This is a genomic window from Carboxylicivirga litoralis (assembly GCF_025499605.1).
Taxonomy (GTDB): Bacteria; Bacteroidota; Bacteroidia; order Bacteroidales; family Marinilabiliaceae; genus Carboxylicivirga; species Carboxylicivirga litoralis.
Genome location: NZ_JAFMVC010000002.1, coordinates 230,687 through 287,502 on the forward strand (window position 1 = coordinate 230,687; position 56,816 = coordinate 287,502).

The 56,816-nt window shown below is 40.1% G+C and carries 62 protein-coding genes and 3 tRNA genes (2 of these 65 running past the window's edge); 50 read left to right on the forward strand and 15 right to left on the reverse strand.

All coding sequences use genetic code 11. The annotated features are described in order from the left end of the window. Positions 1–72 carry the final stretch of a cytochrome d ubiquinol oxidase subunit II gene (gene cydB, locus J1N10_RS03060; protein WP_262325210.1) on the forward strand. 1,065 nt of this gene lie to the left of the window's left edge, so 72 of the gene's 1,137 nt are visible here — the last part of the coding sequence; its start codon lies off the left edge, out of view; the stop codon is at positions 70–72. 71 nt (positions 73–143) lie between these two features. Further along, positions 144–278 (forward strand): hypothetical protein, encoded by a 135-nt coding sequence (locus tag J1N10_RS03065; protein ID WP_262325211.1) that lies wholly within the window; start codon positions 144–146, stop codon positions 276–278. Between the two features lie 56 nt (positions 279–334). Here J1N10_RS03065 and J1N10_RS03070 read toward each other — a convergent pair whose 3' ends face one another. Next, positions 335–1,063: a CDP-alcohol phosphatidyltransferase family protein gene (locus J1N10_RS03070; RefSeq protein ID WP_262325212.1), complete on the reverse strand. Its 729-nt coding sequence runs from the start codon at positions 1,061–1,063 to the stop codon at positions 335–337. 155 nt (positions 1,064–1,218) lie between these two features. Between J1N10_RS03070 and J1N10_RS03075 the strand changes: the two genes are divergently transcribed. The 7 genes from J1N10_RS03075 to acs all read left to right on the forward strand — a co-directional run bounded on the left by J1N10_RS03075 (position 1,219) and on the right by acs (position 11,917). After that, a complete protein-coding gene (locus J1N10_RS03075) occupies positions 1,219–1,614 on the forward strand; it encodes a bacteriohemerythrin (protein WP_262325213.1) in 396 nt (131 codons plus the stop codon). Positions 1,615–1,994: 380 nt separating this feature from the next. After that, on the forward strand, positions 1,995–2,855 hold the full coding sequence (gene hisG / locus J1N10_RS03080) for an ATP phosphoribosyltransferase (protein ID WP_262325214.1): 861 nt from the start codon (positions 1,995–1,997) through the stop codon (positions 2,853–2,855). Between the two features lie 61 nt (positions 2,856–2,916). Then, positions 2,917–4,203: a histidinol dehydrogenase gene (gene hisD, locus J1N10_RS03085; RefSeq protein ID WP_262325215.1), complete on the forward strand. Its 1,287-nt coding sequence runs from the start codon at positions 2,917–2,919 to the stop codon at positions 4,201–4,203. Positions 4,204–4,305: 102 nt separating this feature from the next. Next, positions 4,306–5,340, forward strand: a complete 1,035-nt coding sequence (gene hisC, locus J1N10_RS03090) for a histidinol-phosphate transaminase (protein WP_262325216.1) — start codon at positions 4,306–4,308, stop codon at positions 5,338–5,340. A gap of 168 nt (positions 5,341–5,508) precedes the next feature. After that, entirely contained in the window at positions 5,509–6,636 is a 1,128-nt protein-coding gene (hisB, locus tag J1N10_RS03095) for a bifunctional histidinol-phosphatase/imidazoleglycerol-phosphate dehydratase HisB (RefSeq protein ID WP_262325217.1), read from the forward strand. Between the two features lie 249 nt (positions 6,637–6,885). After that, a complete protein-coding gene (locus J1N10_RS03100; RefSeq protein WP_262325218.1) occupies positions 6,886–9,885 on the forward strand; it encodes a PEP/pyruvate-binding domain-containing protein in 3,000 nt (999 codons plus the stop codon). 142 nt (positions 9,886–10,027) lie between these two features. After that, on the forward strand, positions 10,028–11,917 hold the full coding sequence (gene acs, locus J1N10_RS03105) for an acetate--CoA ligase (RefSeq protein WP_262325219.1): 1,890 nt from the start codon (positions 10,028–10,030) through the stop codon (positions 11,915–11,917). Positions 11,918–11,987: 70 nt separating this feature from the next. Here the strand turns inward: acs and fabD are convergent, their stop codons facing one another. After that, entirely contained in the window at positions 11,988–12,878 is an 891-nt protein-coding gene (fabD, locus tag J1N10_RS03110; protein ID WP_262325220.1) for an ACP S-malonyltransferase, read from the reverse strand. Between the two features lie 238 nt (positions 12,879–13,116). After that, on the reverse strand, positions 13,117–14,667 hold the full coding sequence (locus J1N10_RS03115) for a M28 family metallopeptidase (protein ID WP_262325221.1): 1,551 nt from the start codon (positions 14,665–14,667) through the stop codon (positions 13,117–13,119). Between the two features lie 315 nt (positions 14,668–14,982). Between J1N10_RS03115 and rpsL the strand changes: the two genes are divergently transcribed. The 36 genes from rpsL (at position 14,983) to J1N10_RS03295 (ending at position 39,312) form a co-directional block, all read left to right on the forward strand. Further along, on the forward strand, positions 14,983–15,366 hold the full coding sequence (gene rpsL / locus J1N10_RS03120) for a 30S ribosomal protein S12 (RefSeq protein ID WP_262325222.1): 384 nt from the start codon (positions 14,983–14,985) through the stop codon (positions 15,364–15,366). Positions 15,367–15,482: 116 nt separating this feature from the next. Next, positions 15,483–15,959, forward strand: coding sequence for a 30S ribosomal protein S7 (gene rpsG / locus J1N10_RS03125; RefSeq protein WP_262325223.1), 477 nt, complete (start codon positions 15,483–15,485; stop codon positions 15,957–15,959). 25 nt (positions 15,960–15,984) lie between these two features. Beyond that, positions 15,985–18,096 (forward strand): elongation factor G, encoded by a 2,112-nt coding sequence (fusA, locus tag J1N10_RS03130; RefSeq protein WP_262325224.1) that lies wholly within the window; start codon positions 15,985–15,987, stop codon positions 18,094–18,096. Between the two features lie 19 nt (positions 18,097–18,115). Then, positions 18,116–18,421 carry a 30S ribosomal protein S10 gene (gene rpsJ / locus J1N10_RS03135; protein ID WP_130642659.1) on the forward strand — a complete coding sequence of 102 codons (306 nt, stop codon included), beginning with the start codon at positions 18,116–18,118 and terminating at the stop codon, positions 18,419–18,421. Positions 18,422–18,441: 20 nt separating this feature from the next. Next, the gene (gene rplC, locus J1N10_RS03140) at positions 18,442–19,059 is read left to right on the forward strand and encodes a 50S ribosomal protein L3 (RefSeq protein ID WP_262325225.1); all 618 of its coding nucleotides are present in this window, start codon (positions 18,442–18,444) and stop codon (positions 19,057–19,059) included. Further along, a complete protein-coding gene (gene rplD, locus J1N10_RS03145) occupies positions 19,059–19,688 on the forward strand; it encodes a 50S ribosomal protein L4 (protein ID WP_262325226.1) in 630 nt (209 codons plus the stop codon). The genes rplC and rplD overlap by 1 nt, the downstream gene beginning before the upstream one ends. A gap of 11 nt (positions 19,689–19,699) precedes the next feature. Further along, on the forward strand, positions 19,700–19,990 hold the full coding sequence (rplW, locus tag J1N10_RS03150; protein WP_212191484.1) for a 50S ribosomal protein L23: 291 nt from the start codon (positions 19,700–19,702) through the stop codon (positions 19,988–19,990). Between the two features lie 5 nt (positions 19,991–19,995). After that, positions 19,996–20,820, forward strand: a complete 825-nt coding sequence (gene rplB, locus J1N10_RS03155; protein WP_262325227.1) for a 50S ribosomal protein L2 — start codon at positions 19,996–19,998, stop codon at positions 20,818–20,820. Positions 20,821–20,839: 19 nt separating this feature from the next. After that, positions 20,840–21,109: a 30S ribosomal protein S19 gene (gene rpsS / locus J1N10_RS03160; protein ID WP_212227769.1), complete on the forward strand. Its 270-nt coding sequence runs from the start codon at positions 20,840–20,842 to the stop codon at positions 21,107–21,109. A 38-nt stretch (positions 21,110–21,147) separates the two neighbouring features. Continuing rightward, positions 21,148–21,567 carry a 50S ribosomal protein L22 gene (gene rplV, locus J1N10_RS03165; protein WP_262325228.1) on the forward strand — a complete coding sequence of 140 codons (420 nt, stop codon included), beginning with the start codon at positions 21,148–21,150 and terminating at the stop codon, positions 21,565–21,567. Positions 21,568–21,574: 7 nt separating this feature from the next. Beyond that, positions 21,575–22,294, forward strand: a complete 720-nt coding sequence (gene rpsC, locus J1N10_RS03170; protein WP_262325229.1) for a 30S ribosomal protein S3 — start codon at positions 21,575–21,577, stop codon at positions 22,292–22,294. Between the two features lie 30 nt (positions 22,295–22,324). After that, entirely contained in the window at positions 22,325–22,756 is a 432-nt protein-coding gene (gene rplP / locus J1N10_RS03175) for a 50S ribosomal protein L16 (protein ID WP_143303610.1), read from the forward strand. 4 nt (positions 22,757–22,760) lie between these two features. After that, complete coding sequence (rpmC, locus tag J1N10_RS03180; RefSeq protein WP_262325230.1) at positions 22,761–22,958, forward strand: 50S ribosomal protein L29; 198 nt, start codon at positions 22,761–22,763, stop codon at positions 22,956–22,958. Between the two features lie 8 nt (positions 22,959–22,966). Further along, positions 22,967–23,221 carry a 30S ribosomal protein S17 gene (gene rpsQ / locus J1N10_RS03185; RefSeq protein WP_262325231.1) on the forward strand — a complete coding sequence of 85 codons (255 nt, stop codon included), beginning with the start codon at positions 22,967–22,969 and terminating at the stop codon, positions 23,219–23,221. 2 nt (positions 23,222–23,223) lie between these two features. Beyond that, a complete protein-coding gene (gene rplN / locus J1N10_RS03190; protein ID WP_262325232.1) occupies positions 23,224–23,589 on the forward strand; it encodes a 50S ribosomal protein L14 in 366 nt (121 codons plus the stop codon). 20 nt (positions 23,590–23,609) lie between these two features. Further along, positions 23,610–23,930: a 50S ribosomal protein L24 gene (gene rplX, locus J1N10_RS03195; protein WP_410053432.1), complete on the forward strand. Its 321-nt coding sequence runs from the start codon at positions 23,610–23,612 to the stop codon at positions 23,928–23,930. After that, entirely contained in the window at positions 23,930–24,487 is a 558-nt protein-coding gene (gene rplE, locus J1N10_RS03200; RefSeq protein WP_262325233.1) for a 50S ribosomal protein L5, read from the forward strand. Before rplX ends, rplE begins: the two co-directional genes overlap by 1 nt. Before the next feature lie 4 nt (positions 24,488–24,491). Beyond that, complete coding sequence (rpsN, locus tag J1N10_RS03205) at positions 24,492–24,761, forward strand: 30S ribosomal protein S14 (protein ID WP_212191474.1); 270 nt, start codon at positions 24,492–24,494, stop codon at positions 24,759–24,761. A 57-nt stretch (positions 24,762–24,818) separates the two neighbouring features. After that, positions 24,819–25,214, forward strand: coding sequence for a 30S ribosomal protein S8 (gene rpsH / locus J1N10_RS03210; RefSeq protein ID WP_212191473.1), 396 nt, complete (start codon positions 24,819–24,821; stop codon positions 25,212–25,214). Positions 25,215–25,226: 12 nt separating this feature from the next. Next, the gene (gene rplF / locus J1N10_RS03215; RefSeq protein WP_262325234.1) at positions 25,227–25,778 is read left to right on the forward strand and encodes a 50S ribosomal protein L6; all 552 of its coding nucleotides are present in this window, start codon (positions 25,227–25,229) and stop codon (positions 25,776–25,778) included. Positions 25,779–25,798: 20 nt separating this feature from the next. Then, positions 25,799–26,155, forward strand: a complete 357-nt coding sequence (gene rplR, locus J1N10_RS03220; protein ID WP_262325235.1) for a 50S ribosomal protein L18 — start codon at positions 25,799–25,801, stop codon at positions 26,153–26,155. Between the two features lie 6 nt (positions 26,156–26,161). Beyond that, the gene (gene rpsE / locus J1N10_RS03225; protein WP_262325236.1) at positions 26,162–26,680 is read left to right on the forward strand and encodes a 30S ribosomal protein S5; all 519 of its coding nucleotides are present in this window, start codon (positions 26,162–26,164) and stop codon (positions 26,678–26,680) included. An 11-nt stretch (positions 26,681–26,691) separates the two neighbouring features. Continuing rightward, the gene (rpmD, locus tag J1N10_RS03230) at positions 26,692–26,868 is read left to right on the forward strand and encodes a 50S ribosomal protein L30 (RefSeq protein WP_262325237.1); all 177 of its coding nucleotides are present in this window, start codon (positions 26,692–26,694) and stop codon (positions 26,866–26,868) included. Positions 26,869–26,897: 29 nt separating this feature from the next. Further along, the gene (gene rplO / locus J1N10_RS03235; RefSeq protein WP_262325238.1) at positions 26,898–27,344 is read left to right on the forward strand and encodes a 50S ribosomal protein L15; all 447 of its coding nucleotides are present in this window, start codon (positions 26,898–26,900) and stop codon (positions 27,342–27,344) included. A gap of 4 nt (positions 27,345–27,348) precedes the next feature. Further along, positions 27,349–28,695: a preprotein translocase subunit SecY gene (secY, locus tag J1N10_RS03240; RefSeq protein ID WP_262325239.1), complete on the forward strand. Its 1,347-nt coding sequence runs from the start codon at positions 27,349–27,351 to the stop codon at positions 28,693–28,695. A gap of 19 nt (positions 28,696–28,714) precedes the next feature. Next, positions 28,715–29,500 (forward strand): type I methionyl aminopeptidase, encoded by a 786-nt coding sequence (gene map / locus J1N10_RS03245; RefSeq protein WP_262325240.1) that lies wholly within the window; start codon positions 28,715–28,717, stop codon positions 29,498–29,500. Between the two features lie 15 nt (positions 29,501–29,515). Beyond that, the gene (gene infA, locus J1N10_RS03250) at positions 29,516–29,734 is read left to right on the forward strand and encodes a translation initiation factor IF-1 (protein ID WP_143303625.1); all 219 of its coding nucleotides are present in this window, start codon (positions 29,516–29,518) and stop codon (positions 29,732–29,734) included. Positions 29,735–29,748: 14 nt separating this feature from the next. Continuing rightward, entirely contained in the window at positions 29,749–29,865 is a 117-nt protein-coding gene (gene ykgO / locus J1N10_RS03255) for a type B 50S ribosomal protein L36 (protein ID WP_071792536.1), read from the forward strand. An 11-nt stretch (positions 29,866–29,876) separates the two neighbouring features. Beyond that, a complete protein-coding gene (gene rpsM, locus J1N10_RS03260) occupies positions 29,877–30,254 on the forward strand; it encodes a 30S ribosomal protein S13 (RefSeq protein WP_262325241.1) in 378 nt (125 codons plus the stop codon). A gap of 10 nt (positions 30,255–30,264) precedes the next feature. After that, a complete protein-coding gene (gene rpsK, locus J1N10_RS03265; RefSeq protein ID WP_212191463.1) occupies positions 30,265–30,654 on the forward strand; it encodes a 30S ribosomal protein S11 in 390 nt (129 codons plus the stop codon). A gap of 144 nt (positions 30,655–30,798) precedes the next feature. Further along, positions 30,799–31,404: a 30S ribosomal protein S4 gene (gene rpsD, locus J1N10_RS03270; protein WP_262325242.1), complete on the forward strand. Its 606-nt coding sequence runs from the start codon at positions 30,799–30,801 to the stop codon at positions 31,402–31,404. A gap of 9 nt (positions 31,405–31,413) precedes the next feature. Next, positions 31,414–32,406: a DNA-directed RNA polymerase subunit alpha gene (locus tag J1N10_RS03275; protein ID WP_262325243.1), complete on the forward strand. Its 993-nt coding sequence runs from the start codon at positions 31,414–31,416 to the stop codon at positions 32,404–32,406. 5 nt (positions 32,407–32,411) lie between these two features. Continuing rightward, a complete protein-coding gene (gene rplQ, locus J1N10_RS03280; protein WP_410053433.1) occupies positions 32,412–32,939 on the forward strand; it encodes a 50S ribosomal protein L17 in 528 nt (175 codons plus the stop codon). 134 nt (positions 32,940–33,073) lie between these two features. Continuing rightward, on the forward strand, positions 33,074–34,375 hold the full coding sequence (gene eno / locus J1N10_RS03285; protein WP_262325244.1) for a phosphopyruvate hydratase: 1,302 nt from the start codon (positions 33,074–33,076) through the stop codon (positions 34,373–34,375). Between the two features lie 149 nt (positions 34,376–34,524). Beyond that, a complete protein-coding gene (locus tag J1N10_RS03290) occupies positions 34,525–35,838 on the forward strand; it encodes a citrate (Si)-synthase (protein WP_262325245.1) in 1,314 nt (437 codons plus the stop codon). Between the two features lie 201 nt (positions 35,839–36,039). Further along, complete coding sequence (locus J1N10_RS03295) at positions 36,040–39,312, forward strand: ligand-binding sensor domain-containing protein (protein WP_262325246.1); 3,273 nt, start codon at positions 36,040–36,042, stop codon at positions 39,310–39,312. A 165-nt stretch (positions 39,313–39,477) separates the two neighbouring features. On the opposite strand, the gene ychF is transcribed toward J1N10_RS03295, so the two are convergent. The 4 genes from ychF to J1N10_RS03315 form a co-directional block, all read right to left on the reverse strand. Then, positions 39,478–40,578, reverse strand: coding sequence for a redox-regulated ATPase YchF (ychF, locus tag J1N10_RS03300; RefSeq protein ID WP_262325247.1), 1,101 nt, complete (start codon positions 40,576–40,578; stop codon positions 39,478–39,480). Between the two features lie 331 nt (positions 40,579–40,909). After that, entirely contained in the window at positions 40,910–42,415 is a 1,506-nt protein-coding gene (gene hutH, locus J1N10_RS03305) for a histidine ammonia-lyase (RefSeq protein WP_262325248.1), read from the reverse strand. Between the two features lie 405 nt (positions 42,416–42,820). After that, positions 42,821–44,185 carry a histidine--tRNA ligase gene (gene hisS / locus J1N10_RS03310; RefSeq protein ID WP_262325249.1) on the reverse strand — a complete coding sequence of 455 codons (1,365 nt, stop codon included), beginning with the start codon at positions 44,183–44,185 and terminating at the stop codon, positions 42,821–42,823. A gap of 208 nt (positions 44,186–44,393) precedes the next feature. Then, on the reverse strand, positions 44,394–44,867 hold the full coding sequence (locus J1N10_RS03315) for a hypothetical protein (RefSeq protein ID WP_262325250.1): 474 nt from the start codon (positions 44,865–44,867) through the stop codon (positions 44,394–44,396). A gap of 171 nt (positions 44,868–45,038) precedes the next feature. On the opposite strand from J1N10_RS03315, the gene J1N10_RS03320 reads away from it, so the two are divergent. Further along, entirely contained in the window at positions 45,039–45,218 is a 180-nt protein-coding gene (locus J1N10_RS03320) for a helix-turn-helix domain-containing protein (protein WP_262325251.1), read from the forward strand. A 66-nt stretch (positions 45,219–45,284) separates the two neighbouring features. Here J1N10_RS03320 and J1N10_RS03325 read toward each other — a convergent pair whose 3' ends face one another. Continuing rightward, the gene (locus J1N10_RS03325; RefSeq protein ID WP_262325252.1) at positions 45,285–45,965 is read right to left on the reverse strand and encodes a helix-turn-helix transcriptional regulator; all 681 of its coding nucleotides are present in this window, start codon (positions 45,963–45,965) and stop codon (positions 45,285–45,287) included. Between the two features lie 186 nt (positions 45,966–46,151). Further along, positions 46,152–46,670, reverse strand: a complete 519-nt coding sequence (locus J1N10_RS03330; RefSeq protein ID WP_262325253.1) for a WbuC family cupin fold metalloprotein — start codon at positions 46,668–46,670, stop codon at positions 46,152–46,154. Between the two features lie 86 nt (positions 46,671–46,756). Between J1N10_RS03330 and J1N10_RS03335 the strand changes: the two genes are divergently transcribed. Continuing rightward, on the forward strand, positions 46,757–47,860 hold the full coding sequence (locus J1N10_RS03335; RefSeq protein ID WP_262325254.1) for an adenylate/guanylate cyclase domain-containing protein: 1,104 nt from the start codon (positions 46,757–46,759) through the stop codon (positions 47,858–47,860). Between the two features lie 57 nt (positions 47,861–47,917). On the opposite strand, the gene ettA is transcribed toward J1N10_RS03335, so the two are convergent. After that, entirely contained in the window at positions 47,918–49,603 is a 1,686-nt protein-coding gene (gene ettA, locus J1N10_RS03340) for an energy-dependent translational throttle protein EttA (protein ID WP_262325255.1), read from the reverse strand. 463 nt (positions 49,604–50,066) lie between these two features. On the opposite strand from ettA, the gene J1N10_RS03345 reads away from it, so the two are divergent. Both J1N10_RS03345 and J1N10_RS03350 read left to right on the forward strand, forming a co-directional pair. Continuing rightward, positions 50,067–51,176, forward strand: a complete 1,110-nt coding sequence (locus J1N10_RS03345) for a choloylglycine hydrolase family protein (RefSeq protein WP_262325256.1) — start codon at positions 50,067–50,069, stop codon at positions 51,174–51,176. 6 nt (positions 51,177–51,182) lie between these two features. Next, complete coding sequence (locus J1N10_RS03350) at positions 51,183–53,126, forward strand: amidohydrolase (protein WP_262325257.1); 1,944 nt, start codon at positions 51,183–51,185, stop codon at positions 53,124–53,126. Positions 53,127–53,230: 104 nt separating this feature from the next. On the opposite strand, the gene J1N10_RS03355 is transcribed toward J1N10_RS03350, so the two are convergent. From J1N10_RS03355 to J1N10_RS03375, 5 genes are all read right to left on the reverse strand, one after another. Beyond that, the gene (locus J1N10_RS03355) at positions 53,231–53,842 is read right to left on the reverse strand and encodes a MarC family protein (protein WP_262325258.1); all 612 of its coding nucleotides are present in this window, start codon (positions 53,840–53,842) and stop codon (positions 53,231–53,233) included. A gap of 327 nt (positions 53,843–54,169) precedes the next feature. Next, positions 54,170–54,244 (reverse strand) — tRNA-Val (locus tag J1N10_RS03360). Between the two features lie 26 nt (positions 54,245–54,270). Further along, a tRNA-Val gene (locus J1N10_RS03365) sits at positions 54,271–54,345 on the reverse strand. A 58-nt stretch (positions 54,346–54,403) separates the two neighbouring features. Continuing rightward, positions 54,404–54,478, reverse strand: a tRNA-Val gene (locus J1N10_RS03370). 67 nt (positions 54,479–54,545) lie between these two features. Beyond that, positions 54,546–55,844, reverse strand: a complete 1,299-nt coding sequence (locus J1N10_RS03375; protein ID WP_262325259.1) for a bifunctional folylpolyglutamate synthase/dihydrofolate synthase — start codon at positions 55,842–55,844, stop codon at positions 54,546–54,548. 80 nt (positions 55,845–55,924) lie between these two features. Here J1N10_RS03375 and J1N10_RS03380 point away from each other — a divergent pair, with 80 nt between their 5' ends. Further along, positions 55,925–56,816 carry the 5' portion of a PhoH family protein gene (locus tag J1N10_RS03380; RefSeq protein ID WP_262325260.1) on the forward strand. It continues 425 nt past the right edge of the window, so 892 of the gene's 1,317 nt are visible here — the first part of the coding sequence; the start codon lies at positions 55,925–55,927; its stop codon lies beyond the right edge, outside the window.

Below are 56,816 nucleotides of genomic sequence, written 5' to 3' on the forward strand. Positions count from 1 at the left end.
GTGTGGAAGGCCATGAATAACACGCCAATTGATGAAGACGAGATGCAATCAGACGATATACACGTATATTAATTATTAATCATCAAGAAAAGGAAAGAGAAGTGGTCTTGATTCTTTTGTCTTGATACTTGATACTTTAAAAGATGAAGTACTTACACGAAATATTATGGTATCTGTCGTTACCATTAACAATAGTCATTAGCTACTATGCGGTTTTATTCGGATTGAAAAAATTCAATAAACTGACAGAAGCAGAAGAGCAACAAAACGATGAATAAACAACAAACCCGGTATCATAACGATGCCGGGTTTGTTGTTTTATAGCGAATGTCATTTATTTAATTCCCAATATCCATTTGGCGGTTGAAATTACTATGTAGTAAAGTATCACAGCTGCAATACCTCCTACGCCAAGCAGAGCAATAAATACGATGGCCAAAAACAGCAACACAAAGCGTTCTTTGTTTTCGGCCCATTTCATGTTTTTAAATTTAAGCGAGAACATGGGGACCTCGCTAATGAGCATGATTGAGAAGAAACCGATAACAATTAATATAACTACCGGGGATAACCAGTTGAACCATTCGGGCGATTCAATAAATTTATAGGCGAAAGCTGCCGTAAAAATACCGGTAGCCGTTGTTGTTAAGCCCAGAAAGTTCTCCGTCTGGCGTGTATCAACGTTAAACTTGGCCAATCGTAAAGCAGCAAAAGCTACCATTATAAACGGTAGGAGCACCAATACCTGTTGAAGGGTTGTTAACTGAAAAAAGTTAATGGCGTAGCTACCTGTTAACTGGTATTTTATAATGGTGGACCATATGGCAGCCGGAGCAGCTCCAAAACTAATGAGGTCGGCCAATGAATCCAGTTCTTTGCCTATGTCGCTGTAGGCTTTTAATGCCCTTGCGGCAAAGCCATCACTAAAATCAAAAAAAGCACCGGCAAATATCAGCCAAATAGCTATATCGATACGGGCATTAAGTGCAAAGAAAATCGCGATGACACCACAAAGCACATTAAGGCTCGTTAAAAAGTTAGGAATATGTTGTTTGATATTCATGTTTAATTTTTTTTTCGAAAGTAAGGCAATCGCGCTGAGATTCAAAATATGTACGTTTATTTCACTGTATTTAAGAAAATGTTAAGGTGATGAAATCTTTTTGAAAACTTTGAAACAAAATGTTTCTTTGCGCATTGAACAATTAAAATTTCCGGATGATGTGGACACAAGAATTATCAGTAGACAATGTAAGCATTGATAATGAACATAAACAACTCTTTGCTTTAATCGACAACTTTTACAAAGGCATTAAAGACAATTCACCCAAGGAGCGTTTAGAAGAATTAATTTTAGGTTTAGTTAGTTATACCAAAACGCATTTTAGTAATGAAGAACTGCACATGAGTAGAATGGGTTATCCGGACTTAGCATCCCATAAGGAGCTACATGAGGTATTTGTCAAAAATGTTACAGGGTATTATGACCGATTAAAAGGAGGTAAACTGATTTTATCTATTGAAGTGACTAACTTTTTAAAGGATTGGCTAGTCAATCATATCAAAGGTTCTGATCAGCAATATGCTGCATTTGAATTGGCTCAAAAAGTATGATGCAGATCAATTAACTTTTAATTAATACAAATAATAGTGAAAAATATTTGCAATTGTAAATATTGACATTACATTTGTATCGGATTAAAAATTACAAATGGGCAATTTTACACATCATCATCATCATTTTTTACTGCAAAGCTGGTAGGCGGTGCTTGATGTGTGTATAAATTAAAATATCAAGAAAGGCTTATCAGAAATGATAAGCCTTTCTTATTTCAACAAAATTAAACATGACAACAGTACAATTTCATATTCATCATCATCATTTCTTATCCCGGCGGATGGGCTAGGTTGTTGTATATGAAACTATATGGTACTAAGGCTTATCCGAATGCGGGTAGGCCTTTTTTATTGCTAATAATTAAATAGAACATAACATGGAAACTAAATTAAGGATTGCTTTACAAAAAAAAGGTCGATTAAACGATGACTCGATGAAACTGCTTAAAGAGGCAGGGATTAAGTTTAATGTTGGAAGTGGCAAGTTGGTCGCTTCATCGCCAAATTTCCCAATTGAAGTATTGTTTTTGCGCGATGACGACATACCGCAAACAGTGGCCGATGATGTGGCCGATATTGGAATTGTTGGTGAAAACGAAATGGCCGAAAAGGGCTTCGACCTGAAAGTTGTGAAGCGTTTAGGTTTCAGTAAATGCCGCCTGTCACTGGCTATTCCAAAGGCCGAAGAATACACTGGCCTAAAATATTTCGAGGGTAAGAAAATAGCGACATCATATCCTGTTATCCTCGATAACTTCTTAAAAAAAGAAGGTATCAACGCCGAGATCCACGAGATTGCAGGTTCGGTGGAGATTGCGCCGGGTATTGGATTAGCCGATGCTATATTTGATATTGTTAGTTCGGGAAGTACTTTGGTTGCCAATCGATTGAAGGAAGTTGAAGTGGTGATGAAGTCGGAAGCCTTGTTGGTGGCTGGAGGTAACCTTTCTCCCGAGAAGCAAGCTTTGTTGGATGAGATGTTGTTTAGGATAGAATCGGTGATGGCGGCCAACTCCAATAAATACATTTTGATGAATGTTCCAAACGAAAAGATTGACGAGATTGTTAAAATACTACCCGGAATGAAAAGTCCCACCGTATTGCCTTTAGCCGAAAGTGGGTGGAGCTCGGTTCACTCGGTTATTAAAGAGAAGAAGTTCTGGGAAATCATTGGCCAGCTGAAATCATTGGGTGCTGAAGGCTTGTTGGTAGTGCCTATTGAAAAGATGATACTTTAAAAGACGGAATAATAAAATGCTAGTTGCTAGTCTCTAGCCTCTGGCAAATAAAAGAAGAACGATGCAAAAAATAGTATATCCACCAAAAGAAGCATGGCAGAAGCTATTGGAGCGACCCGATAATGGTTTAGAAGATGTGTATGATACTGCCCGGGGAATTCTTGATGATGTAAAGCGTAATGGTGATGCAGCCTTGCTGAAGTATACGCGCATGTTTGATGGTGCCGAACTAAGAGCCCTGGAAGTTTCGCAGAAAGAAATTGATGAAGCTTGCTTACAAGTGAGTAGTGATTTGAAAGATGCTATCCTGGTGGCCAAACAAAACGTTGAAACATTCCACGAGGCACAAAAGACACAGAAAGAAATTGTGGAGACTATGCCAGGCGTTCAATGTTGGCAAAAAAGTGTGGCCATTGATAGTGTTGGTCTTTATATTCCCGGTGGCACAGCTCCCCTTTTTTCAACGGTGCTGATGTTAGGCATACCGGCCAAAATTGCCGGTTGTAAAGAAGTGGTGCTTTGTACACCCGCCGATAAAGAAGGAAAAGTAAATCCGGCTATATTATATGCGGCTTCGTTGGTAGGGGTCAATCGTATTTTTAAATTAGGCGGTATTCAGGCAGTTGGTGCCATGGCTTATGGTTCTGAGACAGTGCCGTCGGTGGCTAAAATATTTGGACCGGGAAATCGCTTTGTTACGGCTGCCAAGCAGTTGGTGAGTTTAAAGGATGTGGCGATTGATATGCCCGCGGGTCCGTCAGAGGTGATGGTGCTAGCCGACGAAAGTGCTGACGCTACTTTTGTAGCCTCTGATTTATTATCCCAGGCCGAGCATGGAGCTGATAGTCAGGTGCTATTTGTGACTGATAGCGAAGACTTGTTGACAGAGGTTGAAAAAGAGGTGGAGTTACAATTACAAGCATTGCCACGCAAGGATATCGCAGAGAAAGCCTTGTCAAATAGTCGTCTGATTGTATTGAAGAATGCTGATGAAATGTTGGAGCTATGCAACCAATATGCTCCTGAACACTTGATTATTTCGATGCGCGACGATGAAGCGATCGGTAATAAGGTAGTAAATGCAGGATCGGTTTTCCTTGGGAATTATTCACCAGAGAGTGCCGGTGATTATGCATCGGGAACGAATCACACTTTGCCAACACATGGTTATGCCAATGCTTTTAGCGGAGTTAATCTTGATAGTTATATGAAAAAAATAACCTTCCAGAAAATCAGTGCATTTGGTTTGGCAAAATTGGGCCCTTCGATTGAAGTGATGGCTGAAGCAGAGCAACTGATGGCGCACAAAAATGCCGTGACCGTTCGATTAAAGAAAATGGGTGGTTAGATTATAATGGCCCCATCACCTTACGGCACTTCCCCTTGGGGAGATACCCTTAGGGAGAGGGGGAGTGTTTTATTACTCTCTACTAACAATATGACTTAAACTATGAAACCACTTAATCAATTATTAAGAACCAATATACAAAACCTGAAACCCTACTCCTCGGCGCGTGATGAATTTACCGGTGAAGCAGCGGTGTTTCTGGATGCTAATGAGAATCCATTTAATGAGCCATATAACCGTTATCCTGATCCATATCAGCGCAAAGTGAAGGGAAAGATTGCTGAGCTAAAGGGTGTTGATACTTCATCTATATTCTTGGGCAATGGAAGCGATGAGCCAATCGACTTATTGTTCCGGGCTTTCTGCGAACCCGGTATTGATAATGTGGTATCCATCGACCCAACATACGGCATGTACCAGGTAGCCGCTGATATCAACAATGTTGAAGTTCGAAAAGTATTATTGACAGAGGATTTTGAGCTAGATGTTGATGGTCTTTTGGATCAATGCGATGACAATAGCAAACTGATGTTTATTTGTTCGCCCAATAATCCAACGGGCAACTGTTTTCGTGAAAGCGATATTGTTCGCTTAGTCAAACAATTTGAAGGCATTGTGGTGCTGGATGAGGCTTATATTGATTTTGCACCTGCGAAAAGTTTACTTTCAAAACTTAATGAGTATCGCAATTTGGTTATACTACAAACATTTTCAAAAGCGTGGGGCATGGCGGGTATTCGCTTGGGAATGGCCTTTGCTTCAAAAGAAATAGTTGAGGTGCTGAGTAATATCAAATATCCATACAATGTGAATGTATTGACGCAGGAAAAGGCATTAGAACTTCTTTTATGTGAGAATGACAAGCAGTTATGGGTAGAGCAATTATTGAACGAGCGGAGCCGAATGGAAAAGGCTTTGTCTCAGTTTTTATTTGTGCAGAAAGTGTATCCCTCTGATGCCAATTACCTCCTGATAAAGGTAATCGAGCCAAAAGCAGTTTATGATTTTTTGGTCAGTAAACAAATCATTATCCGCGATCGTTCAACGGTTTCATTGTGTAAAGGATGCCTGCGCATAACAGTGGGGCAGTCAGCCGAAAATAGCTTATTATTGGAGGCGCTTGACCAGTTTGATTGATGCAAAATTCCCCCTCTCCCTTCGGGCATCTCCCCAAGGGGAGAATTATCCTCTGCATAATCTTCCCTTTAGGGAAGTGCCGAAGGCGATGGGGGAAGGCGGATTTTATACATAACCAAGCTGCAAATAATTTTTGTACTTGATACTCAAATCTTGAAACTAATAAAAATGAAAAAACTACTCTTTATAGATCGCGATGGAACATTAATCCTGGAGCCACCCGTTGATTTTCAGGTAGACAGTCTGGATAAATTGGAGTTTTATCCAGGCGTGTTCCAAAATTTATCCAAAATTGTGGATTTATTGGATTTTGAATTGGTGATGGTGACAAATCAGGATGGTCTTGGAACAGCCTCCTTCCCGGAAGACACCTTCTGGCCGGCTCAAAATAAGATGATGAAAGCCTTGGAAAACGAAGGTATTACCTTTGCTGATGTAATGATTGATCGGTCGTTTCCTGAGGATAATGCACCCACACGTAAACCACGAACTGGCTTGTTAAGTCAATACATGGATGGCGATTGCGATTTGGCCAACTCTTTTGTGATAGGCGATCGTATTACTGATGTTGAATTGGCTAAAAACCTGGGTTGTAAAGCTATATTTCTGAAGGATGAAGAAGCGGCCAATACTGAGCTTAAACAATCCAGGTTGCAGGATGCGTGTGTATTAATAACTAATGCCTGGAGCGATATTGCCACTTTTTTGTTTTCGTCGGAGCGATCGGCAACAGTAGAACGCAACACCGCCGAAACAAAAATAAAGATTGATATTAATTTGGATGGTAAAGGACTGTGTGATATTAACACCGGTTTGAACTTCTTCGATCATATGCTCGAACAGATTGGGCGTCACTCGGGTTGTGATTTAAGCATTAAGGTGGATGGCGATTTACAGGTAGATGAGCATCATACCATTGAAGACACTGCCATCGTATTGGGCGAGGCTATTAAAAAAGCACTGGGCGATAAACGTGGCATCGAACGCTATGGTTTTTGCCTGCCTATGGACGATTGCCTGGCACAAGTAGCATTGGATTTTGGTGGCCGCTCGTGGTTGGTGTGGGAAGCTGACTTTAAGCGCGAGATGATTGGTGACATGCCTACAGAAATGTTTTACCACTTTTTTAAAAGCTTCTCCGATGCAGCCGCCTGTAACCTGAATATTAAAGCCGAAGGACGCAACGAGCATCACAAAATAGAAGGTATTTTTAAAGCCTTGGCCAAAGCCATTAAAGCGGCTATCCGCAAAGATCCGTATAATAACCGGCTGCCAAGTACTAAAGAACTGTTGTAAAGATATAACCGATGTCATCGATTCGAGCGATGACATCGGTTAATACATTATTGAAGTTTAAGTCAAATCCTCCATTTACCCTTACATTGTTAGTTTCTATAAGCTTATAAATACTGTTCTATAGCATAAGCATCCCGCGACCAAAATCCCCACCATTTTCTTCCCATCCCAACAATTTTCACTTATTTTGTTCTTCGTGGTCTATTTGTCTTACCACCTACTGATCTATTGACCTAATGATCTAAAACGATGAACAATAATATCGACCAATTATCACTTCAAAATATATACAATCGTAAGCGATCCGACCGTGATATTTTCCAGGAACTAATGTCCTATAAAGTAAGCGAAGTCCTTTTGATTGCCAATCATTACGATGCCTATAGTATTGTGCGCGAAGGCCGTTTCTTCGATAAAATTTTTGGCGAATACCTGCAGCTGAATCTGTTTACAGCGCCGCGAATCAGCAGTGTGGCTACGCTCGATGAGGCGGAAGAATTGATGCAGGAGCGCGATTTTGATATGATTATCTTAATGGCTGGCCTCGATAAGCAATTGCCTTTGCAAATGAGCGAACGCCTAAAAGAGATTCGACCCGAGGTACCCATATTGTTGATGGTGAATAATAATGCCGATCTCAAGTTTTTTGACGAAGCCAGTGGAAACATCGAGAACATCGACCGCGTGTTTGTGTGGAATGGCGATTCGCGTGTCTTCCTGGCGATGATTAAGTATGTTGAGGACAAAATGAATGTGGAGAAGGACGTGAAGGTGGGTGATGTGCGCGTTATTTTGTTGGTGGAGGATTCGCAAAAATACTACACACGCTACTTGCCTTTGTTGTATTCTATTATTATGCGCCAAACGCAGGCTATTCTGTCAGAGGAGACCAGTGATCAGCTGCATAAGATTATGAAGATGCGTGTTCGTCCTAAGATACTGTTAGTCAGCAATTATGAAGATGCAGTTGAGATAGTTGATAAATACCTGGATAACTTGATTTGTGTGATTTCGGATGTGCAGTATGCGCGCAATGGAGTAGACGATGAGGATGCCGGTGTGGAGCTGATTAAATATGTCAAGTCAAAAACGATTATACCAACCCTCTTGCAATCGTCAGACCCTGAAAATGCGAGAAGGGCCGAAATGATTCACTCCGATTTTATCGACAAAAACTCGGATAGCTTGTCATTGGACATCTATAATTTTATACATCAGAAATTAGGTTTCGGCAATTTTATATTTAAAAATAGTCGTGGCGCAAAAATAGCCGTTGCCCGCAACCTAAAGGAATTTGAAGAATGCATTGAGGAGGTGTCGCCCGAATCGCTTTTGTACCATGCACGCCGGAACGGTATTTCCACCTGGCTGATGGCACGTGGTGAGATTAATATTGCCAAACGACTGCGTCCCTATCGTATCGAGGACTTTGAGAGTTTTACGAAGTTGCGTCAGGCCATCCTAGACGTGTTTGAGGATGTACGTCTTAAGCGTTTGCGCGGAAAAGTGGTTATGTTCGACAAGGAAATGGTGAAAAGTTGCCGTTATATTGTGCGCATTGGCGAAGGTTCCTTTGGTGGTAAAGGGCGCGGTGTGGCCTTTTTATCCAACTTCATCGAAAATATCAACTTCGATCATATCATCGACGATATTAATATTCGAATTCCGTCTACTACCATTATTGGCGCTGGCGAATTCACCCATTTCATTGAAAAGAATAATTTATACAACCTGGCGTTCGTTGAGAAAAAATATGCCGAGATAAAAGAGCTGTTTCTTAAGTCGGAATTGAGCGATGAGGTGAATGAGAAGCTGAAGCAATACGTTGAGGTAATGGACCAACCGTTGGCGGTACGTTCTTCGGGTTTGTTCGAGGATAGTTTATTGCAACCTTTTGCCGGCGTGTATGCTACTTATATGGTGCCTAATAATCATCCGGATGTGAATGAACGATTCCGCCAGTTGTGTACGGCTGTCAAGTTGGTATATGCTTCTATGTTTAGCGACCAGTCAAAGGCTTATTTCGATGCGGTCAACTATAAGATTGAAGAGGAAAAGATGGCTGTTATCATTCAGGAAGTGGTTGGTGGAAAAGTAGGCGATCGTTTCTATCCTAACATAAGTGGCGTGGCTCAGTCGTATAATTACTATCCTTTCTCGTACATGAAACCTGAAGATGGTTTTGCTGTGCTGGCTGTTGGCTTGGGTAAATATGTAGTTGGTGGCGAAAAATCGTATCGTTTCTGTCCGCGACACCCAAAGCTCGAGCTGAATTCCATCCAGGATCAGATAAAAGATTCTCAATCGCACTTTTATGCACTTGATTTGGATAAAACAGATTTCTGCCTGGAGCAAGGGGGCGAAGATGCAGCTATCGTGAAGCTGGCCATCAAGGAAGCTGAGGAAGATGGTAACCTCAAACATTGTGCAACTGTTTATGACTTTAACTATGATCGCATGACCACTGATTTCTCAAAGCGTGGTCCGCGCGTGGTTAATTTCTCTAATATTCTCAAATACGATTATATTCCTTTATCACGTACCCTGGATATGTTGTTGCGTTTCTTTAAAGAAGCCATGGGAGCACCGGTTGAGATTGAGTTTGCAGTTGATTTAGAGCCGGGACGTCGAAATTTACCAACTTTATATTTGCTACAAATTAAGCCATTGATTCGTATCGAAAACAATGTGGACATTGACTTTGATGAGGTGGATAAAGACAAGGTGGTTTTACAGTCGGTGAAAGGAATGGGCAATGGTCGTTTGAATCACATTAAAGATGTGGTGTATATGAATATTGATGTGTTTGATAGAACCAAAACCGCCGAGATGGGTGCCGAGATGGCTGAGATTAATAAATACTTTGAAGAACAAGGCAAAGAATACGTGCTCATTGGGCCTGGTCGTTGGGGTACGCGCGATCGTTTTACCGGTATTCCGGTTTTCTGGTCGCAGATATCGCAAGCACGCGTTATTGTAGAAATGGGCTTGCCCGATTTTCCTTTGGATGCTTCGCTTGGTTCGCATTTCTTCCACAATGTTACTTCTATGAACGTGGGTTATTTTAGTGTGCATCACAACGGTGAGGAGCAGTTTGTAAGTTTGGATAAATTAAATGAACAAAAGCTGGTTCGTGAAACAAGCTATTTTAAACATGTTGAGTTTGAACATCCGCTTACTATTTTAATGGATGGCAAACAACAGAAAGCTGCTATTGTAGTTAATAATAAACCAATAAATATTGATTAGATAATTTCAAAAAGCCTTCTTCGGAGGCTTTTTTAGTTTTGCGAAACAAGAAAAAAGCATCCTAAAATATTGAAAAACATAAAATCAGTTTTTATCTTGATGAAAATCATAGTATTAACAATGGAGATAAACTGAAAGATTTATGAGTAATTCAAAGGATTTCGTATATCCTTCACAAGGTGTGGTGGATGATGCAACAATTAAGTCGTATGAAGATTTATACAAGGCTTCTATTGATAATCGGGAGCAATTTTGGGCTGATGAAGCTGAACGACTTGAATGGTACCAACCTTGGAATAAAGTTTTGGATGATTCCAATCATCCGTTTTACAAATGGTTTGTTGGTGGAAAAACAAATATTATCCACAATGCCATCGACAGACATTTGAAGACTGCTACACGTAATAAATTAGCATTAATTTGGGAAGGCGAACCCGGTGATTTGAAAACTTATTCTTATCATGCCTTGAACCGAGAGGTAGCTGAGTTTGCGAATATACTGAAAGCAATGGGGGTGCATAAAGGCGATATAGTAACGATTTATATGCCACAGATACCCGAACAGATTTTTGCCATGTTGGCGTGTGCAAAAATTGGAGCAGCGCATAGTGTGGTTTATGGTGGCTTTAGTCATGAAGCCCTGGCCGAACGAATCAATGCTGCCAATAGTCGTGTAGTAATAACTGCCGATGGTGGTTTCAGAAGAGGTAAAGCAACCAAGCTGAAAGAAATTGTCAATAAGGCTATGGAATTATCGCCTACCATGGAAGTTTGTATCACTGTGAAACGAACAGGTGAAGATGTTTATATGGAAAATGATCGTGATTATTGGTATCATGATTTAAAGGCCTTGCCAATTGCCAGCCATAAATGTAAGACCGAGCAAATGGATGCCGAAGACATGCTGTTTTTATTATATACATCCGGTTCAACAGGTAAGCCGAAGGGTTTGGTGCATACGCATGGTGGATATAGTGTTTACACATCAGCTACTCATCGTATGGTGTTTGATATCAAACCGGAAGACCGCTGGTGGTGTGCTGCTGACCCCGGTTGGATAACCGGACATAGTTACATGGTGTATGGTCCGTTGATTAATGGTTCAACAATTTTTATGTACGAAGGTGCTCCAAATCACCCCTATCCTGATCGCTGGTGGCGGATGGTTGATAAATATGGGATAACCGTTCTATATACTTCACCTACTGCCATACGAGGTTTAATGCGTTATGGAGAGTCCTGGGTCAACCGTCATGATATTAGTTCACTGCGTCTGTTGGGTTCGGTAGGTGAACCAATTAATCCTGAAGCATGGCGCTGGTATCACGAGGTGATAGGTGATAAAAAATGCCCTATTATGGATACCTGGTGGCAAACTGAAACGGGTGGATTTGTCATCACACCTCTGCCAATTACCCCACTTAAACCGGGTTCTGCCACGAAACCATTTTTCGGTCATGAAATTGGGGTAGTGGATGAAAAGGGAGATGATGTGTCAGTGAACGATGTTGGTGCTTTAGTTATTAAGAATCCATGGCCAGGAATGGCTCGAACAATTATGGACGACGATGAGCGCTATAAAGAAACCTATTGGGCTAAATTTGATGCACAAAAATATTACCATGCTGGCGACTCTGCAAGAAAAGACGAGGATGGTTATTATTGGATTATAGGTCGAAGTGACGATGTAATAAAAGTCAGTGGCTATCGATTAGGCACAGCCGAAATAGAAAGTGCAGCCGTCAGTCACCCTGATGTGGCCGAAGCAGCAGCAATTGCATTGCCACATGAATTAAAAGGTAGTGGCATTCATGTTTATGCCATTCTTAAAGCCGGCAAAGAAGGAACGCGTGAATTAGCAAAGGAAGTGATAGAACATGTGGCAAAAGTTATGGGGCCGATTGCAAAACCTGAGGAAGTGGTTTTTGAACAGTCATTACCAAAGACACGAAGTGGAAAAATCATGCGTCGTGTTTTAAAGGCGCGGGCGCTGGGTGAAGACGAAGGGGATTTGAGTACTTTAGATGATTGATAAAACAAAAGGCAAGCTCATGAGCTTGCCTTTTGTTTTTATGCTAGCAGCTATTAGCTGACATCTATTTTTATCCCTGATAAGTGCTGTAACCGTTTGTCGCCATTTTACGGTCAACTTTCTTCACTAATCCCTGTAAAACTTTACCAGGACCAACTTCAGTGAAAGATGATACACCATCAGCAATCATGTTCTGAACGGTTTGTGTCCAGCGAACAGGAGCTGTTAACTGTGCAACAAGGTTTTCTTTTATAGTAGCTGGTTCTGTTACTGCTTGTGCATTAACATTTTGGTAAACCGGACAGATAGGTGTGCTGAACTCAGTTGCCTCAATAGCAGCTGCTAATTCAGTACGTGCAGGCTCCATAAGAGGTGAATGGAAAGCTCCACCAACAGGTAGCTTAAGGGCACGTTTGGCACCTTTTTCAGTTAATAGTTCACATGCTTTATCAACACCCGCAATTGAACCAGAGATAACTAATTGTCCCGGGCAATTGTAGTTAGCTGCTACTACAACATCTTCAATGCTTTCACAAACTTCTTCAACAACTGCGTCTTCCAATCCTACAATGGCAGCCATTGTTGATGGTTCAATTTCACAAGCCTTTTGCATCGCTTGTGCACGCTGTGAAACTAGTTTTAACCCATCTTCAAAATTCATGGCGCCAGCTGCAACTAAAGCAGAGAACTCACCTAAAGAGTGACCGGCAGTCATTTCTGGTTTAAAATCTTCGCCCAATGTTTTGGCTAATATCACCGAGTGTAAAAAGATGGCAGGTTGAGTAACTTTCGTTTGTTTTAGGTCTTCGTCAGTTCCTTCAAACATTAAGTCGGTGATACGAAATCCTAAAATTTCATTTGCTTTTTCAAATAGTTCCTTCGCCATTGGTGAGTTTTCGTACAAATCTTTACCCATTCCAACGTACTGGGCACCCTGGCCCGGAAATACAAATGCTTTCATAATTGCTTTTTTTATAAGGCAGGCCACAAGTGTTGTTAAGAACGTTAATTGTTGTTTTTGTGACCTGCTTAATAATTTAAATTGTTAATGAATCTCATCCCGGTATTTGGGGCCTTATGCTGCTAAACAACAAAGGCTCACGGTTGACGAGAGCCATTAATTCTTTTAATTTATCTGGCAAAGATAAAGCATAAATTTGCTATCGACCTAATAAAAAGTTCAACAATTGCATTTTTGACTATTCGTTAGCTAAGCTCCAAAGAGTCAGAAAGCTTGTTTTTACTATGGCTTCAAACTTTTGCCAGTCAATACGCTCAGCATGATCGCTTGGCATGTGATATGATTCGTGTCCGCCTGTGTGAAACCACATAATCGGGATACCTTTTTTTGCAAATGGCGCATTGTCGCTGCCACTGGTTGGGTCGTCCCAAGCGCTGTAATTGATCTTTAAACCGAATTGATAGTCTTTGTTGAAAGATGAACACAACTTCTCGGCTTGTTGCCAGCTTTTTGTATATAATAAGGTAACAGCCGAATCGGGTTGTTCGTAATTATAACTGCGTCCAATCATATCATAGTTGTGGTAATATTTTACCTTATCAATATCTTTATAAGTATTGACAAAATACCTCGAACCTAGCAAACCTCTTTCTTCCGCTGTCCAATTGGCAAAAATAACAGTTCGTTTAGGTTGAATGCCTGTTGCCATAAAAGCTCTTGCAATAGCTACGGTACCTATTGCGCCCGAACCATTGTCGTCGGCTCCATTCCAGATGTAACCCTCATACATGCCCAAATGATCATAGTGGGCGCCAACTACGATAATCTCATCCGGTTTTTCAGAACCTTCAATAACAGCTATAACATTCTGACATTTTTTAGACTCTACACTGGCCTTGGTGATTAATTGAGCAGAAGTATAGTTGAGTTTTGGTGCTGTGGTTTTTAGTTGTTCAAGATTGTTTAGGTATTGTTCAATAAACTGGTCAAAGTCAGGAATCAAATCGGTCATTATCGCTTTAGATACTTTATAAAAGTAAGGCCCCTGCTTCTTTTCATCGGGCAGAAACAAACTCTTTTTGTAAATGCCGGATGAGCGTTTGCTTAGTTCTTTTTCAGACTGGGCAATAGGTGCTGGTGATTCCTCTATTGATTGAGTAAGATATGGATCATTCAAGTCATATTCGAGAACGGCAACTGCGCCGGATTTTTGAAGTGCGTTATTTTTTATCTGGTTCCACTCACGCTCTGGTTGAGCTTCAAGCATATGTTTAAGAGGACTATCTGCTTTTGCTTTTGGCAAGCCTGAAATACGAATTAATACTTTGCCTTGACATTTTTTTAGGTTGATTTCATTTAATTGTTCGTTGTTAATGCCATATCCTCCCCATATAAACTCAGAGCTAATATTATAGGATTCAGTCACTCGTTCTGCACGCAGATGTGTGGGGAATGAATAAGTTTTGCTTGTAACTTTATTTGACAGAACAATTGAAGCTTGGGCAGGCGTTGCGGCAATCAATAAAGGTACATTCTGAAAATAGGTAGTGTTGTCAATAGTGGTAAGGCCTGCTGTCTTATATAGTGATGCCAGGTAATCGGCTGCCATGTAGGCGCCTTTGGTGGTTGCTTCTCGCCCTTCAAACCAATCAGACGATAAAAAGCTCAATTCGGCCTCTAAACTGTTTCGGTTTATCGTAGCCAATGCAGTTCTGATATTTTCTTGAGCAAAAATAGCTTGAACTGTCGTAATAAAAAGTATTGGTAGAATGATTAGTTGCTTGTACATGTGTTGTAATTTTTATTTAGCGAATTTATGGCATGAAATTAGTTAAACAAGGGCCGGCTTGTAGATAATTGAGGAAACATGTTCAAAAAGCGAATTGACGAACTAACAAATTGTTTTCCAAAGAGAAAAAATAGAATGATTTAGAAAAAAATAACAATTAGCATGTTCTTTTTCCATTGAAAATTAGTACTTTTGCAGCGCTTTTTTGTCTAAAATTGTCAAAAAGGCTGAAAATCAGTGGGGTTTTATAAGGGATTAGTGTATCTTTGCACCCCATTTATAACGAAATTGTTTAATACAATATATTTAAATTTTATGCCAACAATTCATCAGTTAGTTAGAAAAGGACGAAACAAGCAGGTGGAAAAAAGTAAGTCACGTGCTTTAGATGCATGTCCTCAAAGACGAGGCGTGTGTGTGAGGGTGTATACCACTACACCAAAGAAACCTAACTCAGCCATGAGAAAGGTAGCCAGGGTGCGTTTAACCAACGGTAAGGAGATAAACGCTTACATTCCAGGAGAAGGACACAACCTACAAGAGCACTCGATTGTGTTAGTGCGTGGCGGTCGTGTTAAAGACCTTCCGGGTGTGCGTTATCACTTAGTGCGTGGAGCATTAGATGCATCAGGAGTAGACGGACGTACGCAGCGCCGTTCAAAGTATGGTACTAAGCGACCTAAAGCTGCTAAAAAGTAATTAAAGACATTGTGAAGTGCGTTGTTTACTTGGTTAGTTAACTGGATGAGTAAATGTTAAACATTGAAGACTAGTAAAGACAGCCAAGACGAATAACAAAGTAAACAAAAGAGAAGATGAGAAAAAGTAAACCAAAAAAGAGGATCCTTCTTCCGGATCCAAAGTTCAACGATCAAACAGTTACTCAGTTTGTGAATAACATGATGTTGGACGGTAAAAAATCAATCGCTTTCAAAATCTTTTACGATGCTATGGATCGTGTAGCTGAAAAAGCTGAAAAAGAAGGAAAGCCAGTATTGGAATTTTTCAAAAAAGCACTTGAAAATATTACTCCATCGGTTGAGGTAAAAAGCCGACGTGTTGGTGGTGCAACTTTTCAGGTTCCAACTGAAATTCGTCCGGCCCGAAAGGCGTCCATCGGCATGAAGCACTTGATTCTTTTCGCTCGTAAGCGTAGCGGAAAATCAATGGCAGAAAAATTATCTGCTGAAATTGTTGCTGCATACAACTTAGAGGGCGGTGCCTTCAAGAAAAAAGAAGACATGCATAAAATGGCAGAAGCGAACCGTGCTTTTGCTCACTTCAGATTTTAATCTAAATATTTAAGAAATTATTGTCATGGGAAAGGCAGATCTTAAAAAGACCAGGAACATAGGAATTATGGCTCACATCGATGCCGGTAAAACAACGACTACTGAGCGTATCTTGTTTTACACTGGTATCACTCACAAAATTGGTGAGGTGCACGATGGTGCAGCTACTATGGACTGGATGGAGCAAGAGCAAGAGCGTGGTATTACCATTACTTCTGCTGCTGTTACAACTAACTGGATTTACGAAGGTGTTGAAAACAAAATTAACATCATCGATACCCCAGGTCACGTTGACTTTACAGTAGAGGTAGAGCGTTCACTACGTGTGTTGGATGGTGCTGTTGCATTATTTTGTGCTGTAGGTGGTGTTGAGCCACAGTCTGAAACTGTATGGCGTCAGGCTAACAAGTACAATGTTCCTCGTATTGGTTTCGTTAACAAAATGGACCGTTCAGGTGCTAACTTCTTCGAAGTAGTACGTCAGGTTCGTGAAATGTTAGGAGCTAATCCAATTCCTCTTCAGATTCCTATTGGTGCTGAAGAAAACTTCGAGGGTGTTATCGATTTGATCGAAAACAAAGCCGTTGTTTGGTTCGATGATGAGCAGTTAGGTTCTCGTTACGAGCTACAGGAAATTCCTGAAAACTTGAAAGCAGAAGCTGAAGAGTGGAGAGGAAAATTAATTGAAGCTGTAGCTGAGCACGATGATGAATTAATGGAGCGTTATTTCGAAGATCCTGAATCAATTACTCGCGACGAGATGATTGAGGTAATTCGCAAGGCGACTATTGCTCAGACAATCACACCAATGATGTGTGGTTCAGCGTTTAAAAACAAAGGTGTTCAGCGTTTGTTAGATGCTGTTATCCAGTATTTACCATCTCCAAGTGATATCGGAACCATCGAAGGTGTTAATCCTAAGACAGGTGAAGAAGTAACATACGAAATGGATGAAGATCAGCCTTTATCAGCATTAGCATTTAAAATTGCTACTGACCCATTCGTTGGTCGTTTAGCATTTATGCGTGTTTATTCTGGTAAGATTGACGCTGGTTCATACGTATTAAATACACGTACTGATAAAAAAGAGCGTATCTCTCGTTTATATCAAATGAAATCAAACAAGCAGTTACCACGTGAGGTTATCGCAGCTGGTGATATCTGTGCTGGTGTTGGTTTCAAAGATATCCGTACTGGTGATACACTTTGTGACGAGAAACACCCAATCGTATTGGAATCAATGGATTTCCCAGAGCCAGTAATTGGTGTTGCTGTTGAGCCATTGTCACAAAAAGATATGGATAAGTTAGGCGTTGCTCTTGGTAAATTAGCTGAAGAGGATCCTACATTTAAAGTAAATACTAACGAAGAAACTGGTCAGACTGTTATTTCTGGTATGGGTGAGCTTCACCTTGAAGTACTTATCGACCGTTTGAAGCGTGAGTTTAAAGTAGAATGTAACCAGGGTGCACCTCAGGTAACTTATAAAGAAACAATCACTCAGGAAGTTGAGCTTCGCGAAGTATTCAAGAAGCAGTCTGGTGGTCGTGGTAAATTTGCCGATATCCAGTTCCGCATGGGACCTGCCGAAGAAGGTAAAGTAGGTCTTCAGTTCGAAAGCACAATTAAAGGTGGTAACATTCCTAAAGAATTTATCCCTTCAATTGAGAAAGGTTTCAAAGAAGCTATGTTGAATGGTGTACTTTGCGGTAGTGAAGTAGAAGCATTGAAAGTAGAAGTATTTGATGGTTCTTTCCACGCTGTCGATTCAGACCAGTTGTCATTCGAAATTTGTGCCCGTCAAGGATTTAAATCAGCATCTGCACAAGCTAAGCCTCAGTTATTGGAGCCTATCATGCGTGTTGAAGTTGTGACTCCTGAAGAGTACATGGGTGATATCATCGGTGACTTCAACAAGCGTCGTGGTCAGGTAGAAGGTATGGAATCTAAAGCTGGTGCTCGTGTAGTAAAAGCTAAGGTGCCATTGGCAGAGATGTTTGGTTACGTAACAGCATTACGTACGATCTCATCTGGTCGTGCTACTTCATCAATGGAATTCTTAGAGTACGCAGCTGTACCTAAGCAAATCGCTATTGAAGTAGTTAAAGAAGCAAAAGGAAAAGTAGAATTATTATAACACAATTAGTGTTCTCACTATGAGTCAGAAAATTAGAATAAAACTTAAATCTTACGATCACAACTTGGTTGACAAGTCAGCTGAGAAGATCGTGAAGACAGTTAAGAGCACTGGTGCAGTAGTAAGCGGTCCTATTCCGCTTCCTACTCACAAGCGTATCTTCACTGTGTTGCGCTCCACATTTGTGAACAAGAAATCACGTGAGCAGTTTCAATTATCATCTTACAAGCGTTTGATCGATATTTATAGCTCTACAGCTAAAACGATTGATGCTTTGATGAAGTTAGAATTGCCTAGTGGTGTAGAAGTAGAAATTAAAGTGTGATAATCTTAAATGTTTAAACAATGCCAGGACTAATTGGAAAAAAAATCGGAATGACATCCGTTTTCAGTGCCGATGGTAAAAATGTGCCATGCACTGTTATCGAAGCAGGCCCTTGCGTAGTTACACAGGTTAAAACTGTGGAAACTGATGGCTACGAGGCTGTACAGTTGGCGTTTGACGACAAAAAAGAAAAGAGCACAAACCAACCTGAAGCAGGTCACTTTAAAAAGGCCGGTTCAGCACCAAAGCGTAAAGTTGTAGAATTCCACGAATTCGAAAACGAATTAAAGCTTGGTGAAGAGGTTAATGTGAATCTTTTCGAAGAAAACGCTTTTGTTGATATCACTGGTATCTCAAAAGGTAAAGGTTTTCAAGGTGTCGTAAAGCGTTACAACTTTAGAGGTGTGGGTGACGCTACACACGGTCAGCACAACCGCTTACGCGCTCCTGGATCTATTGGTGCAGCATCCTACCCAGCAAGGGTTTTTAAAGGCATGCGCATGGCAGGTCGTACAGGTGGTGACAGAGTTAAGGTTGAAAACCTTAAAGTGATTAAAGTAATTCCTGAGAACAACCTTATTTTGGTTAAAGGTTCAGTACCAGGAGCAAAAGGCTCATATCTAATTATTGAAAAGTAATGGAACTGAACGTATTAACAATTGAAGGAAAAGAAACCGGAAGAAAGGTAAATTTACCTGAAGCGGTGTTCGGAATTGAGCCCAGCGACCACGCCATTTACTTGGATGTAAAACAATACTTGGCTAATAATCGTCAAGGGACTCATAAGTCAAAGGAACGTGCTGAGATTACGGGTTCAACTCGTAAAATCAAAAAGCAAAAAGGTACTGGTACAGCTCGTGCTGGTAGCATTAAGTCTCCTGTTTTCGTAGGTGGAGGTCGTGCATTCGGTCCTCGTCCACGTAACTACCGTTTTAAGTTGAATAAAAAACTTAAGCAGTTAGCTCGTAAATCTGCGTTAGCATACAAAGCACAAACTCAAATGATCACTGTTTTGGAAGACTTCAACTTCGAAGCGCCAAAAACAAAAGACTATGCAGCTTTGGTTACCAACCTAAAGTTAAATGGTCAGCGTTCATTGTTAGTGTTAAAAGAAGCTAACGATAACATCTACCGTTCAGCTCGCAACATTCAGCGTGCCGAGGTAGTGACATTAGATGAACTGAATACATTTGACATCATGAAAGCTAAAAACTTGGTGTTGGTTGAAAGTTCTGTAGAAGAATTCGGTAAACTGTTTAACGCATAAGGAGGCTCGTCATGAAAGTTATTATTAAACCAATTGTAACTGAAAAGATGACAGAACTAGGCGAGAAGTTGAATCGCTTCGCATTCGTTGTTGATAAGAAAGCTAACAAGCTTCAGATCAAAGACGCTGTTGAAGAATTATACAACGTAAGCGTTGAGTCTGTCAATACAATGGTATACGCGGGTAAATCAAAGTCGCGTTACACAAAGAGTGGAGTTATTGTTGGTAGAACAAATTCCTTCAAAAAAGCTGTTGTAACACTAGCAGAAGGAGATACTATTGATTTTTATAGCAATATCTAATAAAAATGGCAGTAAGAAAACTAAAGCCCACAACACCGGGGCAGAGACACAAAATTATTGGTGCGTTTGATACGATTACATCAGCGTCACCAGAAAAGTCCTTATTGAGGCCATTAAAGAAATCCGGAGGTAGAAATAACTCTGGTAAAATGACCGTTAGAAATATCGGTGGTGGTCACAAAAGGAGATACAGGGTAATCGACTTTAAGCGTAATAAAGACGGTGTTAACGCAACAGTTGAGTCAATTCAATACGATCCTAACCGGAGTGCTCGTATTGCATTGCTAGCTTACGCTGATGGAGAAAAAAGGTACATTCTTGCACCTAATGGGTTGCAGGTTGGTCAAGCTATTGCTTCAGGACCAGGGGTTGCTCCTGAGATTGGTAACAGCTTACCATTAAGCGAGATTCCTTTAGGTTCCATTATTCACAACATCGAATTGCGTCCGGGCCAGGGAGGTACAATGGCACGTAGTGCTGGTACTTTCGCACAATTGGCTGCTCGTGAAGGAAAATACGCGGTTGTTAAATTGCCTTCAGGCGAAACAAGAATGGTATTAGTTACATGTCGTGCTACTTTAGGTGCGGTTGGTAACTCTGACCACGCTCTTGAGCGTTCAGGAAAAGCTGGACGTAGCCGTTGGTTGGGTCGTCGTCCACGAGTTCGTGGTGTGGCAATGAACCCAGTTGATCACCCAATGGGTGGTGGTGAAGGTCGTTCGTCAGGAGGACACCCAAGATCTCGTACAGGGGTATTGGCTAAGGGTTATAAAACTCGTCATCCTAAGAAGGCTTCTAATCAATTTATCATTGAAAGAAGAAAAAAATAACCGGTTAAATTAAACGAATATGAGCAGATCATTAAAAAAAGGCCCATTTATCGACTTTAAACTGGAAAAGAAAGTTCTGGCACAGAACGAGTCAGGTAAGAAATCAGTTATTAAGACTTGGGCACGTGCGTCTATGATTTCTCCGGAATTTGTAGGACACACTATTGCTGTACACAACGGTAATAAGTTTATCCCGGTTTATGTTACTGAAAATATGGTAGGACACAAATTAGGCGAATTTGCCCCAACCCGTACTTATCGCGGTCATGGTGGTAATAAGAAAAAGTAATTGGCCTGCCAATATTTAAATTCTTTAAACAGTAAAAAATGGGTGCAAGAAAAAGAATAAGAGCTGAAAAAATAAAGGAAGCTAAGAAGTCCGATTACTTCGCAAAGCTTAACAATGTACCGACTTCACCTAGGAAAATGCGTCTTGTTGCCGACATGATCCGAGGTAAAGAGGTGAACCTTGCTCTGGACATGCTGAAATTCTCATCGAAAGAAGCTTCCAGAAGGGTTGAGAAACTGTTGCTTTCTGCTATCGCTAATTGGAAAGAAAAGAACGAAGGTGTTCGCATCGAAGACGCTAACCTTTATGTGAGTGAGATCGCGGTTGATTCAGGCCGTATTTTGAAACGTTTACGTCCGGCCCCACAAGGTCGTGCGCACCGTATCAGAAAGCGTTCGAACCACGTAACGTTACGCGTTGCAAGCAAAGTAGTATCAAGTGAAACACAAGAAAACTAATAGCTAGATGGGACAAAAAGTTAATCCAATTAGTAACAGGTTAGGAATCATTAAAGGATGGGATTCTAACTGGTATGGAGGAAAGAACTATGGCGACAAGCTATTGGAAGACTCCAAAATCAGAAAGTACCTCAATGCACGTTTAGCTAAAGCAAGTATCTCTCGTATCATTATCGAGCGTACTTTGAAATTGGTTACTATTACCGTTTTCACTGCACGTCCTGGTATCATTATTGGTAAGGGAGGTCAGGAAGTAGATAAACTGAAAGAGGAGCTTAAGAAAATTACCGACAAAGAAGTTCAGATTAACATCTTTGAGGTAAAGAGACCAGAGTTGGACGCTATTATCGTAGCGAAAAACATCGCTCGTCAGGTGGAAGGACGTATCGCATATCGTCGTGCCATTAAAATGGCTATCGCTTCTACCATGCGTATGGGTGCTGAAGGTATCAAAATTCAGATTTCCGGACGTTTGAACGGCGCTGAAATGGCCCGTAGCGAAATGTACAAAGAAGGCCGTACGCCTCTTCATACATTACGCGCCAATATAGACTATGCTCAAGAAGAAGCCTTGACTAAAATGGGTCTGATTGGTATCAAAGTTTGGATCTGTAAAGGTGAGATTTATGGTAAGCCAGATTTATCACCTGCTTTCAACACCAAAGAAAAAGGTGGTGGAAACCGTGGAGGCGGTAGAGGTCCGAGAAGAAGAAATAATAAGAAGTAATTCTCCTTTCACATTAATTGATTAGGAACGATGTTACAACCAAAGAAAGTAAAATTTAGAAGAAGGCAGAAAGGCCGTATGAAAGGCGATGCTCAGCGCGGGCAAGAGCTAGCATTCGGATCTTTCGGTATCAAAGCCTTACAAAGTAAATGGATTACAGGTCGTCAGATTGAAGCTGCTCGTGTTGCGGTAACCCGTTACATGCAGCGTCAGGGACAGATCTGGATTAGAATATTTCCTGACAAACCGATTACTAAGAAGCCAGCCGAAGTACGTATGGGTAAAGGTAAAGGTAGTCCGGAAGGATTTGTGGCCCCTGTTACTCCAGGACGCATTATTTTAGAATGTGAAGGAGTACCTTACGAAGTAGCTAAAGAAGCATTGCGCCTTGCCGCACAAAAGCTTCCGGTAACTACTAAATTCGTTGTGAGAAGAGACTATGTTGAATCAACAAATGCTTAAGGACATGAAAGTAGAAGAAATCAAAGAATTAAGTGTTAGCGAAATTGCTGAGCGTATCGAAACTGAAACTGCCGCTTTGCAGCAGTTGGAATTGAACCACACAACTTCGCCATTGGAAAACCCAATGCAGATTAGACATACTCGTAGAAACATTGCGCGCTTGAAGACTATCTTGAGTCAAAAGCAACAAACTGAAAAATAATTTAGGAGATGGATAGAAATCTTAGAAAAGAGCGTACAGGTATTGTAGCTAGCAACAAGATGGATAAGTCTATCGTCGTATCTGTAGAGATTCGCGAGAAGCACCCCATCTACGGTAAGTTCGTGAAAAAGTCGAAGAAGTTTCACGCGCACGATGAAGACAACACCTGCAATATCGGGGATACTGTGAAAATCATGGAAACACGTCCCTTGAGCAAGACGAAACGTTGGAGATTAGTTGAAATTCTAGAAAGAGCTAAGTAATCATGATACAACAAGAATCTAGACTTGCAGTTGCTGATAACAGTGGAGCCAAAGAAGTATTATGTATCCGTGTTCTGGGTGGAACAAGGAAGCGTTATGCCGGAGTAGGCGATCGTATCGTGGTAACTGTAAAAAGCGCCACGCCTGGCGGTGAATTGAAAAAAGGAACCGTTACAAAGGCTGTAGTAGTGCGCACTAAAAAAGAAGTTAGACGTCAAGATGGTTCCTACATCCGCTTTGATGAAAATGCTTGTGTTTTATTAAACCAGGCAGGCGAAATGAGGGGAACACGTATTTTCGGTCCTGTAGCCCGTGAGGTTCGTGAAGGATTCATGAAAATCGTATCTCTGGCGCCTGAAGTACTTTAATCATCAAAGAGATTAGAACAATGGGTAAATTGCATATTAAAAAAGGCGACATCGTTATTGTTAACGCTGGAGTCAACAAAGGCCAGGAAGGGAAAGTCCTTGAGGTATTCCCTGCCAAACAACGTGCCATTGTTGAAGGTGTTAACATGGTGAGCAAGCACACAAAGCCTAATGCTGAGAGTCCGCAAGGAGGTATAGTTAAGAAAGAGGCTCCTATTCACATTTCAAATTTGAATGTGAAAGATCCTTCAACAGGGAAACCAACACGTATTGGTCGTAAGTTGAACGATGATGGTAAACTGGTTCGAATTGCTAAAAAATCAGGGGAGGAGATCAAGTAATGAGTTATACACCTAGTTTAAGTAAACAGTATAAGGACGAGATTGTACCAAACTTGATGAAAGAATTCGGGTTTAAATCAATCATGCAGGTTCCAAAGTTAGAGAAGATTGTAATCAACCAGGGTCTTGGTTCAGCTACTGCTGACAAGAAAATGATTGAAAATGCACTCAAAGAACTAACGACGATCACCGGTCAAAAGGCCGTGGCTACACTTTCGAAAAAGGATATTTCGAACTTTAAGCTTCGTAAAAAAATGCCAATTGGTGTGCGTGTCACACTACGTCGTGAAAACATGTATGAATTCCTTGAGCGTTTAATTCGTGTGGCTCTGCCTCGAATTCGCGACTTCAAAGGTATCAACAGTAAGCTTGACGGACGTGGAAACTATACCTTAGGTATTGAAGAACAAATCATTTTTCCTGAAATAAATATTGACAATGTGTCAAAAATATTGGGTATGAATATTACCTTTGTGACCTCGGGAAAAACCGATGAGGAAGCTTTTGCTCTTTTGAAAGAGTTTGGGTTACCATTTAAAAACGTGAAAAAGAACTAGTTATATGGCAAAGGAATCAATGAAAGCCCGTGAGGTAAAAAGGGCTAAGCTTGTTGCCAAATACGCTGAAAAACGTGCAAGGCTTAAGGAAGAAGGAGATTATGTAGGTTTGCAAAAGCTACCTAAGAACGCTTCTCCAGTGCGTATGCACAACCGTTGCAAGTTAACCGGACGTCCGAAAGGTTACATGCGACAGTTTGGTCTTTCAAGGATTCAGTTCCGCGAAATGGCTTCAGCTGGTTTAATACCTGGTGTTAAAAAAGCAAGTTGGTAAGAGTGTTAAATATTGTCCCGGTGTATTTTACGCCGGGATCAATTTAATCTTTATAAAATGACAGATCCAATAGCAGATTTCCTGACACGAATCAGGAACGCCATTATGGCGGGTCATAGGGTTGTTGAAGTTCCAGCTTCCAACCTTAAAAGAGAGATGACCAAAATTCTTTTCGAGAAAGGGTACATCTTAAATTACAAGTTCATCGAAGATGACAAGCAAGGAGTAGTTAAGATCGCATTGAAGTACGATCCTCAAACAAAGACTCCAGCTATCAAAGCGCTTAAGCGCGTGAGTACACCTGGTTTACGCTCGTATGCCGGGTATCGTAGTTTACCTCGCGTTCTTAACGGTCTTGGTATTGCTATCGTGTCAACTTCACGAGGTGTAATGACGGATAAAGAAGCCCGAGTACAGAAAATTGGTGGTGAAGTATTGTGTTACGTTTATTAAAAAAGAAGAACTATGTCAAGAATTGGAAAAGCACCGATTAGCATACCTTCAGGCGTGAACGTAACTGTTAAAGACAATACTGTGACAGTAAAAGGCCCTAAAGGCGAATTGTCACAAGCGATTCACCCTGAAATGGAAGTGAAAGTTGAGGATGGAACAATTACTGTTGTTCGTCCTAACGATGAAAAAGAAACACGTGCCCAGCACGGATTGTACCGCTCGTTGATCAACAACATGGTGGTAGGAGTTTCTGAAGGTTACAAAAAGCAATTAGAATTAGTTGGTGTAGGTTACCGTGCAACTAATCAAGGTCAATTACTTGATTTGGCATTGGGTTATTCTCACCCTATTCAGCTGATGTTGCCAAAAGAAATTAAAGTGGAAGCTGTTACTGACAGAAAAAGCAATCCTATTATTACGCTTGAATCAGCAGATAAGCAATTACTTGGACAAGTATGTGCTAAAATTAGGTCATTGCGTAAGCCTGAGCCTTACAAAGGAAAAGGTGTACGTTTCAAAGGCGAAGAGATTCGTCGTAAGGCCGGTAAATCTGCTAAAGTTTAATCTGAATTAAATTAGGAATTATGGCTTTTTCGAAAATAGAGAGAAGACGAAAAATTAAATTGCGCGTTCGCAAGAATATCAGCGGAACCGCAGAGCGTCCAAGAATGTCAGTATTTAGAAGCAATAAGCAAATTTCAGTTCAGTTAATTGATGATGTTAATGGTAAAACATTGGCTGCATCTTCTTCTTTGTTAAAAGAAATTGCTGATCAGAAAGGTACTAAGTCTGAAGTGGCTGCAATGGTTGGTAAAAACATTGCTGAAGTTGCTCAGAAAGCTGGTATCAGTGTTGTTGTGTTCGATAGAAATGGATACCTATATCATGGTAGAGTTAAACAATTAGCCGACGCTGCTCGTGAAGCAGGGCTTAAATTCTAACAGACTATGGCTGGAAATAACAAAAGAATCAGAAACAATAACGATCTTGAGCTAAAGGATCGTTTGGTTGCTATCAACAGGGTAACTAAAGTAACCAAGGGTGGTAGAACTTTCTCATTCTCTGCCATTGTAGTGGTTGGAAATGAGAACGGCGTTGTTGGCTGGGGCCTTGGTAAAGCAGGCGAAGTAACAACAGCTATTGCAAAAGGTGTTGAAGCTGCCAAAAAGAATCTAGTTAAAGTACCTATTATCAATGGTACTGTTCCTCATGAGCAATTGGCTCGTTACGGTGGTGCAAGTGTATTTATGAAGCCTGCATCTCATGGTACCGGAGTAAAAGCTGGTGGTGCGATGCGTGCCGTATTAGAGAGTGTTGGTGTAACTGACGTATTAGCTAAGTCAAAAGGTTCATCGAACCCGCACAACTTGGTAAAAGCAACGATTGAGGCACTAACTGAATTGCGTGATGCTGCAACTATTGCTGAGCAACGAGGTGTTTCAATGGATAAAGTATTTAACGGATAAATAAGGACAAAATGGCTAAGATAAAAGTAACTCAGGTTAAGAGTAAAATCGGGGCCACTGCAAGGCAAAAAAACACCTTGGCTGCCCTTGGGCTGAAGAAACTTCAGCAAACCGTTGAACATGAAGCCACACCTCAAATTGAAGGAATGGTTCAAAAAGTACTGCACCTAGTGTCAGTAGAAAGATAATTTGGTCGAACGAATTAGAGGAAATTAATATGAATTTAAATAACTTAAGACCTGCAAAGGGTTCAGTAAAGACCTCAAAGCGTATCGGTCGTGGACAAGGTTCTGGTCGCGGTGGAACATCTACTCGTGGTCATAAAGGTGCCAAGTCGCGTTCGGGTTACTCACGTAAGTTTGGTTTTGAGGGCGGACAGATGCCTTTGCAGCGACGTGTTCCTAAATTCGGATTCAAAAACATTAATCGAGTTGAGTATAAGGCTGTAAACATTGAAATGTTACAGGCTATTGCTGAAAAGAAAGAGGTTACTGTAATTGATCCTGAAGTTTTAAGACAAGCCGGTTTAGTTAGCAAAAATGACTTGGTGAAGATTCTAGGTAATGGTGAGTTAAAAGCTAAATTAGAAGTGAAAGCTCACGCATTCTCTGAATCAGCAACTAAAGCTATTGAAGCAGCTGAAGGAACCGTAGTAAAATTGTAATTGAATGAAACTATTCGAAACCATCCGCAACATCTGGAAAATTGAGGATCTTAAATCCAGAATTACAACAACAATCGGACTACTGTTGATTTATCGACTTGGTTCTTTTGTGGTACTTCCTGGTATTGATCCTACGCAACTTAGTGCGCTAAAAAGTCAAACAAGGGACGGTGTATTAGGCCTACTCGATATGTTCTCAGGAGGTGCGTTTTCTAACGCGTCTATCTTTGCATTGGGTATCATGCCTTACATCTCAGCTTCCATCGTTATTCAATTGATGGGTATTGCTGTACCTTACTTTCAACGTCTTCAAAGGGAAGGTGAAAGTGGACGTAGAAAGATCAATCAGATAACTCGTTATTTGACTGTTTTGATTTTAGTAGTTCAGGCACCGGGTTACTTAACAAACCTTTTTAATCAGTTGCCAGACGCGGCTTTTGTAGCTACAGGTTGGTCTTTTACTGTTACCAGTACAATCATTTTAACTGCAGGAACAATGTTCGTTATGTGGTTAGGTGAACGTATTACCGACAAAGGAATTGGTAATGGTATCTCACTAATCATCATGATTGGTATTATTGCTCGCTTACCACAATCGTTGTTTGCCGAGTTTATATCAAGAATGGAAGCTGCTAGTGGAAGCGGTGGTTTGGTTATGTTGCTAATTGAGTTTGTTGTGTTGTTCTTCGTATTTGCCGGAACAATCGCTTTGGTTCAGGGTACTCGTCGTATTCCTGTGCAGTATGCAAAGCGTATTGTAGGTAATAAACAATACGGAGGTGTTCGCCAATACATCCCATTAAAGGTTAATGCAGCAGGTGTAATGCCAATCATCTTTGCTCAAGCTATCATGTTTATTCCTGTAACTTTTGCAGGTTTTGTTGATAGTGAAACAGCAAGTGGATTTGCATCTATCTTCGCTAACTTTACAGGAGTATGGTACAACGTAATATTCGCCTTAATGATTATTGCATTTACCTATTTCTATACAGCTATTACTATTAATCCAACGCAGATGGCTGAGGATATGAAACGTAATGGTGGTTTTATTCCAGGTGTTAAACCAGGTAAGAAAACGGTTGAATTCTTAGACTCAGTAATGTCTAAGATTACTTTGCCGGGTTCTGTTTTCCTTGCAATGGTGGCTATTTTGCCTGCTTTTGCAATGATGGCTGGTGTTGACCAAGGATTTGCTCAGTTTTATGGCGGTACATCACTACTAATTTTAGTGGGTGTTGTACTAGATACATTACAGCAAATCGAAAGTCACTTGTTAATGCGTCATTACGATGGATTAACAAAATCTGGACGAATAATGGGTAGATCCGGTGGTGGAGCTGCAATTTATTAATTGAGGAACGATCATTGACATGATTTATTTAAAGACTGACGAAGAAATAGAGTTGATGCGTTTAAGTAACCAATTGGTTGCAAAAACGCTTGGTGAAGTGGCCAAGGCTATCAAGCCTGGAGTTTCTACGTTAGAGCTAGATAAAATAGCCGAGACCTTCATTAGAGATAATGGAGGTACTCCTGGCTTTTTAAATTATCAAGGTTTTCCTAATACACTATGTACATCTGTTAACGAACATGTTGTTCATGGAATTCCTAACGATACACCTTTAAACGAAGGTGATATTGTTTCGGTTGATTGCGGGGTGTTATTAAATGATTTCTACGGTGATTCAGCTTATACTTTTCCAATTGGCGAAGTTGCACCTGAAGTAAAAGCATTATTGGATGCAACCAAAGAATCGTTGTACAAAGGCATCGAGCAGGCAATTGAAAACAATCGTTTAGGAGATGTAGGGCATGCCATCCAGTCTTACACTGAGGAACGTGGTTATAGCGTTGTTCGTGAAATGGTAGGACACGGAATCGGTAAAAACCTGCATGAAGCACCTGAAGTAGCTAATTATGGCCGCAAAGGGAACGGTACCAAATTAAAATCTGGAATGGTTATTGCCATCGAGCCAATGATTAATTTAGGCAAGCGCCAAATTGTTCAGGAAGACGATGGATGGACGATTCGGACGATTGATAAAAAGGTATCTGCTCATTATGAACACACTGTAGCAGTAAGAAAAGGTAAAGCTGATATACTTTCTAGTTTTAAATTTGTAGAAGAAGTATTACATTTGCAGTCTGAAAAATAAAAAGTTAGAGATATTATGGCGAAACAAGCCTCTATAGAACAAGACGGAACAATCATTGAAGCCTTATCCAATGCCATGTTTAGAGTGGAATTGGAAAACGGTCACATCATTACGGCTCATATCTCAGGTAAGATGCGTATGCACTACATCAAAATTTTACCTGGTGATAAAGTAAAGGTAGAGATGTCTCCGTATGATTTGACAAAAGGAAGAATTTCCTATAGATACAAATAATAAAGTGACTGATCATGAAGGTTAGAGCATCTGTAAAGAAAAGAAGTGCCGATTGCAAAATCGTAAAACGCAAAGGGCGCTTGTATGTGATTAATAAAAAGAATCCAAAGTTTAAACAACGTCAAGGATAAATTATAAGATTATGGCAAGGATTGCTGGAGTTGATATACCCTCTAATAAAAGAGGAGAAATTGCTTTGACTTATATCTTCGGAATAGGTAGAAGTAGAGCCCAAGAGATTCTTCAGAATGTTGGCGTTGACGCTAATATCAAAGTTTCAGACTGGACGGACGAACAGATTAAAGCTGTACGTGAAAATATTTCCGACAATTTTAAGATTGAAGGTGAATTACGTTCTGAAATCCAATTAAACATCAAGCGATTGATGGATATTGGTTGTTACCGTGGTATTCGTCACCGTATCGGTTTACCATTGCGTGGTCAATCGACTAAGAACAACGCCCGTACACGTAAGGGTAAGAAGAAGACTGTTGCAAACAAAAAGAAAGCCACTAAATAATAAGTAAGATATGGCAAAGAAGTCAGGATCTCAAAAGAAGAGAGTTGTTAAGGTGGAGGCTGTTGGACAGGCTAATATCCATTCGTCTTTCAATAACATTATCATCTCATTGGCCAATCAAAATGGTCAGGTGATTTCTTGGTCTAGTGCTGGTAAAATGGGTTTCCGTGGTTCTAAAAAGAACACACCTTATGCTGCACAGATGGCTGCTACTGATTGTTCAAAAGTAGCATTCGACTTAGGACTAAGAAAGGTAAAAGTTTATGTGAAAGGACCGGGTAATGGTCGCGAGTCTGCGATTCGTTCTATCCATGCTGCTGGTATCGAGGTAACAGAAATTGTTGATGTTACTCCACTACCACACAACGGATGTCGTCCTCCAAAAAGAAGACGAGTTTAATTACTCGACTAGTTGTTAACCATAGGTTTTTGATGGCAAATTTTGAATAAGAATTGGTTATATGATTATTTCTCCTCTCTATAATCTAGCGGCTGCCATATTCAATATTTAAAATCAAAAATTTAAAGTCAAAAATTTAGAAGAATGGCTAGATATATTGGTCCAAAAACACGAATCGCCCGTAAATTCGGTGAAGCGATTTATGGTCCGGATAAAAATTTCGAAAGAAGAAATTTTCCTCCAGGACAACATGGTAATAACCGTCGTCGCAAAACAAGCGAATACGGATTACAGTTAAAAGAAAAGCAAAAAGCTAAGTACACATACGGTGTGTTGGAAAAACAATTCCGTAACTTATTTAAAAAGGCATCGCGTAGTAAAGGTATTACCGGTGAGGTGTTACTTGGTCTTCTAGAATCTCGTTTAGATAATGTTGTTTATCGCTTAGGAATTGCTCCAACCAGAGCAGCTGCAAGACAACTTGTATCTCACCGTCACATCACTGTAGATGGTGGTATCGTAAACATCGCCTCATTCCAGGTTAAGTCTGATATGGTGGTAGCTGTTCGCGAAAAGTCAAAATCGCTTGAAGTTATTTCAAACTCTTTGGCAAATACAGGTGTGCATAAATATTCCTGGTTAGAATGGGATCAAGATTCATTTGCAGGTAAATTCTTGAATGTACCTGAAAGAAGTGATATTCCTGAAAATATTAAAGAACAGTTGATCGTTGAATTGTATTCTAAATAATTAATTCTTATGGCAATATTAGCATTCCAAAAACCAGATAAAGTAATTATGCTGGAAGCCGACGAAAAATTCGGCAAATTTGAATTTCGTCCGCTTGAACCAGGGTATGGTATTACCGTTGGAAATGCCTTAAGAAGAATATTGTTGTCCTCTTTAGAGGGATATGCAATCACCACTGTCAAGATCGAAGGCGTAGATCATGAGTTTACCAGCATCCCTGGTGTTATTAATGATGTTACCGAAATCGTTCTTAATCTTAAGCAGGTTCGCTTCAAAAATCTGGTAGAAGATACAGAGCAGGAAACTGTAACTGTAAGTATTTCAGGTAAAGAAGAGTTTACAGCTGGAGACCTTAATCAATTCATGACTGGTTTCGAAATTTTGAACCCAGAGCTTGTTATTGCTAAGATGAATCCAGAGGTAAATCTGCAGATGGTATTGACCATTGAGAAGGGAAGAGGTTACGTTCCTTCAGAGGAAAACAAACCAGCAGAGGCAGAATTTGGTTTAATTGCTATCGATTCAATCTTTACTCCAATTCGCAACGTAAAGTATGCGATTGAAAACTATCGTGTAGAGCAAAAAACTGACTACGAAAAGTTAGTTTTAGAAATTGAATCTGATGGTTCAATCCATCCAAAAGATGCGTTAAAAGAAGCCGCAAAAATATTGATTTATCACTTCATGTTATTCTCGGATGAAAAGATTACGCTTGATTCAGATGAGAAATTTGGCAACGAAGAGTTTGATGAAGAGGTATTGCATATGCGTCAGCTTCTTAAAACTAAGCTGGTTGATATGGACTTATCAGTACGTGCGTTGAATTGTTTAAAAGCTGCTGATGTGGAAACGTTAGGTGAGCTTGTAACATTTAACCGTAACGATCTGTTGAAGTTCCGTAACTTCGGTAAGAAGTCACTTACTGAGTTAGATGATCTTCTACTCAATATGGGGCTTACTTTCGGAATGGACACCGCAAAGTATAAATTAGACAAGGAATAATAGCGATGAGACATAGAAAGAAATTTAATCATTTAGGTCGTAAGAGCGCGCATCGCAAAGCGATGTTAGCTAACATGGCTTCCTCATTGATTCTTCACAAAAGAATCAAGACAACGGTGGCTAAGGCTAAAGCATTACGTATGTATGTTGAGCCTCTTATCACTAAAACAAAAGATTTAGATACAGTAGAAGCTAAAATGCACGCTCACAGAACTGTATTTTCATACTTAAAAGATAAGCACGCCGTTAAGGAGTTGTTCGAAGAGGTAGCTGGTAAAGTTGCTGACCGTCCAGGAGGATACACTCGTATTTTAAAGTTAGGTAACCGTATTGGTGATAACGCAGAAATGTGTTTAATCGAGTTGGTTGACTACAACGAAAATATGTTGGAAACTAAGAAGTCCTCTACAGCTGGTAAGAGAACACGACGCGGACGTAGAAAATCAACAGCTGACACAGCTGTTGCTGAAGCACCTGCTCAAGAAACTCAAGAGCAAGCTCCAGAATCTACTGATGCTGAATCAAAAGAATAAATCAATGATTAAAAAGGAAAGACTTTCGTTTTTCCTTTTTTTTCTTGAAATTGCTTTAAAAGGGGATAATGATGAAATTGCATTATCCTTTTTTTTTTGAAAGATTATCAATCAATACATAAACAAAAATTATTATGGGACAAATTGCAAACATTCATGCACGTGAGATCCTTGATTCACGAGGTAATCCTACCATTGAAGTTGAAGTTACTTTAGAAAGCGGTTTCGTTGGTCGCGCTGCTGTACCATCAGGGGCATCAACTGGTGAGCACGAAGCTTTAGAGTTACGTGATGGCGACAAAGGCCGTTACTTAGGAAAAGGTGTGTTAGGCGCTGTTAAGAACGTAAACGAAGTAATCGCTCCTGAATTAGTAGGAATGAGCGTATTGGAGCAAGTTGCGATCGATAATAAAATGTTAGAGCTTGACGGAACTAAAACTAAGAGCAAATTAGGTGCTAACGCTATCTTAGGTGTTTCTTTGGCTTCTGCTAAAGCTGCTGCTGAGTACTTAGGAATGCCATTATATCGTTACATTGGCGGCACTAATGCTGTTACTCTTCCTGTTCCAATGATGAACATCATCAACGGTGGTTCTCACTCTGATGCTACTATCGCTTTCCAGGAATTCATGATTCGTCCAGTAGGTGCTGAGTCTTTCCGTGAAGGTTTGCGTATGGGTGCTGAAGTATTCCATGCATTAGCTAAAGTGTTAAAAGGAAAAGGTTTATCTACTGCAGTTGGTGATGAAGGTGGATTTGCTCCTATGTTAGGTGGTACTGAAGAAGCGATTGACTCTATTCTTACAGCTATCAAAAATGCTGGTTACAAGCCAGGTCGTAAAGAAGAAGGTGGTGATGTATCTATCGCTATGGACTGTGCATCTTCTGAGTTCTTTAAAGATGGTGTATATGACTACAGCATTTTCGAACCAAACGGTGTTAAGCGCAACTCACAAGAGCAAGCTGCTTACTTAGCCGAGTTGGTTGCTAAATACCCAATCGATTCTATCGAAGATGGTATGGATGAGAATGACTGGGACGGATGGGTAGCTTTAAATGCTGCTATCGGTGATAAGTGCCAGTTGGTTGGTGACGATTTGTTCGTAACTAACGTTGATTACTTGAAGAAAGGTATTGAATTAGGAGCTGCTAACTCTATCTTAATTAAAGTAAACCAGATTGGTTCATTAACTGAAACATTGAACGCTATTGAAATGGCTCACCGTGCTGGTTATACTTCAGTAACTTCTCACCGTTCAGGTGAAACTGAAGATGCTACTATTGCTGACATCGCTGTGGCTACTAACTCTGGTCAGATTAAGACCGGTTCATTAAGCCGTTCAGACCGTATGGCTAAATACAACCAATTACTTCGTATTGAGGAGGAATTAGGTGAGCGCGCTGTTTACGGTTATGCTAAAGTTCAGAAGAAATAAGACTATTTCTATTTGATATACAAAGGGCTGTCATTAGACAGCCCTTTTTTTGTGGTTTTTAATTGCCTGAAACAATTATATCAATTATCTGTTCTAAATATGCCTTATCTCACACAAGGCATAGTATTAATTCAATCAGCTCACTCAATATGGATTATATCAAGAAAAAGATAATTGAAATTGGTAGGCCTAAGGCCGAATTAGTAAAAGATTTGATAAAGAAGCATGGTGACGATGTCATACAGGACGTTACCTTAGGACAAGTGCTAACAGGTATGAAAGGAATGGTTTCCCTTTTGACTTGTACCTCTAAATTAGATCCCGAGGAAGGTATCCGTTTTAGAGGCTATTCTATTCCTGAATTGCAGCAATTACTACCAAAGATTCATTCCGATGGAGAGCCATTGCCCGAAGGTTTATTTTACTTGATGCTGACGGGTGAATTGCCTACCAAAGAAGATGTAAACCATATTAGTGAACAATGGGCACAGCGTGCACAAGGTATTCCTCCGCATGTTTTTGATGTAATCAACGCTTTGCCTAAGGATGCGCATCCTATGATTCAGTTTAATACAGCTATTCTGGCCATGTCAACTGAATCGCAATTCAGAAAAGCTTACCTGACTGGTATGGATAAAAAGGATTATTGGGATCCGACGTATGAAGGAGTGATGGATTTGATTTCACGACTACCTGTCATAGCGGCCTATATTTACCGTCGTGTCTTTCATAATGAGCAGTATATTGATATTGATCCGAGCCACGATTGGGCTGGTAACCTGGCGCACATGATGGGGCATGATACAATAGAAGTACATCGTTTGATGCGCTTATACATGATGATACATGCGGATCACGAAGGAGGAAATGTATCGGCTCATGCAACGCATTTGGTTGGTTCTGCTTTATCCAATCCATATTATAGTTTTTCTGCAGGGATGAATGGTTTAGCCGGCCCTCTTCATGGGATGGCCAATCAGAATGTCATGCACTGGATCAATAAAATGCTGCGTGAAATTGGTAATGAAAATCCAAGTGAAGCACAAATAAAGGAATATGCCGAGAATACATTGAGTAAAGGTCAGGTTATTCCAGGATATGGTCATGCTGTTTTACGAAAGACAGATCCTCGTTTTACTGTTCAGCTTGAGTTTGCCAAAAAATATGCACCTGATGCACCGTTGATTCAGATTGTGAGTAAGGTATATAATGTAGTCCCTGATATCTTGGCTGCCACAGGTAAGGTGAAAAATCCTTGGCCTAATGTGGATGCCATTAGTGGATCATTACTATCGTCTTTTGGTATAACTGAATATCCTATTTATACCGTATTATTTGGTGTCTCAAGGGCATTAGGTGTCTTAACTCAATTGGTATGGGACCGATTGTACGGCTTACCGATTGAACGTCCAAAATCGCAAAATTTACAGTGGTTTGTAGAAAAGGTAAATTACAGAGGTTAGGAATTAAGAGAGGTTAAAGCCTCTCTTTTTTATTAGACCAAAAATAGTGGGAGAAGATATTAGTAATCAGTATAAAATGTCAGTTTAGAATTTCTTTCTTGTACTTCATTGGCATTAGGTCATTGGTTTTTATTACTTTTATCAACAATGAGTGTGTTGATCCAAAGGATATTTAGTCGACTATTTAATAACTATCTGCAAATGCGTTGTTTGCATCTAATGTTTATCGTGTTTTTGTTCGTAAATGCTGTTGATGCTCAGCGTAATCAGTTTTCAATCGAGCAATTTACCATTAACGATGGTTTATCGAACAGCCACATTACGACTTTGTTTCAAGATAGCAGAGGGTATATTTGGGTTGGAACCTCAGATGGCTTAAATCGGTATGACGGATACAATTTCAATGTTTTCCGCCATCACCCGTTGCAGGACAGTACCATTGTTGGTAATTACATTCAAGCTATTGTAGAAACGCCTGATGGAAATATTTGGATAGGGACACGAAATAGTGGAATTGCCATTTGGCAAAAGAAAAATGGCAAGTTTAAAAACTTGGGAAAGGCCTCTCCTTTGTTCAAAGATCTACGTGAATACGGTGTTTATGGTATGCATGTTGAAGGCGATAATGTTTGGATCAAAACACGCAACGCCATTGCGAAAGTCAATTACCGTTCCCAATCGTTTAAAAAGTTTGATCATTACTCTTCTGTTTTAAAAAAAGGAACCAGTGATTTGTATCCTGTTGTATCAGTACAACACAAGGTGTGGTTTGGTTCTAAAGATGGTATTCAGGTTGTGGAGAGTGATGGTAACACGATACAGCGCATACACCCTGATAATGTGCAACAGGTAGAAATTAGCAGCCTTGCAAAAATTAGCGATAGCGTTTTGCTGGCAGGTTCGTCAACTGGTTTGTGGCGTTATGATGTGACTAACGATCAAATTGAGGCTATCTACAAAAGGACGAATCGCTATAAAAGTGAGAGTGTAAGTAGTATTCTGGCAACTGAGGATGGCACAGTTTGGATAGCTACGTCAAAAGGTTTGATGTATTCAAATGCCCCATACGATGTTTATGAAGAATACGAAGTAAGCAACCAATTGCTAAATCCGTTTAAGAATATTTCATCGATATTGGTTGATAACAGTGGGCTCTTATGGGTGGGAACCAAGCAAGATGGCTTGTTTAAAATAGACAGAAAACCACCTAAGTTCTCCTCAATTTCATCAGCAGATGATGTGGAATATCCTATTGATTGTTTTGATTTTCAGTCGGTGTATGTTGATGAAGAGAATAACCTGTGGTTGGGTACGGCACAAAAAGGGGTGTACCGGATTAATCGCGATACAAAACAATTTAAGCATTATACCATTTATCCGCCTTATGTTTTAAAAGATGATCCGGCGGTCAACGACATTTTTAAAGACTCGAAGGAAAATGTTTGGTTTGGTACTAATCAAGGTGTGTTTGTGAAGTATAACGGTCGAAACAGAATTACTGAATTCGACTATACCAATAGCAGCGACTTTAGGTATTTACTAAAGACTAATACTATCAAGGATATTATTGAGGATAAGTTGGGGCACATTTGGTTTGCGACTCAATTTGGGTTATACCGCTACGATGGGCATAAAATTACCAGCTATTGGTCGGACAATGAGAGTGAAAATGGCTTATGTGATGATGAAATTAATGTGTTGTTCGAAGACTCGAATGGACTAATTTGGATTGGAACGAATAATGGTATCAACACCTATAATGTTGTCAGCAGAACATTTGAGCGGATTCGTAATATAGAAGGCGAACCAAAGAAATTAAGCCATAATATTATTTCTGCTTTTGCCGAGGATCATGACAAAATTATTATTGGTACCCATGCCGGTTTATCGTATTTTGATAAGAATACAAAGACAACATCTTTCTGGCGCTATGATGATTTGATTAGTGGAAAAATTTATGCCGTTGAAATTGACGATTATCATCGAATCTGGATTAGTACAGGAATTGGTATTTCAATGATGATTCCAGGAGGTGAGCCGATTCATTATAATAAAAACGATGGTGTACCTGATTATAATTTCAACGTTAGCTCATCTTGCAAGTATGGCGATAATGAACTTTTCTTTGGAGGAGATAAAGGTTTAACGATAATTAATTCAGTGGATGTACCTCAAAATAATAATAAACCTAAGGTAGTGGTTACTGGGGTAAACGTCTTTCGAAAAGGGAAAGAAAAGGAGTCTTACGAAGGTGTATTTGAAGAGGCAATTTCAGTGCTTTATAAGAGAAATACGATGATACAGGTGTCATTCTCCGCCCTTGAATTTACCTATCCTACGGCCAACTCATATAGGGTAAAGCTAGAAGGGCACGATGAAGAATGGCGTGATGTTACCTATCAGAATTTTGTTAATTTTTCTAATCTTTCTCCCGGAGAATATATTCTTAAAGTGAGGGGGGCCAATAATGATGGAGTTTTTAGTCCTGAAGAGGTGCAACTGGTTATTGATGTAATACCTCCATTATGGATGTCGGGGTATGCTTATGCTTTTTACATCATTTTTGCCGTGTTACTCATACAAACACTCATTAATTATCGCATCCGTAATTACCGAAAAGCCTATAAAGCATTAAACGAAAAAGCGATTGATAAGCGAAAAATAGAGGATCAGAAAGAAACATTGTCGCGCGTTCACCAAAGCCTGACCGATAGTATTAGCTACGCCAAACGAATTCAGGAAGCGATGATACCATCGGAGAAAATGGTGAAACAAATTATCCCGGAGTCGTTTGTCTATTACCGACCTAAAGACATTGTGAGTGGTGATTTTTACTGGACGTATCGCACCGGTAAAAAAGTGTTTTTAGCCGCTGTAGATTGTACAGGTCATGGGGTTCCAGGAGCTTTTATGTCGATTATTGGTTACGACTTACTGAAGAATATCGTTGAGATTCAGGGCGAGCATTGTCCGGCCAATATTTTGAATCAATTGAGTCGTGAGGTCGCACTTACTTTCAGAAAGAACGGGCAGGATGGATCCCTCAATCAGAAAAGTATTGACGACGGAATGGATATTGCTTTGATAATGATGGATGAAGAAAAACAGGTGCTTCATTTTGCCGGAGCGATGAATCCGCTTTATATCATTCGCGACAATGAAATCATGACTTATAAAGGCGACAGATTCCCGATTGGGTATTCTGATGAAAACAAAGAACTGAGCTATTCGCGTCAGGAAATTGAAGTGTTTCCCAATGATGTTATTTATTTGTTTTCAGATGGTTTTGCCGACCAGTTTGGAGGTGCCGAGGGTAAGAAGTTTAAGTACCGCCGTTTCCGCCACTTGTTGCTGAATATTCACAAACTACCGATTGATGACCAAAAGGCTATCCTTCACCAGAAGATGGAAGAGTGGATGGGAACGGAATACGAGCAGGTGGATGATATTCTGTTAATGGGATTCAGGCTTTAAATTCATTTGTTGATAAATCGATGAATTGAATAACTGTCGAACTGATAAATTTGTGACCCCAAACTTATAAGCCATAAATACAACAAAAGCCCGACATTTGCCGGGCTTCTTAATTCCTAACTTCTATAAGCGAACTTGTTCGCGTTCTAAAATCTAATAGCTTTATTAAACATTAAAACGGAAGTGCATGATATCGCCATCCTGTACCACGTATTCTTTACCTTCTACGTTCATTTTACCAGCCTCTTTACAAGCTTGTTCAGAACCTAGCTCGGCAAAAGTATCGTATTTAATGACTTCGGCGCGGATAAAACCTTTCTCGAAATCAGTATGGATAACACCAGCTGCCTGTGGAGCCAGATAACCTTTATGGAAAGTCCAGGCGCGTACCTCTTTTACACCCGCTGTAAAGTAGGTCTGAAGCTCTAATAAACTATAGGCCGAACGAATCAATTTGGCAACACCCGATTCTTTCAATCCCATGTCTTCCAAGAATTCCTGACGTTCTTCGAAGGTTTCCAATTCTGCTATTTCTGATTCAGTTTTAGCGGCGATCATTAAAATTTCAGCATTTTCATCTTTCACGGCTTCGCGAACAGCCTCCACATGTTGGTTGCCTTCAATAACTGAATCTTCATCAACATTACAAACATACATCACGGGTTTGTTAGTTAATAAATACAAGTCTTTGGTAACCTTTTCTTCGTGCTCGGTTAATTCAACTGTACGAGCCGATTTGCCATTTTCAAATGCTTCTTTGTAACGATACAAAACTTCAACCAATTTCTTGGCATCAACATCTTTCGATGATTTAGCTGCTTTTTCAGTTTTTTGAAGACGCGCCTCTACTGTTTCTAAATCTTTAAACTGTAGCTCCAGATCGATAATTTCCTTATCTCTCACAGGATTAACCGAGCCATCAACATGGGTAACGTTGTCATCGTCAAAGCAGCGCAATACATGTATAATGGCATCCGTCTCGCGGATATTAGCCAAAAACTTATTGCCTAAGCCCTCACCTTTACTGGCACCTTTAACCAGTCCGGCAATGTCAACAATCTCAACAGTTGTAGGTACAACCCGTTCTGGTTTTACCAATTCTTCCAGCTTAACCAAGCGCTCGTCTGGCACTGTAATCACACCTACATTAGGCTCAATGGTACAAAACGGGAAGTTGGCCGACTGAGCTTTTGCATTTGATAAACAATTAAAAAGGGTTGATTTTCCGACGTTGGGCAAGCCAACGATTCCGCACTGTAATGCCATTATATTCTATCTTAATTAATTACTCGATTGTTTTGCGCTGCAAAAGTAGTGGTTTTTTTTAATAAAGTATCAAGATATAAGTAGTGAGTATCAAGATGATTGGCAGGATGTAAAAAAAGGATCGCATCTTAATAACCATATAGGCAATAAAGATGCGATCCTTTTATATTATCGATGTACAGCAATGAGCTGTTGGCTATTTTTATGCCAAATGTATCACAAAATGAGCCTTAGGTCATTTTACTGATTACATTGGTAAATGCCGAAGTATCAATGAAGAGCCTTGGGGAAACTTTGTTGAAATAAGGCTTATTTCATTGAGCAATCGGTTTTATTCTCCAAATTCTCCGAATTCACCGTTCTGAAGGAAGTCAATACTCTTTTCTATTTCTTTGTACATGATTTTGTCTTCTTTTACAAAACCAACAAACTCACGATATTGAGCTAAGAAGTCCTCAAGGAATGGTGATGTTTTAGCCGGGCGACGGAAATCCATGGCCTGCGATGCATTGAATAGCTCAATAGCTAAAACACGTTCCACATTTTGCGCAATTTTTAATGCTTTAGTGGCAGCGTTACCACCCATGCTCACATGGTCTTCCTGCTCGTTTGACGATGGAATACTATCCACCGACGAAGGTGTTGCCATCTGCTTGTTCAAGCTCACGATTGATGCTGCAGAATACTGAGGAATCATAAAACCGCTGTTCAGACCAGGGTTGGCAACCAGGAATTCTGGTAATCCTCGCTCGCCAGAAATTAATCGGTAAGTACGACGCTCAGAAATACTTCCAATCTCACTCATGGCAATTGATAAGAAATCCATTGCTAAAGCTAAGGGTTCGCCGTGGAAATTACCTCCAGAAACAATTAAATCGTCCTCAGGGAACACCATTGGGTTATCGGTGACCGAGTTGATTTCTGTAAGCACCACATTGGCTACATAGTTAATGGCATCTTTAATGGCACCGTGCACCTGAGGTACACAACGGAACGAATAAGGATCCTGAACGTGCTTTTTCTCACGAGTTATCAATTCACTACCATCTAAAATGGCTTTGATGTTGCGCGCTGTTTCAATTTGTCCCGGGTGAGGGCGAACGGCGTGCAGTTGCGGGAAGAAAGGCTCTATACGACCATCGAAAGCATCTAACGAAGTAGCGGCAATAATATCGGCATACTTCGACAGACGGAATGCTTTTAAAAGCGTGTAAACAGCGTGTGAGCTCATAAATTGCGTGCCGTTCAATAAGGCTAAGCCTTCTTTAGCACCCAATTTGATCGGTTCCCAATTGTTTTCTTTTAATACATCAGCAGCCTGACGTAATTCGCCTTTGTAATGTACTTCGCCTTCAGCGATTAAAGGCAAGAATAAATGTGCCAAAGGTGCTAAGTCACCTGATGCTCCTAATGAACCTTGTTCGAATACGATTGGATAAACGCCTTTGTTGAAGAAATCGCAAAGGCGCTGAACCGTTTCGACCTGTACACCAGAGTTACCAATACTCAAAGCGTGAATCTTTAGCATTAGCATCAATTTTACCACATCGCGTGGTACCTCACGTCCAATACCGCAGGCATGGCTCTTCACCAAATTCTCCTGCAATTTACTTAAGTCATCAGACGAAATAGAGATGTTACACAATGAACCAAAGCCTGTGTTAATACCATAAACAGGGCCGTCGTTGTTGGCTACTTTGTTATCCAGGTATTGCTTACAATGCTTGATTCGAGCAATGGATTCATCAGAAAGCTTCAATTGATAGCCTTCAGTAAGGATGGTTTCAATGATTTCGTATGATAGAGGTGCCGGTGAAATTTCAAATATCTTTTGCATGGTAATTAAAATGGTGCACAGTGCATAGTGCGCAGTGCGGGTTTAAAACTGGTGCATTGTGCCTATGGCACGTACACAAATGTAATTCAGTAATGATAGATTGGGGTAGTAAGAGTTGTTATGTATTTAATTTCTTCCGCCCCCATCGCCTTTCAGGCACTTCCCCCGGGGGAAGATTGTTCTGAATATATTCTCCCCTTGGGGAGATGCCACAGGCAGAGGGGGAGTTATGACAATACCACTACGATATTGCATCATAACAAAACAGGCAACGCCTGCTTCAGGGGCAGCGTATGTCGCCACCGAAAGAGATAAAAACGTGGTCTCTGTTTTTTAGAATTCTGCCCATAAAAAAGCGGGGTAAGCAATTTGATGCCTACCCCGCAAACATAGATAATTTCTTTATTAAATGCTGATGACTTTTATCAATTCTTCAACACTTACTTTGCTTTGTTCACCGCTTTCCATATTCTTAACGGTTACTACATTAGCATTGCGCTCTTCTTCGCCTGTCAACAGTACAAAAGGGATTTCCTTTTTATTGGCGTAGTTCATCTGCTTTTTCATTTTTACCGAGTCGGGAAACAATTCGGCATTGACGCCTGCCTGACGTACTTCTTTAAGGATTCGAAGCGCATACAATTCATCTTCACCGCCAAAGTTAACAAACATAGCACGTGTTTTAGCGCCATCAGCTTTTGGGAACAGTTCCAGCTGGTTCATTACATCATAGATACGATCGGCCCCAAACGAGATACCAACGCCTGATACATCTTTCAATCCGAAAATCCCCGTTAAGTCATCGTAGCGACCACCACCGGTTATACTGCCAATCTTAACATCTTTGGCTTTCACCTCGAAGATAGCACCGGTGTAGTAATTTAGACCTCGGGCCAATGTTAAATCAAGTTCAACCTCTAAGTCCAGGTTTAAGGTGTCGAGGTAGTTCAATACCACTTCCAATTCATCTACTCCTTTCAAACCAACTTCAGATGTTGCCAATACTTCGCGTAGCTTGGCTATTTTATCGCGGTTAGAACCGCTGAGCATGATAATAGGCTGAATGGTATCAATGGCTTCCTGAGACAGGCCTTTAGATGCCAGTTCTTCGTTTACTTTGTCCAAACCAATTTTATCCAGTTTATCGATAGCAACAGTAATGTCAACAATTTTGTCTGACGCATCAATGATTTCGGCAATGCCCGATAATACTTTACGGTTATTAAGCAATAAGGCCACATTGATGTTTAACAAGCGATACACTTCATCAACAATTTGAATCAACTCTACTTCGTTCAATAACGAGTTGCTGCCCACGACATCCACATCGCACTGGAAAAACTCGCGGTAACGCCCTTTTTGTGGACGGTCGGCGCGCCATACCGGCTGAATCTGGTAGCGCTTAAACGGGAAGCTAATCTCGTTTTGGTGCTGCACCACAAAGCGGGCAAAGGGTACTGTTAAATCATAACGTAAGCCTTTTTCGCTAATTTGCGACATCACTTTGTTCGATGCTTTCTCAGCTAATAAATGGTCATCGGCTTTTTTCAGGTAATCGCCCGAATTAAGGATTTTGAATAATAGCTTATCACCTTCTTCACCATATTTGCCAAGCAGGGTGCTCAGGTTTTCCATAGCAGGCGTTTCAATAGGCAGGTAGCCATACTTCTGAAATACTGATTTTACTGTATCGAAAATATAATTACGCTTCACCATTTCAACAGGTGAAAAGTCCCTGGTTCCCTTCGGAATGCTTGGTTTTTGAGCCATATCTGTAATTTGTTTTGCTATTCGTAATAAGTGGGTTTGCTTAAACCGGGGCAAAGATAAGAAAAAGAGTAGAGATGTCAGATGTGAGAGGAGGATGGTGTCCCCTAATAGCAGACTGTTTGACTATGTTTACAATTTGTTTCGGATAAAATGTGTTCTAAGGCCATGTAAAATATGAGCCAATAGCATTGCTATTGAATTTAGTTTCTTAGTTTATTTCAATTAGTTTTGATTCTCTTTCCGACACAAAATTCACTGATTTGATTGTTTTCGGCATAGCAAATATTTTCATTTCATTTGAAACAAATGTTTGATTTCCTTCTTTAAGGATTTTGTAGTTAATCGTTAATTGTCCGTTTTCTTCTTTTGAATTGGTAATAATTACCATTTGTTTTGTAGAACTCGGTTTGGTTATAATAGCTGCATAGTTATTTTTATCAAATTCAACTTCTGAAACTGTATTGTTCATTGTCTTAGCTATTCCAAAATAGTTATCAAATTCATTCTTAGAGGTTATAACGATTGGGTTTACTTCTTCGTTAAGGCTGACATTATTCCTGAGAAAATATCCGTTTAAATAGGTTAGTTTATCCGTGTTGTTACTTTCTTTTGTTTTTGACTGGAAACACGATACTATTGCAGTAATTGTAAAAAGTGCAAATAACGTTTTAGTAATTGTCATAGTATTTTTTCGTTTGGTTTATTTTAAGTAGCCAAAGGTGCACAATACATACCATATAGTCAAGTATTAAGGACTTTCAGGTTATTCGATCTTTTTATTAAATCCAAAACAATTCCTTCTCACTATTTGTCTTTATGATCGACAATAAAAACAACTTTAAAACAAGCAGATATGTCAAATGCAATAACAGTATTAGAAGCCATGGCCAAAGCTGGAAAACCCATGAGAACTGGCGAAATTGCCGAAGCAAGTGGCCTGGAAAAGAAAGAGGTAGAAAAAGCTATGAAGGAATTAAAAGCCGAAGCTAAAATTGTATCGCCCAAACGTTGCTTTTGGGAGCCGGCTAAATAGGATTATGGTAATTTTGAAAATCCGCTAGTGCATACTATTGCCTAGTGGATTTGTTGCATAGAGGTGTTATGAACACTGTTCACAGTGCTTAATGCAGGTCAATAAAATCCTTATCAAATCTTGTTCAGGGCTTAGTTGTAGTTTTTTTCTTATGCGCTTGCGAGCCGCATAAACGCCGTCTGTTGTAATATTTAATTCTCTCGAAATCTGTTTACTGTTGTAGTTTAGTGTCAGGTAATAGCAAATTTTTAGGTCGTTATTGCTCAACATAGGAAAACAACGGCTGAGTTGCCGGGTTGTTTTTACAACGTTGTTTTTAAAGTTCTTAGTTCGTTCAGCTTTCAGCTCGCGTTCAAGCACTGTAATAATTTGCTTCAAGCGTATTTTCTCAATATCTACCTCTTCATTTATTTCTCGAACATGACCAATCAATAGTTTTTTGCCACTAAAATTCTGGTAATGCGTATGTAGTTTGCAGGCAAAGAGTTCGCCATTCATGCGTTTGCACACGTGAGTATGGTAGCCGTCAAAATTGATGTGTTCGGGAGTCATCTCTGCTGGGTAAAGCTTAGCAAAGTCTTCAGGCATTAAATCTTTTAAGTTATACTCTTTAAAGGTTTGAAGTGATGGATATTGATATAGTTCCAATGCTTCCTTATTGCCGGCCACAATTTGTCCATTGAGCTCAGCAACAACGATTGCTTCATTCTTTTTTATATTGTTAATAGGGGTGTCAAGGTATTTCATCGGGCAGTAGTTTGGGTTTGTACAAATCTAACGTAAATTGTGCAGATGTACCACAAACCTACCAATGCTTTTTTTTACAATGCGATTAAATGCCTCTATTTTTGTATCAAGTTAATCCTTTATGGTTTCCCGATTCATACATTCTTACATTGCCCTCTCACATTCCCTTGAGAGGGCAGTTCTTCTTTAGTCTTTTAGGCATCTATCGAGCAGTTGTTTTAAATAAACAGTTGAGTTGGTATGGTTTTCAGAAGGTGCCCATGGTGCAAACTGCTTGTCGTTTAACTCATCGTAGGGCCCATCTTTTACTTCGTAAACGCATGTGTTGTTTTTTAGGGCCACAATGGTATGATAACAATGTGGAGGGATTTCGATTCCATACACCTGTTTGTCTCTGTCGAGAATGGTCGCCTGTTTAATTGTGCCATCATTCTGAAATAGAACAACCAATAAGCGTCCTTGCAGAATAATAAACGCTTCACGTTTATCGGGATTCTGATGTTTATGAGGTTGAACATAACTATATGGTTGAATCATGTTCAGCATACGCTGTAATATGTCGTCATTTGATTGGTGAAAATTATAATTAGCCCTTTTGCGTACTGAATTTGTTGCTTTATCTGCTAATTGGCTTAAAAGTTTATTATCAATAATCATGGTATGTAAAGTTGATTTCTTATTGGTTACTAAAATACAATAGTTCATCAACTATATCACGTTATTAGTCATTAGGCTATTAACTTTTGTGATTGTATTCGTACAAATTATCAAATGCCTTTAGTTGAAATAAAATGGGTAATACAATACTAATAGTTGATGATTCGGAATTAGATTTAAAACTAATTTCAACAGTCATCCGTAATAATGAACCTTTCCGAACTATCATAACGGCTAATAATGGGGAGGAGGCATGCCGGCAAGCTGTGCGTCATCAGCCCGATTTAGTAATTTTAGATTGGGAGATGCCTGATATTGATGGATTGGAGGTGCTTCGGATACTTAAGAAGAATGAGCTAACCAAAGATTTGCCTGTTATATTAATGTCGGGAGTTTCTTTCACCGATAAAATAAAGGAAGCATTTAGCGTAGGTGCAGCTGATTTTATTCCTAAACCCATTCATCCTGAAGAGCTACAGGCACGTGCCGAGGCTGTTCTAACAAACTATGCTAATTTTAAATCGTTAAAAGATCATGCTAACCAATTAACCTTGGCTAACCTAAAGAATGAGCGTATACTGAAATCAATATTGCCCCTGCCTATTCTCATGCAGATTAAGGAGTATGGCTCCATTCCTCCAAAGCGTTACAAAGACTGTGTGGCCATTTTTGTTGATATGGTTGATTTTACAACCAAAACAGGTAAAATGTCACCTGGTGTTTTATTGCGCGAATTACATGAATTATTTACTGGCTTTGATAAAGTGATTGATGAGCATTTCTGCACGCGGATAAAAACTGTGGGGGATGCTTATATTGCTGTGTGTGGCATGTTTTATACGCCCGGTAATATTGAAATTGAAGCGGCTTCAGCAGCCGTTAAAATTCGTGATTATATTATCGAACGTAACAAGAACAGTGAAATTAAGTGGGAGTTAAAGATTGGCTTATATAATGGTGATATCATTGGTAGTTCGGTTAGTCCAAGCAACCTTAACTTCGATATTTTTGGCGAAACGGTTAATATGGCTTCTCGCTTTCAGGCTATGTGTGAACCCATGCAGATCAATGTTTCGGAGAGTTTAAGCAAGCCATTGTCAGAAGCTTATAAATTAGTGACACGAGTTCCTAAAAAGGTAAAAGGCAAGGGGGTGATGCCCATGTATTATATTCACAAACCTCTGAAAGAAATAGAAAAAAAGGAGGCTGTTTTGATTCCAGCCCCCTCGATGCAATAAATTATGAAATAAGGTAGAAGGCAAAAGAATCAAGATGATTCTTACCTTCGCCTAATTTTATTTAATCAGCTTTTTATAGCGAATGCGCTGTGGGGTCGTATCACCCAGACGGCGCTTTTTATTTTCTTCATATTCACTATAGGAGCCTTCGAAGAAATATACTTTAGATTCGCCTTCAAAAGCTAAGATATGTGTTGCCACTCGATCAAGGAACCAACGGTCGTGCGAGATAACGACAGCACATCCGGCAAAGTCTTCCAGACCTTCTTCCAGTGCACGGAGCGTGTTCACGTCAATGTCGTTTGTTGGCTCATCCAAAAGCAATACGTTACCTTCTTCTTTTAGAGCCATGGCCAGGTGCAGTCGGTTGCGCTCACCACCCGAAAGTACTTCGCATTTCTTCTGTTGGTCGTTGCCGGCAAAGTTAAAGCGCGACAGGTAGGCACGGGCATTCACCTCTTTGTTGCCCATTCGAAGTAATTCATCGCCTTGTGATACAACTTCGTAAACTGTTTTGCCCGGAATAATATCATCGTGTGACTGGTCAACATACGAAACTTTAACGGTTTCGCCTACTTCAAAAGTTCCGGCATCGGCTTGTTCAAGTCCCATAATCAAGCGGAATAGGGTTGTTTTACCTGCGCCATTAGGCCCGATAACACCAACAATACCATTCTTTGGTAGCATAAACTCCAGGTTCTCGAACAAGAGTTTTTCATCAAAGGCTTTTGACACGCCATGTGCTTCAATTACCTTATCTCCTAAGCGAGGGCCGTTCGGGATGAAGATTTCCAGTTTTTCCTCTTTCTCTTTTACATCCTCCTTCATCAAGCTGTCGTAGGCATTCAAACGGGCTTTGTTTTTAGCATGACGAGCTTTTGGAGCCATGCGTACCCATTCTAACTCGCGCTCCAGTGTTTTGCGACGTTTCGAAGCTTGTTTTTCTTCGTTAGCCATGCGCTTGGTCTTCTGATCCAACCACGATGAATAGTTGCCTTCCCAAGGAATGCCTTCACCACGGTCTAATTCAAGAATCCAGCCGGCCACATTGTCAAGGAAGTAACGGTCGTGAGTGATGCCAATTACAGTGCCTTTGTACTGTTGCAGGTGTTGTTCCAGCCATTGGACCGATTCAGCATCCAGGTGGTTAGTAGGCTCATCTAATAAAAGGATATCCGGTTCTTGCAATAACAAGCGACAAAGAGCAACGCGACGGCGCTCACCACCAGAAAGTACATTGATTGGCTGGTCTTCAGGCGGACAGCGTAAAGCGTCCATGGCACGATTAAGCTTAGTATCCAGGTTCCAGGCATCGTGCTGGTCAATAAGCTCCTGTAATTTGGCTTGCTCATCCATCACTGCCTGCATCTTATCCGGATCTTCCAATACTTCAGGATCGCCAAACTTCTCGTTGCATGCTTCGTAGGCTTTTAATGTATCAACCACTTCCTGAACGCCTTCTTCCACAACCTGACGCACTGTTTTACTCTCGTCTAATTGAGGTTCCTGCTCCAGGTAGCCCACTGAATAACCGGGAGAAAACACGACATCACCCTGATAGTTCTTTTCTACACCAGCTATAATTTTAAGCAGTGTTGATTTACCTGAACCGTTCAAGCCGATAATGCCAATTTTAGCACCATAGAAGAACGATAGGTAAATATTATTTAGCACTTTCTTTTGCGGGGGGAAAGTCTTACTCACCCCAACCATGCTGAATATTATTTTTTTATCGTCTGACATTTTAATATAATTTTCGTTTGAAGTGCAAAGGTAGGAAATGTTGAGCAGTTGTCTATCTGCTAAAATGTCGAATTTAGGAGTATGTTGCTAGTGTGTAGTGATTTGTTTTTAACCTTATAAGTTGTCAAATAAAAAAAGAGGATATTGACTTTAGTAATAGAATAATTTACATTTATGTTTCATAAATAAAGTGATGAATTAACCTTAACTCTAATATTATGTTGAAACAGCAACTTAAAATGATTTCATTTCTTTGGCTTTTATTGGTGAGTGGATAAATGCCTGCTATAGGTTAAGATAGGTGCAAAGTAGAAACCGAGAAATAAGCTACGTCCATTGAATCGCTGTTAATAGTTCCATAAACCCCTTCAAGCGGATTAATACTAAGTCATACCAATCTATTAGTTCTGTATTCTTTCCTCAATTAAATAATCACAGTATTTAAACCTAAATTCTAATTATTATGAGAACAAAAGTAACCATTACGATTTTGATTTTTATAATGAGTTCAACCAGTTTTTTGCGAACTAACGCATGCACTGGTTTACGATTAATTGCTGAAGATGGCGGAGTGGTCGTAGGCAGAACTCTTGAGTTTGGTCTTGACCCGAATTCTGAAGTTCTTGTCTTTCCTGCCGGTAAAGAAATTACGAGCTCACTTGCTGATAAGTCAAAAGGCATCACTTATACATCAAAGTATGGCATTGTGGGAGCTAATGGCTTTGGTTTCGATATACATGCCGATGGAATAAATGAAGCTGGTCTCTATGTAGGATTGCATTATTTTCCAGGATATGCCAGTTACAATCAGCCCGACCCATCTAAATACGATATTTCAATGGCTGCTGAGGATTATGGAACCTGGTTATTGGCCAATTTTGCATCAATAGAAGAAGTGAAAGCAAACTATGATAAGGTATTTCTGGTTGAAAATCCAATAGAAGTGCTTGGCAATATTAGCTTGCCGGCTCACTTTGTTATACATGATAAATCAGGAGCTTGTGTTGTGGTTGAGCCCTTGAGTGGGAAGTTGGTTATTTACGATAATCCTTTTGGTGTGTTTACCAACTCACCAACTTTTGACTGGCATGTCACCAATCTTAATAACTACATGAATTTATCTGTTGTCAATGTCGAACCATTTGATTTTGCCGGACAAAAACTAAGGGCATTTGGTGAAGGGAGTGGTTTGCGTGGCTTGCCAGGCGACGGCACGCCCCCATCGCGCTTTGTTCGCGCTGCTGTCTATTCGCAATCTGCAGTAAAACAGGCGACGGCATCTTTAACTGTTCCCCAGGTTTTTCACCTAATGAATAATTTTGACATCCCGGTAGGTTCAGTGCGCGAGGTGTTCAAAACTCCAGACGGTACAAAGGTCTTTAATGAAATAACATCATGGACATCAGTAATTGATTTGAAAAATCTGACATATTCTTTTAAAACTTACCAAGGACAGCAGGTGTGCCAGATTGATATTCAAAAAACACTTAAAGCTGCAAAGGCTAAAGTTGGGCGAATATCAATGAATTCTGAATTTGTATTTAAGGACGTAAGTAAAGACTTTAAGAAATAATGTTTTATGATGAAATTTAAGTTCATAAGTTTAATAATTGTTGGTGTAATACTGTCAACTAATGGATGGAGTCAAACATTTACACTTCAGGATATTGTGAATGAAACAGCTCCATTGCCAAAAGTTGTTATATATACAGCCAAAGAGGTTGTGACCCTGAATACTGATATGCCCAAGGCTACAGCCGTTGCTGTTGTAGGAGATAAAATTCTTGCCGTTGGTTCTTTAAAGGAATTAACTGAAGCAGCAGGCGAACAGGCATACACGGTTGATAACACCTTTAAGAGCAAAGTGATTGTGCCGGGTTTAATAGCCCAGCACGATCATCCTTTATTGAGCAGTTTGGCAATGATGTCTGAAATTATAGCAATCGAAGATTGGGTGTTGCCCCAAAAAACAGCATTGGCAGCTAATAACCAGAAAGAGTATTGGCAACTGCTACAAGAAGCAAATAAGCGCTTAAAAATAAAAGATGAATTGCTTTTTACGTGGGGTTATCACCCTGCCTTTCATGGCCCTCTTACCAGGGCTGATCTGGATAAATTAAGTGCAAACCGTCCGATTATAGTGTGGCATCGCTCCTGTCATGAGTTTACGCTTAACACTGTTGCTTTAAATACATTGGGCATTGATAAGGCTTATGTTGATAAGTTTACTTCAACAGCTAAAAAGCAGTCCAACCTGGGCGAAGGTCATTTTTGGGAACAGGGTATGTTTGGAATTGTGCCTAAGATTGTTCCTTACCTTGCTACTCCCGAGAGGTTGAAGGAAGGGTTGGAGCTTACCCAGGAGTTTTATCATACTAATGGAGTAACCCTGGCTTGTGAACCGGGTGGATTGTATTCTTTGAAGCTACAAGAGGCAGAGAATGCTGTGTTATCGAAATCGTCAAGTCCTTTTCGCTTTTATTTTATTCCAGATGGCAAATCTATCTATAGCTTATATCCTGAAAATGTCATTATGGAAACTGAAAAAACGTTGGATTGGTGTCATGATATGACCACCATGCTGCCCGATAAAGTGAAGCTATTTGCCGATGGTGCGATATACTCTTTGGCCATGCAACTGCGTGATCCATTTATTAATGGCAACTATGAAGGGCAATGGATGATGGATCTTGATGTGTTTGCGAAAGCCTTTAAAGTATATTGGGATGCCGGGTATCAAATCCATATTCATGTTAATGGTGATGCTGGCTTAGATATGCTTTTAGATAATTTAGAAGCAAATATGAGAAGAAACCCACGTTACGATCATCGAATGGTAGTAGTTCATTTTGCTGTTTCTGGTAAAGATCAGGTAAAAAGGATTAAAAGGTTAGGTGCTATCGTTAGCGGTAATCCATACTATGTAACGGCTTTGGCTGATATGTATAGCATAAATGGTTTGGGGCCTGAAAGGGCTGATCATATGGTGCGTATGGCAGATGTTGAAAAGGCCGGTATTTCTTTTTCACTGCATTCAGACATGCCGATGGCTCCAGGTCAACCATTGTTTTTAATGGACTGCGGCGTAAATCGTATAACAAAATCGGGTAGAGTTGCGGGTAAAGAGCAAAGAATTAGTCGCGAGGGAGCTCTAAAGGCTGTGACTATTGAAGCTGCGTATTCATTAGGTTTGGAGAAGGAGGTAGGTAGTATTGAAGCCGGTAAATTGGCTAATTTTACCATATTGGCAGATAATCCTATTACTTGTAAAGCTACTCAAATCAAAGATATTCCAGTATGGGGTACGGTGCATGAGGGGCGAATTTTACCAGTAAAAAGAGCTGGTAATGTGACAGGCTCTACAGGGCCAGTATTGAATGAGAACTCATATGCTTTAATGTATGAAATGCAATCGTGTCATAGTCATTGTTCTCACCAGCATCAAGAACACGGAAACAGTAATTGTGTGTGCGCCCTGAATCGTCTTTTTTCTTATGCTTTAGCTGGTGCACTTGAAAATTAAATAACCGAGTGCTGGTATAGCAGGTGAAAATCAAAAAAGACCAAGTTGTTAATTAACTTGGTCTTTTTTGATTTTTATTCTTTCTTGGCGCTGGTCAAATTCAATTATAAATTGAATGAGAGCTTGATGCCTTCGGTAATCATTCCAATTCCAATAATTGCAAGAATTAGACCCATTAGTTTTCCGATGACTGAGATTAAATTATTACCAACTTTGTCCACAATGATTTCACTATACCTAAATGCTAAATAAGTCATATATATAATCAGCCCAAAAATAGCGATGACTATGCCAATGTGTATAAAGCTAGCTTTGGTAACGCTGTTCATTGCCGTCACAATTGTTCCTGGTCCGGCTAAAATAGGAATGGCTAATGGTGATATAGCCAGATTATTTTCATTATTAGCATTTGTATGGTGCATTTTTGACTTTTGTGACATTAACATTTCAAAGCCGACATAAAATATCAATATGCCTCCTGTAATTTTAAATGCAGGAATGGTGATTCCAAACAATTCGAAGATATACTTGCCTGCAATTACAAATGAGAGTACAATAATGAAGGCTGTTAAGGTTGCGGTTCTGGCAATTTTCTTTTTGTCTTCTTTCTTTTCTCCGTCGACTAGTCCTAAGAAAATTGGCGTATTAGCAATTGGATTCATGATGGCGAAAAAGCTCATGAATACCGTTAAAGAATAGGTTAGTAGGTCTTCCATGTGAGTTATGTTAGGGTGTATTCAATTTGTTATGAATGAATTGGTTTGATATCTGTAGTTATATGATATTGTTGTGATTGGGATATATTGTCTTATAATGGAAAGGCATTCTCATGTATATTGAAATTAAAGGAAGTGTGCTAATTGTTAGATACAATTTAATTAAAATTTTAATAGAGGCATTTCCGATGTGAAGTTTTTCCTTTGCAGACTATGTAAAATTTATGCCTAGACACAGAATTTGTTCGTGGTACTGGAGGATGTAGAAATAGCACATGACTAGAAGGTACAAAAAAAGGAGAAACAATAACTGCTTCTCCTTTTAAGTGGGCGATGAGGGAGTCGAACCCCCGACCCCTTGGGTGTAAACCAAGTGCTCTAAACCAACTGAGCTAATCGCCCTGAAATATATGCAGTGTCAATTAAAGTGGGCGATGAGGGAGTCGAACCCCCGACCCCTTGGGTGTAAACCAAGTGCTCTAAACCAACTGAGCTAATCGCCCTGAATATTTCAGGTAATTTCAATAAATTACTTTAATGATTTCGTTTAATCATTTTGGGTGGGCGATGAGGGAGTCGAACCCCCGACCCCTTGGGTGTAAACCAAGTGCTCTAAACCAACTGAGCTAATCGCCCTTGCGTGCTTATCTCTTTCGAAAAGCGATGCAAATGTATAGCTCTTTTTCTTCTCCTCCAAATTTAATTAGTACTTTTCTAATGCATCGGCTACAATAAATGTGCTCCCTCCAATGAAAATCAAGTCGTTGACACCTGCATTTTTTTTCGCATCTTCAATTGCTAGATTTACATTAGTATAGGATTCGCCTGTTAGCGCATAAGTATTAGCCATTATCTTAAGCTCCTCTTCATTTAAACTACGAGGAATAGAGGCTTTGGTAAAATAATATCGGGCTTCCTTTGGCAGGATGTTCAGAACCGCTGCATGGTCTTTGTCGTTCACCATGCCTAAGACAATATGAAGTTGGTCATGCGGCGTATTTTGAATTTGCTCAGCCAGCATTTGCATGCCATCAAGGTTATGACCGGTATCGCATATGATACGTGGGTTGTAGCCAATGTGTTGCCAACGGCCTAATAAACCGGTGTTTTTTACCACATTCTCTAAACCCATATAAATATTTTCAGGAGAGATATTGAATTGTTTACTTCGGAGCTGTTCAATGATGGCCAATGCTGTTACAACATTCTTTTGTTGATAGCTGCCCAGTAAATCCAGTTTCAAATCAGGATATATAAGTTTTTCGCCTTTCATAACCTGGAAGATTTGCTTCTCATCAACCGATAAAGTAGCTGTTGATATAGAAAACTCTGAATCGGCAAAAACGATACTGGAGCCTCTTTCTTGTGCAATAGTTTTAAAAACCGATGCTGTTTCTGATTGTGTTTGGCCAATAACAAGCGGAATATCTTTCTTGATAATGCCTCCTTTTTCACCAGCTATCTGGGCCAGATTAGTTCCAAGAAAAGCGGTGTGGTCCAAACCAATATTCGTAATGGCTGATACTTCAGGTGTAATGATATTGGTGGAATCCAGTCGGCCTCCCATGCCTACTTCAATCACTGCCACATCAACTGCTTCTTGTTTAAAATAATCGAAGGCCATGGCTACCGACATCTCAAAGAAAGAAGGCTGTAACGATTTGATAATTGCACTGTGGTTAGCCACGAAATTCACGACAGCTTGCTCAGTAATCATCTGACCGTTTATTCGGATGCGCTCACGAAAATCTTTCAGGTGAGGCGATGTGTATAGTCCTACTTTTAATCCTGATTCCTGTAAAACTGATGCAAGACAATGTGATACAGAACCTTTCCCATTGGTGCCAGCTATGTGAATGGTTTTATAGGCTTTATGTGGATGGTTGAAGTAGTTGTCTAATTCTAAGGTGGTTGCCAAATCGGCTTTATAGGCCGCTTTGCCTACCCTTTGGTACATGGGTAATTGAGCAAATAAAAAATCCAGTGTTTCTTTGTAGTTCATGATGCAAAATTATGGCATATTCTGATTTTTGAGGCTATTTTTTCTCTATCTTTAAGAGAAACGAAACAAAACCGCTCTATATGGCTAAGAAAATTTTTATTCTTGACACAAACGTTCTTTTACACGACCACAAATGTATATACAACTTCGAGGAAAACGATGTGATTATCCCAATAGTTGTGCTCGAGGAACTCGATAGATTCAAAAAAGGGAATGACTTAATCAACTTTCAGGCGAGGGAATTTGCCCGTGAAATGGATAAAATGGCTGGGGAGAAGGCCTTTAAAGAAGGGATACCTTTGGGCTCCAAAAAAGGAAAGTTATTTGTGGCAACGGGTAAGCCAACGCCCGAGGTAATGAAGGAATCATTTAGCGAAAATACGTCTGATCATCGAATATTAGCAGTCTCACTTCATGTAAAAGCGGAGTTCCCCAGAAGGCAAACGGTGCTTATTACCAAAGATATCAACCTTCGTTTGAAAGCTAAATCTCTTGGCTTAGCTTCTGAAGATTATGAAAACGATAAAGTAAAGGATATTGATATTCTCGACAAAGGAGTTGAGATACATGAAGATTTTGATAAGGCTTTGATTGAAGCATTATACCAGCATCAGGGCATCCCTATTGATGAGTTTCCAATGAAGGATTTGCCGGCCAACCAGTATTTTGTTTTGCGCAATGGCAATCAATCGGTGCTGGCACACAACGATGCTTATTCGGGATTGATTCGTCGCGTTGAAAAGCATGGAGCCTATGGTATTGATCCTCGAAATGCTGAGCAGACTTTTTCATTGAATGCTTTGTTAAATCCCGATATTAAACTGGTTTCTTTATCAGGAAAAGCAGGAACAGGTAAAACCTTACTGGCGTTGGCAGCAGCCTTGCAACAGCACAGGCAGTACAGCCAGATATTGTTGGCTCGTCCCATTGTGCCATTGGCCAATCGCGATTTGGGTTTTTTACCTGGCGATA

Bases quoted from the DNA above. Each gene is read 5' to 3' on its own strand.
- ychF (WP_262325247.1), bottom strand. From the start codon at position 40,578: ATGGCATTACAGTGCGGAATCGTTGGCTTGCCCAACGTCGGAAAATCA.
- ettA (WP_262325255.1), bottom strand. From the start codon at position 49,603: ATGTCAGACGATAAAAAAATAATATTCAGCATGGTTGGGGTGAGTAAG.
- rplQ (WP_410053433.1), top strand. From the start codon at position 32,412: ATGAGACATAGAAAGAAATTTAATCATTTAGGTCGTAAGAGCGCGCAT.
- rplV (WP_262325228.1), top strand. From the start codon at position 21,148: ATGGGTGCAAGAAAAAGAATAAGAGCTGAAAAAATAAAGGAAGCTAAG.
- rplR (WP_262325235.1), top strand. From the start codon at position 25,799: ATGGCTTTTTCGAAAATAGAGAGAAGACGAAAAATTAAATTGCGCGTT.
- rplB (WP_262325227.1), top strand. From the start codon at position 19,996: ATGGCAGTAAGAAAACTAAAGCCCACAACACCGGGGCAGAGACACAAA.
- rpsK (WP_212191463.1), top strand. From the start codon at position 30,265: ATGGCAAAGAAGTCAGGATCTCAAAAGAAGAGAGTTGTTAAGGTGGAG.
- map (WP_262325240.1), top strand. From the start codon at position 28,715: ATGATTTATTTAAAGACTGACGAAGAAATAGAGTTGATGCGTTTAAGT.
- rpsN (WP_212191474.1), top strand. From the start codon at position 24,492: ATGGCAAAGGAATCAATGAAAGCCCGTGAGGTAAAAAGGGCTAAGCTT.
- hisC (WP_262325216.1), top strand. From the start codon at position 4,306: ATGAAACCACTTAATCAATTATTAAGAACCAATATACAAAACCTGAAA.
- J1N10_RS03350 (WP_262325257.1), top strand. From the start codon at position 51,183: ATGATGAAATTTAAGTTCATAAGTTTAATAATTGTTGGTGTAATACTG.
- hisB (WP_262325217.1), top strand. From the start codon at position 5,509: ATGAAAAAACTACTCTTTATAGATCGCGATGGAACATTAATCCTGGAG.
- hisG (WP_262325214.1), top strand. From the start codon at position 1,995: ATGGAAACTAAATTAAGGATTGCTTTACAAAAAAAAGGTCGATTAAAC.
- rplE (WP_262325233.1), top strand. From the start codon at position 23,930: ATGAGTTATACACCTAGTTTAAGTAAACAGTATAAGGACGAGATTGTA.
- rplP (WP_143303610.1), top strand. From the start codon at position 22,325: ATGTTACAACCAAAGAAAGTAAAATTTAGAAGAAGGCAGAAAGGCCGT.
- eno (WP_262325244.1), top strand. From the start codon at position 33,074: ATGGGACAAATTGCAAACATTCATGCACGTGAGATCCTTGATTCACGA.
- infA (WP_143303625.1), top strand. From the start codon at position 29,516: ATGGCGAAACAAGCCTCTATAGAACAAGACGGAACAATCATTGAAGCC.
- hutH (WP_262325248.1), bottom strand. From the start codon at position 42,415: ATGCAAAAGATATTTGAAATTTCACCGGCACCTCTATCATACGAAATC.
- rpsE (WP_262325236.1), top strand. From the start codon at position 26,162: ATGGCTGGAAATAACAAAAGAATCAGAAACAATAACGATCTTGAGCTA.
- rpsJ (WP_130642659.1), top strand. From the start codon at position 18,116: ATGAGTCAGAAAATTAGAATAAAACTTAAATCTTACGATCACAACTTG.
- fusA (WP_262325224.1), top strand. From the start codon at position 15,985: ATGGGAAAGGCAGATCTTAAAAAGACCAGGAACATAGGAATTATGGCT.
- J1N10_RS03290 (WP_262325245.1), top strand. From the start codon at position 34,525: ATGGATTATATCAAGAAAAAGATAATTGAAATTGGTAGGCCTAAGGCC.
- J1N10_RS03070 (WP_262325212.1), bottom strand. From the start codon at position 1,063: ATGAATATCAAACAACATATTCCTAACTTTTTAACGAGCCTTAATGTG.
- rpsH (WP_212191473.1), top strand. From the start codon at position 24,819: ATGACAGATCCAATAGCAGATTTCCTGACACGAATCAGGAACGCCATT.
- J1N10_RS03275 (WP_262325243.1), top strand. From the start codon at position 31,414: ATGGCAATATTAGCATTCCAAAAACCAGATAAAGTAATTATGCTGGAA.
- rpsM (WP_262325241.1), top strand. From the start codon at position 29,877: ATGGCAAGGATTGCTGGAGTTGATATACCCTCTAATAAAAGAGGAGAA.
- rplF (WP_262325234.1), top strand. From the start codon at position 25,227: ATGTCAAGAATTGGAAAAGCACCGATTAGCATACCTTCAGGCGTGAAC.
- J1N10_RS03075 (WP_262325213.1), top strand. From the start codon at position 1,219: ATGATGTGGACACAAGAATTATCAGTAGACAATGTAAGCATTGATAAT.
- hisS (WP_262325249.1), bottom strand. From the start codon at position 44,185: ATGGCTCAAAAACCAAGCATTCCGAAGGGAACCAGGGACTTTTCACCT.
- rpsC (WP_262325229.1), top strand. From the start codon at position 21,575: ATGGGACAAAAAGTTAATCCAATTAGTAACAGGTTAGGAATCATTAAA.
- rplC (WP_262325225.1), top strand. From the start codon at position 18,442: ATGCCAGGACTAATTGGAAAAAAAATCGGAATGACATCCGTTTTCAGT.
- J1N10_RS03355 (WP_262325258.1), bottom strand. From the start codon at position 53,842: ATGGAAGACCTACTAACCTATTCTTTAACGGTATTCATGAGCTTTTTC.
- J1N10_RS03345 (WP_262325256.1), top strand. From the start codon at position 50,067: ATGAGAACAAAAGTAACCATTACGATTTTGATTTTTATAATGAGTTCA.
- rplD (WP_262325226.1), top strand. From the start codon at position 19,059: ATGGAACTGAACGTATTAACAATTGAAGGAAAAGAAACCGGAAGAAAG.
- rpmC (WP_262325230.1), top strand. From the start codon at position 22,761: ATGAAAGTAGAAGAAATCAAAGAATTAAGTGTTAGCGAAATTGCTGAG.
- rplN (WP_262325232.1), top strand. From the start codon at position 23,224: ATGATACAACAAGAATCTAGACTTGCAGTTGCTGATAACAGTGGAGCC.
- J1N10_RS03315 (WP_262325250.1), bottom strand. From the start codon at position 44,867: ATGACAATTACTAAAACGTTATTTGCACTTTTTACAATTACTGCAATA.
- rpsD (WP_262325242.1), top strand. From the start codon at position 30,799: ATGGCTAGATATATTGGTCCAAAAACACGAATCGCCCGTAAATTCGGT.
- J1N10_RS03320 (WP_262325251.1), top strand. From the start codon at position 45,039: ATGTCAAATGCAATAACAGTATTAGAAGCCATGGCCAAAGCTGGAAAA.
- J1N10_RS03100 (WP_262325218.1), top strand. From the start codon at position 6,886: ATGAACAATAATATCGACCAATTATCACTTCAAAATATATACAATCGT.
- J1N10_RS03065 (WP_262325211.1), top strand. From the start codon at position 144: ATGAAGTACTTACACGAAATATTATGGTATCTGTCGTTACCATTAACA.
- secY (WP_262325239.1), top strand. From the start codon at position 27,349: ATGAAACTATTCGAAACCATCCGCAACATCTGGAAAATTGAGGATCTT.
- rpsQ (WP_262325231.1), top strand. From the start codon at position 22,967: ATGGATAGAAATCTTAGAAAAGAGCGTACAGGTATTGTAGCTAGCAAC.
- acs (WP_262325219.1), top strand. From the start codon at position 10,028: ATGAGTAATTCAAAGGATTTCGTATATCCTTCACAAGGTGTGGTGGAT.
- rpmD (WP_262325237.1), top strand. From the start codon at position 26,692: ATGGCTAAGATAAAAGTAACTCAGGTTAAGAGTAAAATCGGGGCCACT.
- J1N10_RS03325 (WP_262325252.1), bottom strand. From the start codon at position 45,965: ATGAAATACCTTGACACCCCTATTAACAATATAAAAAAGAATGAAGCA.
- fabD (WP_262325220.1), bottom strand. From the start codon at position 12,878: ATGAAAGCATTTGTATTTCCGGGCCAGGGTGCCCAGTACGTTGGAATG.
- ykgO (WP_071792536.1), top strand. From the start codon at position 29,749: ATGAAGGTTAGAGCATCTGTAAAGAAAAGAAGTGCCGATTGCAAAATC.
- hisD (WP_262325215.1), top strand. From the start codon at position 2,917: ATGCAAAAAATAGTATATCCACCAAAAGAAGCATGGCAGAAGCTATTG.
- J1N10_RS03335 (WP_262325254.1), top strand. From the start codon at position 46,757: ATGGGTAATACAATACTAATAGTTGATGATTCGGAATTAGATTTAAAA.
- rpsG (WP_262325223.1), top strand. From the start codon at position 15,483: ATGAGAAAAAGTAAACCAAAAAAGAGGATCCTTCTTCCGGATCCAAAG.
- rpsL (WP_262325222.1), top strand. From the start codon at position 14,983: ATGCCAACAATTCATCAGTTAGTTAGAAAAGGACGAAACAAGCAGGTG.
- rplX (WP_410053432.1), top strand. From the start codon at position 23,610: ATGGGTAAATTGCATATTAAAAAAGGCGACATCGTTATTGTTAACGCT.
- J1N10_RS03330 (WP_262325253.1), bottom strand. From the start codon at position 46,670: ATGAACTATTGTATTTTAGTAACCAATAAGAAATCAACTTTACATACC.
- rplO (WP_262325238.1), top strand. From the start codon at position 26,898: ATGAATTTAAATAACTTAAGACCTGCAAAGGGTTCAGTAAAGACCTCA.
- J1N10_RS03375 (WP_262325259.1), bottom strand. From the start codon at position 55,844: ATGAACTACAAAGAAACACTGGATTTTTTATTTGCTCAATTACCCATG.
- J1N10_RS03115 (WP_262325221.1), bottom strand. From the start codon at position 14,667: ATGTACAAGCAACTAATCATTCTACCAATACTTTTTATTACGACAGTT.
- rpsS (WP_212227769.1), top strand. From the start codon at position 20,840: ATGAGCAGATCATTAAAAAAAGGCCCATTTATCGACTTTAAACTGGAA.
- rplW (WP_212191484.1), top strand. From the start codon at position 19,700: ATGAAAGTTATTATTAAACCAATTGTAACTGAAAAGATGACAGAACTA.
- J1N10_RS03295 (WP_262325246.1), top strand. From the start codon at position 36,040: ATGCGTTGTTTGCATCTAATGTTTATCGTGTTTTTGTTCGTAAATGCT.